The organism is Micromonospora sp. NPDC049139, assembly GCF_055586845.1.
This window is the reverse complement of the sequence record NZ_JBVJHK010000017.1, coordinates 108,165-165,380: the sequence shown is the minus strand read 5'-3', so window position 1 is coordinate 165,380 and position 57,216 is coordinate 108,165. Positions and strand designations below refer to the sequence as shown.

The 57,216-nt window shown below is 74.4% G+C and carries 46 protein-coding genes and 1 riboswitch (1 of these 47 cut by a window edge); of the genes, 24 read left to right on the top strand and 22 right to left on the bottom strand.

Annotated features, from left to right (window positions below; all coding sequences use genetic code 11):
- The 3 genes in view from ACZ6Q9_RS25655 to ACZ6Q9_RS25645 are tightly spaced (at most 45 nt apart) and all read right to left on the bottom strand, a layout consistent with a single transcriptional unit that may run on beyond the window.
- On the bottom strand, positions 1-11,164 hold the 5' portion of the coding sequence (locus tag ACZ6Q9_RS25655; RefSeq protein ID WP_396829835.1) for a toxin glutamine deamidase domain-containing protein. Its footprint begins 3,887 nt before the window's first position; 11,164 of the gene's 15,051 nt are visible here — the first part of the coding sequence; the start codon lies at positions 11,162-11,164; its stop codon lies beyond the left edge, outside the window.
- A 45-nt stretch (positions 11,165-11,209) separates the two neighbouring features.
- Positions 11,210-11,551: a hypothetical protein gene (locus ACZ6Q9_RS25650; protein WP_393257929.1), complete on the bottom strand. Its 342-nt coding sequence runs from the start codon at positions 11,549-11,551 to the stop codon at positions 11,210-11,212.
- Entirely contained in the window at positions 11,548-11,940 is a 393-nt protein-coding gene (locus tag ACZ6Q9_RS25645; protein WP_393257931.1) for a YbaB/EbfC family nucleoid-associated protein, read from the bottom strand. The genes ACZ6Q9_RS25650 and ACZ6Q9_RS25645 overlap by 4 nt, the downstream gene beginning before the upstream one ends.
- A 154-nt stretch (positions 11,941-12,094) precedes the next feature.
- Here ACZ6Q9_RS25645 and mycP (ACZ6Q9_RS25640) point away from each other — a divergent pair, with 154 nt between their 5' ends.
- Positions 12,095-13,390, top strand: coding sequence for a type VII secretion-associated serine protease mycosin (gene mycP / locus ACZ6Q9_RS25640; RefSeq protein WP_393453241.1), 1,296 nt, complete (start codon positions 12,095-12,097; stop codon positions 13,388-13,390).
- Between the two features lie 187 nt (positions 13,391-13,577).
- On the opposite strand, the gene ACZ6Q9_RS25635 is transcribed toward mycP (ACZ6Q9_RS25640), so the two are convergent.
- From ACZ6Q9_RS25635 to eccB, 3 genes are all read right to left on the bottom strand, one after another.
- The gene (locus tag ACZ6Q9_RS25635) at positions 13,578-13,865 is read right to left on the bottom strand and encodes a WXG100 family type VII secretion target (RefSeq protein ID WP_396829832.1); all 288 of its coding nucleotides are present in this window, start codon (positions 13,863-13,865) and stop codon (positions 13,578-13,580) included.
- A gap of 17 nt (positions 13,866-13,882) precedes the next feature.
- Positions 13,883-14,212: a WXG100 family type VII secretion target gene (locus ACZ6Q9_RS25630; RefSeq protein ID WP_393257938.1), complete on the bottom strand. Its 330-nt coding sequence runs from the start codon at positions 14,210-14,212 to the stop codon at positions 13,883-13,885.
- Positions 14,213-14,377: 165 nt separating this feature from the next.
- Complete coding sequence (gene eccB, locus ACZ6Q9_RS25625) at positions 14,378-15,805, bottom strand: type VII secretion protein EccB (protein ID WP_393453239.1); 1,428 nt, start codon at positions 15,803-15,805, stop codon at positions 14,378-14,380.
- Between the two features lie 140 nt (positions 15,806-15,945).
- On the opposite strand from eccB, the gene ACZ6Q9_RS25620 reads away from it, so the two are divergent.
- Positions 15,946-16,692 carry an SUKH-3 domain-containing protein gene (locus ACZ6Q9_RS25620; RefSeq protein ID WP_393453237.1) on the top strand — a complete coding sequence of 249 codons (747 nt, stop codon included), beginning with the start codon at positions 15,946-15,948 and terminating at the stop codon, positions 16,690-16,692.
- Positions 16,693-16,742: 50 nt separating this feature from the next.
- On the opposite strand, the gene eccD is transcribed toward ACZ6Q9_RS25620, so the two are convergent.
- Positions 16,743-18,131, bottom strand: coding sequence for a type VII secretion integral membrane protein EccD (eccD, locus tag ACZ6Q9_RS25615; RefSeq protein ID WP_393257944.1), 1,389 nt, complete (start codon positions 18,129-18,131; stop codon positions 16,743-16,745).
- Positions 18,132-18,272: 141 nt separating this feature from the next.
- Here eccD and eccCa point away from each other — a divergent pair, with 141 nt between their 5' ends.
- From eccCa to ACZ6Q9_RS25590, 5 genes are all read left to right on the top strand, one after another.
- Complete coding sequence (eccCa, locus tag ACZ6Q9_RS25610) at positions 18,273-22,229, top strand: type VII secretion protein EccCa (RefSeq protein WP_393453234.1); 3,957 nt, start codon at positions 18,273-18,275, stop codon at positions 22,227-22,229.
- 108 nt (positions 22,230-22,337) lie between these two features.
- Positions 22,338-22,955 carry a hypothetical protein gene (locus tag ACZ6Q9_RS25605; RefSeq protein ID WP_396829830.1) on the top strand — a complete coding sequence of 206 codons (618 nt, stop codon included), beginning with the start codon at positions 22,338-22,340 and terminating at the stop codon, positions 22,953-22,955.
- 34 nt (positions 22,956-22,989) lie between these two features.
- A complete protein-coding gene (locus ACZ6Q9_RS25600) occupies positions 22,990-24,735 on the top strand; it encodes a WXG100 family type VII secretion target (protein WP_393453228.1) in 1,746 nt (581 codons plus the stop codon).
- A 100-nt stretch (positions 24,736-24,835) separates the two neighbouring features.
- Positions 24,836-26,176, top strand: a complete 1,341-nt coding sequence (mycP, locus tag ACZ6Q9_RS25595; RefSeq protein WP_396829828.1) for a type VII secretion-associated serine protease mycosin — start codon at positions 24,836-24,838, stop codon at positions 26,174-26,176.
- Positions 26,177-26,272: 96 nt separating this feature from the next.
- A complete protein-coding gene (locus tag ACZ6Q9_RS25590) occupies positions 26,273-26,704 on the top strand; it encodes a hypothetical protein (RefSeq protein WP_396829826.1) in 432 nt (143 codons plus the stop codon).
- Between the two features lie 67 nt (positions 26,705-26,771).
- Here ACZ6Q9_RS25590 and ACZ6Q9_RS25585 read toward each other — a convergent pair whose 3' ends face one another.
- The 3 genes from ACZ6Q9_RS25585 to ACZ6Q9_RS25575 are packed head-to-tail and all read right to left on the bottom strand — an operon-like array spanning position 26,772 to position 28,878.
- Complete coding sequence (locus ACZ6Q9_RS25585) at positions 26,772-28,034, bottom strand: SseB family protein (RefSeq protein WP_393257956.1); 1,263 nt, start codon at positions 28,032-28,034, stop codon at positions 26,772-26,774.
- Complete coding sequence (locus ACZ6Q9_RS25580; RefSeq protein WP_393257958.1) at positions 28,028-28,513, bottom strand: SUKH-3 domain-containing protein; 486 nt, start codon at positions 28,511-28,513, stop codon at positions 28,028-28,030. The genes ACZ6Q9_RS25585 and ACZ6Q9_RS25580 overlap by 7 nt, the downstream gene beginning before the upstream one ends.
- Positions 28,510-28,878 (bottom strand): YwqJ-related putative deaminase, encoded by a 369-nt coding sequence (locus tag ACZ6Q9_RS25575; RefSeq protein ID WP_393259183.1) that lies wholly within the window; start codon positions 28,876-28,878, stop codon positions 28,510-28,512. Before ACZ6Q9_RS25575 ends, ACZ6Q9_RS25580 begins: the two co-directional genes overlap by 4 nt.
- A 310-nt stretch (positions 28,879-29,188) precedes the next feature.
- Between ACZ6Q9_RS25575 and ACZ6Q9_RS25570 the strand changes: the two genes are divergently transcribed.
- The 3 genes from ACZ6Q9_RS25570 to ACZ6Q9_RS25560 all read left to right on the top strand — a co-directional run bounded on the left by ACZ6Q9_RS25570 (position 29,189) and on the right by ACZ6Q9_RS25560 (position 33,121).
- Positions 29,189-30,868 (top strand): right-handed parallel beta-helix repeat-containing protein, encoded by a 1,680-nt coding sequence (locus ACZ6Q9_RS25570; RefSeq protein WP_393257960.1) that lies wholly within the window; start codon positions 29,189-29,191, stop codon positions 30,866-30,868.
- Positions 30,869-30,956: 88 nt separating this feature from the next.
- The gene (gene eccE, locus ACZ6Q9_RS25565; RefSeq protein WP_393257962.1) at positions 30,957-32,432 is read left to right on the top strand and encodes a type VII secretion protein EccE; all 1,476 of its coding nucleotides are present in this window, start codon (positions 30,957-30,959) and stop codon (positions 32,430-32,432) included.
- Positions 32,429-33,121, top strand: a complete 693-nt coding sequence (locus ACZ6Q9_RS25560; protein WP_357697805.1) for a hypothetical protein — start codon at positions 32,429-32,431, stop codon at positions 33,119-33,121. The genes eccE and ACZ6Q9_RS25560 overlap by 4 nt, the downstream gene beginning before the upstream one ends.
- Before the next feature lie 135 nt (positions 33,122-33,256).
- Here ACZ6Q9_RS25560 and ACZ6Q9_RS25555 read toward each other — a convergent pair whose 3' ends face one another.
- Positions 33,257-33,583, bottom strand: coding sequence for a helix-turn-helix transcriptional regulator (locus ACZ6Q9_RS25555; protein WP_357697807.1), 327 nt, complete (start codon positions 33,581-33,583; stop codon positions 33,257-33,259).
- 206 nt (positions 33,584-33,789) lie between these two features.
- On the opposite strand from ACZ6Q9_RS25555, the gene ACZ6Q9_RS25550 reads away from it, so the two are divergent.
- Positions 33,790-34,578 carry a carbonic anhydrase gene (locus ACZ6Q9_RS25550; RefSeq protein WP_396829823.1) on the top strand — a complete coding sequence of 263 codons (789 nt, stop codon included), beginning with the start codon at positions 33,790-33,792 and terminating at the stop codon, positions 34,576-34,578.
- 241 nt (positions 34,579-34,819) lie between these two features.
- Here ACZ6Q9_RS25550 and ACZ6Q9_RS25545 read toward each other — a convergent pair whose 3' ends face one another.
- Both ACZ6Q9_RS25545 and ACZ6Q9_RS25540 read right to left on the bottom strand, forming a co-directional pair.
- Complete coding sequence (locus ACZ6Q9_RS25545) at positions 34,820-35,839, bottom strand: coiled-coil domain-containing protein (protein WP_393257967.1); 1,020 nt, start codon at positions 35,837-35,839, stop codon at positions 34,820-34,822.
- A gap of 3 nt (positions 35,840-35,842) precedes the next feature.
- Positions 35,843-35,974: riboswitch (cyclic di-AMP (ydaO/yuaA leader) on the bottom strand.
- A 166-nt stretch (positions 35,975-36,140) separates the two neighbouring features.
- Positions 36,141-37,484: a YibE/F family protein gene (locus ACZ6Q9_RS25540; protein ID WP_396829821.1), complete on the bottom strand. Its 1,344-nt coding sequence runs from the start codon at positions 37,482-37,484 to the stop codon at positions 36,141-36,143.
- Between the two features lie 428 nt (positions 37,485-37,912).
- On the opposite strand from ACZ6Q9_RS25540, the gene ACZ6Q9_RS25535 reads away from it, so the two are divergent.
- Positions 37,913-38,485, top strand: a complete 573-nt coding sequence (locus ACZ6Q9_RS25535; protein WP_393453210.1) for a hypothetical protein — start codon at positions 37,913-37,915, stop codon at positions 38,483-38,485.
- Between the two features lie 77 nt (positions 38,486-38,562).
- Positions 38,563-39,192, top strand: coding sequence for a DUF305 domain-containing protein (locus ACZ6Q9_RS25530; protein WP_393453207.1), 630 nt, complete (start codon positions 38,563-38,565; stop codon positions 39,190-39,192).
- Positions 39,193-39,246: 54 nt separating this feature from the next.
- On the opposite strand, the gene ACZ6Q9_RS25525 is transcribed toward ACZ6Q9_RS25530, so the two are convergent.
- Positions 39,247-39,549, bottom strand: a complete 303-nt coding sequence (locus tag ACZ6Q9_RS25525) for a metal-sensitive transcriptional regulator (protein ID WP_350681148.1) — start codon at positions 39,547-39,549, stop codon at positions 39,247-39,249.
- Positions 39,550-39,698: 149 nt separating this feature from the next.
- Between ACZ6Q9_RS25525 and ACZ6Q9_RS25520 the strand changes: the two genes are divergently transcribed.
- The 8 genes from ACZ6Q9_RS25520 to ACZ6Q9_RS25485 all read left to right on the top strand — a co-directional run bounded on the left by ACZ6Q9_RS25520 (position 39,699) and on the right by ACZ6Q9_RS25485 (position 46,725).
- Positions 39,699-39,908: a heavy-metal-associated domain-containing protein gene (locus ACZ6Q9_RS25520; protein WP_357697820.1), complete on the top strand. Its 210-nt coding sequence runs from the start codon at positions 39,699-39,701 to the stop codon at positions 39,906-39,908.
- Between the two features lie 29 nt (positions 39,909-39,937).
- Positions 39,938-40,939 carry a hypothetical protein gene (locus ACZ6Q9_RS25515; protein ID WP_396829819.1) on the top strand — a complete coding sequence of 334 codons (1,002 nt, stop codon included), beginning with the start codon at positions 39,938-39,940 and terminating at the stop codon, positions 40,937-40,939.
- A gap of 10 nt (positions 40,940-40,949) precedes the next feature.
- Positions 40,950-43,202: a heavy metal translocating P-type ATPase gene (locus tag ACZ6Q9_RS25510; RefSeq protein WP_396829817.1), complete on the top strand. Its 2,253-nt coding sequence runs from the start codon at positions 40,950-40,952 to the stop codon at positions 43,200-43,202.
- 207 nt (positions 43,203-43,409) lie between these two features.
- Positions 43,410-43,583, top strand: a complete 174-nt coding sequence (locus ACZ6Q9_RS25505) for a CsbD family protein (protein WP_357453060.1) — start codon at positions 43,410-43,412, stop codon at positions 43,581-43,583.
- Positions 43,584-43,764: 181 nt separating this feature from the next.
- Complete coding sequence (locus ACZ6Q9_RS25500; RefSeq protein ID WP_396829815.1) at positions 43,765-44,265, top strand: hypothetical protein; 501 nt, start codon at positions 43,765-43,767, stop codon at positions 44,263-44,265.
- A 139-nt stretch (positions 44,266-44,404) separates the two neighbouring features.
- Positions 44,405-44,761: an ArsR/SmtB family transcription factor gene (locus ACZ6Q9_RS25495; RefSeq protein ID WP_393257986.1), complete on the top strand. Its 357-nt coding sequence runs from the start codon at positions 44,405-44,407 to the stop codon at positions 44,759-44,761.
- Complete coding sequence (locus ACZ6Q9_RS25490; protein WP_350701618.1) at positions 44,758-45,027, top strand: hypothetical protein; 270 nt, start codon at positions 44,758-44,760, stop codon at positions 45,025-45,027. The genes ACZ6Q9_RS25495 and ACZ6Q9_RS25490 overlap by 4 nt, the downstream gene beginning before the upstream one ends.
- Positions 45,028-45,204: 177 nt before the next feature.
- Positions 45,205-46,725 carry an alpha/beta hydrolase gene (locus ACZ6Q9_RS25485; RefSeq protein WP_396829848.1) on the top strand — a complete coding sequence of 507 codons (1,521 nt, stop codon included), beginning with the start codon at positions 45,205-45,207 and terminating at the stop codon, positions 46,723-46,725.
- A gap of 52 nt (positions 46,726-46,777) precedes the next feature.
- Here ACZ6Q9_RS25485 and ACZ6Q9_RS25480 read toward each other — a convergent pair whose 3' ends face one another.
- The 3 genes from ACZ6Q9_RS25480 to ACZ6Q9_RS25470 form a co-directional block, all read right to left on the bottom strand.
- Complete coding sequence (locus ACZ6Q9_RS25480) at positions 46,778-48,052, bottom strand: RNA polymerase sigma factor (protein ID WP_396829813.1); 1,275 nt, start codon at positions 48,050-48,052, stop codon at positions 46,778-46,780.
- Entirely contained in the window at positions 48,049-48,417 is a 369-nt protein-coding gene (locus ACZ6Q9_RS25475) for a YciI family protein (protein WP_393257992.1), read from the bottom strand. The genes ACZ6Q9_RS25480 and ACZ6Q9_RS25475 overlap by 4 nt, the downstream gene beginning before the upstream one ends.
- A gap of 98 nt (positions 48,418-48,515) precedes the next feature.
- Complete coding sequence (locus ACZ6Q9_RS25470; RefSeq protein ID WP_393453195.1) at positions 48,516-49,754, bottom strand: DUF2786 domain-containing protein; 1,239 nt, start codon at positions 49,752-49,754, stop codon at positions 48,516-48,518.
- Positions 49,755-49,991: 237 nt separating this feature from the next.
- Here ACZ6Q9_RS25470 and ACZ6Q9_RS25465 point away from each other — a divergent pair, with 237 nt between their 5' ends.
- Positions 49,992-50,573: an RNA polymerase sigma factor gene (locus ACZ6Q9_RS25465; protein ID WP_393453192.1), complete on the top strand. Its 582-nt coding sequence runs from the start codon at positions 49,992-49,994 to the stop codon at positions 50,571-50,573.
- Positions 50,570-51,379, top strand: coding sequence for a hypothetical protein (locus tag ACZ6Q9_RS25460; protein WP_393453189.1), 810 nt, complete (start codon positions 50,570-50,572; stop codon positions 51,377-51,379). The genes ACZ6Q9_RS25465 and ACZ6Q9_RS25460 overlap by 4 nt, the downstream gene beginning before the upstream one ends.
- Positions 51,380-51,406: 27 nt before the next feature.
- Here the strand turns inward: ACZ6Q9_RS25460 and ACZ6Q9_RS25455 are convergent, their stop codons facing one another.
- From ACZ6Q9_RS25455 to ACZ6Q9_RS25435, 5 genes are all read right to left on the bottom strand, one after another.
- Complete coding sequence (locus ACZ6Q9_RS25455) at positions 51,407-52,381, bottom strand: anti-sigma factor RsbA family regulatory protein (RefSeq protein ID WP_396829810.1); 975 nt, start codon at positions 52,379-52,381, stop codon at positions 51,407-51,409.
- Entirely contained in the window at positions 52,378-53,211 is an 834-nt protein-coding gene (locus ACZ6Q9_RS25450; RefSeq protein WP_396829808.1) for an MEDS domain-containing protein, read from the bottom strand. Before ACZ6Q9_RS25450 ends, ACZ6Q9_RS25455 begins: the two co-directional genes overlap by 4 nt.
- 89 nt (positions 53,212-53,300) lie before the next feature.
- Positions 53,301-53,756, bottom strand: coding sequence for an ATP-binding protein (locus ACZ6Q9_RS25445; RefSeq protein ID WP_396829806.1), 456 nt, complete (start codon positions 53,754-53,756; stop codon positions 53,301-53,303).
- Between the two features lie 220 nt (positions 53,757-53,976).
- Positions 53,977-55,164, bottom strand: coding sequence for a WD40/YVTN/BNR-like repeat-containing protein (locus ACZ6Q9_RS25440; RefSeq protein ID WP_396829804.1), 1,188 nt, complete (start codon positions 55,162-55,164; stop codon positions 53,977-53,979).
- Positions 55,157-55,672 (bottom strand): RNA polymerase sigma factor, encoded by a 516-nt coding sequence (locus tag ACZ6Q9_RS25435; protein WP_396829802.1) that lies wholly within the window; start codon positions 55,670-55,672, stop codon positions 55,157-55,159. Before ACZ6Q9_RS25435 ends, ACZ6Q9_RS25440 begins: the two co-directional genes overlap by 8 nt.
- Before the next feature lie 209 nt (positions 55,673-55,881).
- On the opposite strand from ACZ6Q9_RS25435, the gene ACZ6Q9_RS25430 reads away from it, so the two are divergent.
- Positions 55,882-57,120 carry a hypothetical protein gene (locus ACZ6Q9_RS25430; RefSeq protein ID WP_466021435.1) on the top strand — a complete coding sequence of 413 codons (1,239 nt, stop codon included), beginning with the start codon at positions 55,882-55,884 and terminating at the stop codon, positions 57,118-57,120.
- The last annotated feature ends 96 nt before the right edge of the window (positions 57,121-57,216 follow it).

Genomic DNA, 57,216 nt, shown 5'->3' with positions numbered 1-57,216 from the left:
CGCCCTGCATCGCCAGCTCGCGCAGCCGCGCGTCGAGTTCGGTGGTCGACGGCACCTGGAAGTCCGGGGCGAGTCGGGCCCGATAGTCGATCATCCGGAACCGCTCGACGTCGGTGAGCGCCGGGCCGCCCTGCAGCACCTGGGTGACCGACTCGGGCGTCACCGACGGCACGCTCAGGCGCACCAGGTGCGTGAACACGTCCCGCGGGATGGCGGCCCACCGCGCGGGTGCGGCGAAATCGCCCACCCGCAGGCCGAGGTGGTCGACGAGGGCGTCGATCTCGGCGCGTACGGCGAGCCTGGTGGCCTGGTCGCCGGCCTCGTACTCGGCGGCGAGCAGGCGGATCTCGGCCATCCGGCCCCGGTCGTGCGCGGTGAGGCCGGCCGGGTCGATCAGCCCGTCGACGTTGCCCGGGTCGAGCGGTCCGACCAGGGCCTGCCCGGACTCGTGCAGCGCCACCAGCTCCGCGACCTCGTGCGCGAGCGCCCGGGCGATGACGCCGTCCACGGCCCGGTCCGAGACGGTCACCGTGAACGACCCGTCCGGATTGCGCGTCGACTGGGCCACCACCCCGTCGGTCAGCGGGCCGACGGTCAGCTCCACCCGCAGCGGGAACAGGCCGGCTGCGCGCACCTCGAAGCGGTCCGGCGCGACCGCCGCGACCTCGTCCACCCCGGCGTACGGGGCCACCTGCGGCAACGCGGCCCGGGCGAGGTCCAGCACCGCGGCCGGGTCGGCCGCCGGCCGCCCCAGACCGTGGAAACCCGAGTTCGGTACCGCCGCCGCCGTGATCCGCCCAGGGTCGGCGCCGTTGTCCGGGTCGCCGCTGCCCTCCGGGTTCGGGCCGGCCGCCGGGCCGGTGCCGTTCTCCGGACCGGTCGCGGCCGGGTCCGTCCGGCCGCTGCCGACGGTGCCGAAGAGGCGGGAGAGCAGACCGGTGCGGCGGTGCGTCTCCGCCAGCCGCTCGGCCAGCCGGCCGGTGGTCGACTCGGCGGCGCTCAGGCGGCCCTCGAGCCGGTCGGCGGCCCGCTCCAGCTCGGCGATCGGCTCGTTCAGCCGGTCAACGACCTGGTCCACCCGGTCGGCGGCGGCCCGGGCGTCGCTGCGCGCGTCGAACCGGCTGCGCACGTCGTCGGCGGCGAGGCCCTGCCGCTTGGCGTGCCACTTCGCCACCCCGATCACCGGCGCGGCGGCCACCGCGGCGATGGGGATCACCGGCGCCAGCGGACTGGCCACCGCGACGGCGACCGCGGTCGCCGCGGCGGCGGTCGCCCCGGTGGTCAGCACACTCGACACGAGGTAGGTGCGCAGGCGGGGAATGCCCGGTGGACGGGCGTCCTCGGCGGCCCGCCGTTCGGCCCGGAGCGTGCGGAGCTGCCGCGTCCGGCCGGCGCGGTCGCCGCCGAACTCCGCGACCACCTGCTGGGCCTCGGGGGGCAGCTGCGCGATCCGGTCCGGCGCCCCGAGCATGCCATCCCGCAGACCCAGCCGGTCGATCACCGCGTGCAGTTCGCGCAGGGCCGGCTTCAGGGAGACGGGATCAGCGGTACGCACCTGGTGCGCGGCCGTCTGCAACTCCCAGGCGTCGGCCCTGCTCAACCGTTCCGGACCGGTCGCATCGGGCGTCCCGCCCTGGTCCGGTGCGGCTGCCGGGTCCGGTGTGGCTGCCGGATCCGGCGCGCCGGCGGCCGGGTCGGGCGTGGTCGTGCTACCGGGCGTGGTCGAGGTCTCGGTCGACCCGGCCGAGGCGGTGTGCCTCTGCGCCAGCCGGTCCATGGTCGCGTTGATGTCGTCGAGGCGCCGCGAAGCCGCGTCGAGCTGCCGGGCGGCGTCGGTCACGGCCGTCGCCGACGGGCCGGCGAGCCCCTCCACCCGTGACGTCGGGTCCGTCGCCGGGTTGGGGTTGGCCAGGTCCCAGGTCCGGCGGGCGTCCTTGATCCGGGCCTCGACGCGCTTGAGCAGCAGGTCGCGGAGCGGACCGACGAGCCCACCGGCCAGCATGCCGACCGGCCCGGCCCCGGCGGCGACCTGGAGGACCTTGGCCACCCCGACCGTCGTCCCGGCCTGAACCAACGGGCCGGGCGTCTGCTCGACCGCGTAGACCCCGATGCTCGGCACGTTGCTCGGCCGTTGGGCGCTGTCCGTCGCCTGTGCCGGCGGGCGGGTGAGCAGCCGTGCCGCCCGGTCGGCCAGGCCCGGACGCCCGTGCCGCTCGACCACCGGCCGCAGCTCCGCCGGCAGCAGCTCACGGCGCTGATCCGCGCCCGGCGTGCCCTCCCGCAGACCGAGCTGGTCGACCAGGACCCGCAGCTGCCGGGCCACCGACGGGCGGGCCAGCAGGCCCGCGGACTCGTGCCGCGCGGCAAGCTCGGCAAGCCGTCGCAGCGAGGCCGTGTCGCGCGGGTCGCGGGACCCGGCTGCGGCCGGGTCGGTCGACGTCGCCGGATCGGTTGACGTCGCCGGGTCGGTCGACGTCGCCGGATCGGTTGACGTCGCCGGATCGGTTGACGTCGCCGGGTCGGTTGACGTCGCCGGGTCGGTCGACGCGCGGGGCCCGGGGGTCGTCGTGACGTCCGGCGCGGCCAGCCCCGCCCAGGCCGGGTCGCCGAAGAGCAGGCGGCGGAACGAGTCGGCGAGGCCGTTGCGGCGCTGCGACTCGGCGAGTCGGCGCTCCAGGTCGGCCAGGCGCTGCTCCAGGTCGGCCGTCCGTCGGGCGGCGGTCGCGGCGCGGTCGGCCACTGCGCCGATCGGGTCGGCGAGCGCCTCGGCCGCCTGGGACAGCAGCGCCTCCGCCGGCAGCGCCGGGTGTTCCGCGTCCCAGGTGTCCCGGGCGTCCTTGGCGGCGGCCTCCTTGCGGGAGATCACCGGGTCGACCGCCGCGCCGGTCGCCGCTGCGGCCAGCGCGCCCGCGATGCCGAACCAGCCGAACTTCAGCTGGCCGAGGAGGTCACCGACCCCCGCGATCGTGGCGGCCGTCAGCAGGTTCGGCGCGGTCTCCGCCACCGAGATCCACCAGGGCGCGACCTTGCCCGGCCGCTGCCCGTCGGCCGGTTGGCGGCCGATGACGACCCGGGCCCGCTCCCGGACCGCGGTCGTCCGCGAGTCGCCGAACCGGTCGACGAGCGGCCGCACGTCGGCCGGCAGCAGGTCCCGGCGCTGGTTCGCACCCGGCGTTCCCTGCCGCAGCCCGAGGTTGTCGAGCAGCGCCCGGATCTCCCGGCCCGTGCTGAGCCGGGACCACGGCCGCGCCCCGTCGTGACGGGCGACGAGACTGCGCAACTCGGCGAGCCGCCCATGTTCGTGCGGGGTCAACCCGACGACGGGCGGACCACTCTGGCCGTCGGTCGACGTCGGCGTACCGCTGCCGGGGCCGCGGCCGGTCGCCGCCGAAGGGTCCCCGCCGACCGGCCCGAACCGGCGGGGCCGGCCCATCAGCCGGTGCCGGCGCTCGTTCTGGCGCAGCTGCTCCTGGACGGCCGCGGCCTGCTCGCCGAGCCCGGTCACCGCCTCGCCCAGCTCCTGAAGCGCCGAGGTCGCGTCGCCGGTGCGGGCGGCGAGCGCCTCCCCGGTGGTGGTGTCCGTCTCCGCGGCGCTGCGGGCGTCCTGACGGGCGTCGTACCGCGCCCGCCGGTCCTCGGCAACCAGGCCGGCCCGCTTGGCCAGCCACTTCGCCGGTCCGGTGGCGATCGCCCCGACGAGCGCGCCGGCGCCCAGCATCAGGGCGACCTCCGGCCGGCCGCCGGCGTCCAGGGTGAGCTTCGCCGCCAGCGCGGCCAGGAGAGAGTTCACGGTGAGATGCGTGACCAGGTACGTCCGCATCCGGGGCAGACCGAGGGGGCGGGCATTCGATTCCGCCTCGGCGGCGCGGCGGTCGGCGCGCAGCCGGGAGCGCTCGCTCGTCCGGGCCGAACGCTGGCTGGTCGCGTCGGCCAGCGCGGCCCGCGCCTCGGCGGGCAGGGCCGCGACTCGCTGCTCGGCGCCGAGCATGCCGTCACGCAGGCCCAGCCGGTCCACGATGGCGGCCAGCTCGCGTCGCGCAGCCGACCGGGACCACTTGTCCGCGGTCCGGACCTGGTGCGCGGCCGTCACCAGCTCGGCCACGTCGGCGCGGGTGAGCGGCGTGACGACCGACGCGCCCTCCGCCAACGGCTGCCCGAGGGCGGACAGCTCGGCAACCTCGTGCGCCAGCGCACGCCCGATCACCGCGTCGGCAGCCCGGTCGGAGACCGTCACCACGGCCGTACCGTCGGTGTCGAACACGCTGCTGGCGGCCGCATGGTCGGCGACCGGCCCGCTGGTCACCCGGAGGTTGAACTGACTGCCGTCGGCGCGGGTGACCTGGTACGTCCCGTCGGTCAGGGCGGTCACGGCCTGCACGCCGGCGTGGGCGGCCACACCGGGCAGCGCGGCCCGCGCCTGGTCGAGGACGGCGTCCGGATCGGCCTGCGCCCGTCCCTCGCCGTGGAAGGCCGTGCCGGGCAGTGCGCTCGCGGTGATCGGTTCGCTCGTCGGCACGCTGCCGTCGGTGGACGTGTCGCTGTTGCCCGGGGTCGCCGGCTGCGCGGTGTGGTCGGTGTCGGTGTCGACGCCCGGTGCGGTCGTGTCGGTGTCGACGCCCGGTGCGGTCGTGTCGGCGTCGAGGTCGACGTCGGTTGAGGTCAGTCCGGTTGGTCCACCTTCGGCCACACCTGCCGCCCGGTCACCCGGCCCTGCCGGCGTGCCGCCGCGTACCGCTTGATCACCAGGGGTGGCGGCAGGCTGGGATGGGCCGTCACCACTCCCGTCTCGTCGATGATGAAGACCCCCTGGCCCAGATGCCTGCCCTGCGCCCGCTCCTGCGGAGAGAGCGTCTCCTGGGCCGCCCAGCCGAACTCGAACGGGAACACCGCCACCGGGTTGCTGGTCCCCAGCAGGCGGGTCATCAGTTGCCGGGCTTCCTCCCTGGTCATCGGCATCGCTCGGCTGCACCTCCATCGACCACAGGTCGTACGTCCCATCAACATAGTCGCCGGGCAGCACGTCCGAGATGGTGTCGCCCTGCTGCGGGTCCCACCAGACCGGCCCGTCCGCGCCCTCGGGGTAGACGATCAGGAAGGCGTGTTGCGCGGCCCCGCGCACGTTGCCGTCCTCGTCGAGCTGGGGCTCGCCGGTGTTCTCGTCGAAGGCGAGCCACTCGACGACGACGACCGCGGCCGACCCCGGACCGGCGTCGTGGATTCGCTGGTAGAGCTGCTGGTACCGCTCGGTCACCGCCGCAGCGCGTTCGGTGGGAGTGGACGGCAGCGCGTCGCTGTCGCCGGTCCACTCGCCGCCGATCCAGCTCTGCACCCGGCCGAAGCCGTCCAGTTCGCCGGTCGCGGTGTCGACAGAGCCGTCCTCGAGCTGGTCCGGCCAGCGCGGCAGGGCCACCTGCGGATCGCCGAAGAAGCTGGCCAGCGCCGCCAGGGAGCAGTCGATGCAGTTGTTGCTCCGGCCGGGCTGGCCCGACCCACCGTCGTTGATCAGCTGGCCGTACGGGTGGGTGGACGGATCCGCGAAGACGGCGTACCCGTCGGGGGTCCAGAGGCTGTCGGCGACATCGTCCTGGAACTGGGGATCCTCCAGCGGCGCCAGCTCGTCCGGCCCGAAACGCCGGGTGTCCGGCATCGGCCAGCCCTGCATGTCCGGGTAGCCCTGGGCCTGGTCGTCGTCCCCGGGCGGCTCCTCGACGGTCTGCTCGCCGGCCGTCTCCTCGGTCGACGTGTCGGCCGTCTCCTCGGCCGCCGGGTCGTTGACGGTCAGGTCGCCTGGCGGCAGATCTCCGTCAACTCCGCTTCCGTCGGCAGCGGAACCGTCGTGAAGTGGGCCGTCTCCCGTTCCGCCGTGGCCCGGTCGACCGCTCGGGTCAGATGACGCTCCGGATTCGCGTACAGGATCGCCGTCGCCACGTCCGGTCGGAAGTTCCACGTTTTGGTCGGCCGATCCCAGATGACGGCCTGGGTCGGTCCGCTGCTCCGGAGCAGCGCGATCACGTTGACCGGCACTTCCGGATTGTCCGGGCGGAACAACAGGTGGTATCGGAAGTTGGGTTCGGCCATCTGTGCTCCCCAGAGAGGCGGGATCGAAGCCGGGCAGGTCGGAGGCGTCCAACCCTCGCTCGGCGAGGGCTTCCTGGAACGTACGGCCCTGCGCGGCCAACTCGGCGGCGTACTCCTGCAAGAGATCCGCCTGGGCCGGCTTGGCAGCCCAGGCCGCGAAGCTGGTGTCCTTCGGCGTACCGAATCGCTCCGGCCGACTGTCCATGCCCCCGGGCATGGCCGCCGCCGCACCGTTCGCCTTGTTGATCGCCAAGATGTCGAGGTACGCGTGGACCTGCGCGACGACGGGCGAGGCGGGATCCCGCATCACCTCGTACGGGACGTGGGTCTGCTTACCGATGGCGTAGCTGGTCGCTGTCGGGAACTGCAGTTCGAAGGTACGGCCGTTCGGGGACACCAGCGTGCAGTTCAGCCCGAAGAACCGGTTACCGGAATGCCAGAAGTTCTTCAGGTCGGTGACCTGGTAGCCGCTGGCTTCCAGCGTGCTGAGCAGTTGGTCGACGGCCGGCCCGTACGCCTCGGACTCCGGGCCGCGAACCGAGAAACGCACGACGTCGTTGACGGTTTGCAGCGCGCTGTCCAGGTCATAGCCCATCGGCGCCAGCTCGGTGCGGAACTTGCGGGCCAGCGATTCCGCGCCCTTGACCCGGTGTTCCTCGCCCAGCGTCCGCAGCGCGTCCTCGCCGGTCAGCCCGAGCTGCGCGTTGACGTCGGCGGCGACGCCCTGCAGTTCGGCGAGGATCTGGTCGGCGTCCTGCTGGGCCGCGGCGACGGCGTCGAGCAGCGTTGCCCGTTCGGTGCCCGACAGCTCGCCCAGGTAGTCGCTCTCTGCGGCGCCCGACTGCTCCTGGGCGGCCGTGGGGTCGCCGGCGCTCATCTCGGAGTTCTGATCCGCTGGTGCGGTGGAGTGTGGCGGCACCGGGTCCGGTCCGGCGGTCGGGGCGTCCGTGTCGGTCCGGGTGACGCCCGGCGTGATCGGGTCACCTTGGGCATCGAGCGTGATGGACCAGACGTTGTCGACACCGGCGCTGTAGATCGGGCCGGTGTCGGAGACCGTCCGCGCCTGGACGTCGACCCACACGATCGTCCCGTGGTGGTTCACCGCGTTCCAGGTGTGCGCCCGGCCGCTGGAGTCCGTGGAGGTGGTGATGATCAGGGCAGCCGAGCCGTGGCCGGCGTCCTGAAGAGCGGCGGCGATCTCGGCCAGTCCGGACGTGCCGGTGCCGCGGTGGCTGAAGGTGGTGCGCAACGCCTGTTCCTGCCGGGCAGTGCTGTTGCGCTCGACGGTCGTCGCGTCCGCCGTGGCCGCTGCCACCTCCGGCCGACCGAACCAGGTGGACAGGAAGGATAGACCGGCGTCGGCGCAGTTCCGGTCCCGGCCGGGGACCGTCGGGCCCCCGTCGTTGACCAGACCCGCCCAGTTGCCCACGCGGGGGTCAGGGTGCACCTCCGGCCGGCCGGTGTCCGGGTTGCGGGGCACGGCATCGTCCAGTGCCTGCTGGTCGGCCTGGTCCGGTGGCACCAGGCCCTGCGGATCCCCGTACGGACGGGAGTCGCTCAGCGGTCGCCCGTTGCCGACCACCCCGGGCACCGGCGGCTGGTAGACCGACGGCGACCTGTCCGGATCCGTGATCGGATCGACGTTGAACTGCGGCAGGAAGTGCGTGCAGGAACGGCACGGGGACCGGTAGTGGCCCAGGTCGTACCGAACCCCAGTGTCATCGAAGCCGGTGGCGACCTGGTGCGTGACGATCTTCGACCCTTGGAAGGCGTCCAGGGCGTACTGCTCGAAGGTCCCTGGCTCGCCAACCGTTCGCCACTGCTGTTCAAGCCGGTAGAGCTGATCCGATACCAGCGCGACCTCAGCGCACTGACCGTGGCCGGCGCCAGTCCTGTTGCCCAAGGCGACTGCGGTCCGGCCGAGGGCAGCCTGAGCGAGCGGGTGCACCGCCGGCTGGGTCGGCGGCGTGGTGCCCTTGTCGGGCCTCATGCTGGTGTGGGTGGTGATGTCGCCGTTCGGCATCATCAGCGCGCCCGCCATGCCCGGCATCTTGCCCTTGGAGATCGTCTTGGCCTTGACCGCAGTCCGGACGGTCTCGGCCAGCGTCCGGGACGCCTCGATGAGCATCCGCTCGGCGTCCGGGCCGCTCGGGTCGCCGGGGACGGTGATCGGGTCGAGGTGCCAGCTGTAGGTGCCGCGACCGGTCGGGCTGGTGGAGCGGGTCAGCGTGGTCGGGTCGACCGTCCCGTTGTTGGCGTTCGGCGCGGTCGGAGTGCCGCTGTTCGGACCGTTGCCGGTCGACACCGGGACGACCACCACGCCGTCGGCGGAGGTCCGCTGGGCCGGAACTGCATCCGCCGGGTCCGTCGTCGCGTCGGTGTTGGCGTCCGGGCCTGCCGACGGGTCCGGCGTGCTCGACGGGTTGGTCCCGGTCGCGTCGGGGACGGCCGGCGTGGCGTCCGGGCGGGTCGAGCCGTCCGGCGCCGCGGCGACGTCCGTGGGCCCGACACCGACCAGCGGGGTACGCCCCTCCGGCCGTCCGGACGGGCTGGCCTGGCCGGTGTCGGGCTGGCTGGTCGTGCCCTGCTGCGCCGGGGTGCCCGGCTGGTTCGGGGTGCCCTGGTTGGTGCCGCTGGCCGGCGCGGTGCTCGTCGTCGGGGCGCTGGTCGACGGCGTGGTGGCGGGCCCCAGCGAAATGGAACCCGCCGAGTTCGCCGTGGTCGGGTTGACGGTGGGTGTCGGGCGGCCGGTGGTCGGCTGTGTGTTCGTACCGGTGTTGGTCGCCGGCGCGGCCTGGGTGCCCGTCCCGGTCTGGCTGCTCGTGTTCGTGCCTGGCGCGTTCGTGGTGGGCGCGTTCGTGGCCGACGTGTTCGTGGTGGGGGCGTTTGCGGTCGACGCGTTCGTGGCGGGAGCGTTCGTGGTGGCAGTGGGCTGTGCGGTCGTCGCTGCCGTCGACCCGACCACGGCCGGGTTCGTGGTGGTGCCGCCGCTGCTCGGCGCCGTCGGCACGGTGCCGGGAGGTCCACCGGCTACGGAGGTGCCCACCGTCGTGCCAGGTACGACCGCGGGTGCCTGGTCGCCGGCGAGCGGATCAGCCGCGGAGTCCGACGTGGTGTCGCTCGTCCCGGAGTGGTCGGTGGTCTGCGACGGCGGAACATCCACGGTGGACTCGGAGGACGGCCCCACGGAACTGCCGACGTTGGTCGTGGACGACCCGTCCTGGATGCCGCCGGTGGTCGAGGAAATCGAGTCGGAGCCCGTGCCCGTACCGGCGTCGGCGGAGCCCTGGTCGGTGACCAGGCCAGTGCCCGGCGCATCGGCGGTGACCGGGGTACCGGCGGCCGGCGTACCGTCGCTCGTGCCCGGATCGGTGCCCTGGCTGGTGGCCGACGTGTCGGACGTGCCCGTGGCCGACGTGTCGGACGTGTCCGCGGCCGGCGGGGCGCCGGCGTCGGCCGTCGGTGGGGCGAGCGAGATCGATCCGGACCCGGAGGTCGGCGCGTTGCTCGGGCCGGCGTCGGCGCTCCCGTCGCCCTGGCTGCTGCCGCTCGAACCGCTGCCCGAACCCGAACCGGACCCACTGCCCGACCCTGAACCGGAGCCCGAGCCGGACCCACTGCCCGAGCCGGACCCACTGCCCGAGCCGGACCCACTGCCCGAGCCGGACCCACTGCCCGAGCCGGACCCACTGCCCGACCCCGAGCCTGAGCTGCTACCGGAACCCGAACCCGAGCCGGACCCACTGCCCGACCCTGAACCGGAGCCCGAACCCGAGCCACTACCCGACCCCGAACCCGACCCGCTGCCCGAACCGGAACCCGAGGTCGAGCCCGCGCCGCCGCTGCCGGCACCGCTGCCCGTTCCCGTGCCGGCGCCGGTCCCCGTGCCGTTGCCGAGGTTGCCGAGGTTCGCCCCGCCGACCGTCGGGTTCCCGGTGCCGGTGCCCGTCGTGGTGCCGGTACCGATGCCCGTCGTGGTGCCGGGGTCGAAGCCGGCGAGCCGGTTGTGCAGGTTCGCCATGCCGCTACCGAGGTTGCTGGCCGCCATCGTGGCCCCGCCGCGACCGGCACCGCTGGCGAAGCCGCCGAGGAACGCGTCAGCCCCGGGCATGTTCCACTGCCCGGTCATGGTGGCGTTGGCCAGAACGCTGGCGGCTGGCGAGATGACCGCGTTCTGCAGGCCGGCGGCGAGCGAGTTGCCACCCCAGCGGACGACCCCGGCGCCCCGGAAGTTCATCGCGGGGGGACTGAACGAGACCGGCATCCGGGGCGCCACGTTGTTGCGGGCGAAGCGGGTGCCGGCGTTCAGGCCGGTGCCGAGGATCGCGCCGTAGGCGCCGCCGATGCCCGCGGTGGCGGTACGCTTGACGTCCCACTCCGTCCGCGTGCCGGCGTTCATCTGGTACGCCTGGGCGCCGATGTCGATGATGAGTTCCTCGCCGACCTCCTCGGCGAGTTCGAGGGCGAACCGCCGCCCGGCGTTGCGTAGCGCCTCGCTGGTGACCCGCCGAGTGATCTGGGTGCCGACGGTGCGCAGGGCCGCCTGCATCCCGGCGCGGGTGAGGAGTTGCCGGCCCATCTGCGCGATCAGCCGCCGGAACGCGACCGTCACGGCCTGCCGGCCGGCGGCGAGGATGCCCGGGATCGCTCCGGCCGACACCCCACCCAGCCAGGCCATCAGCAGCGCCACGAAAACCGCGATTACGGTGATCATCACGGCGATGAGGACCGTCAGCTTCGCGTACTCGATTTCCATGGCCGCGTTGTCGCAGCCGCTGGCGAAGGCGGACGCTGCCTCCTGGATCAACGGCAGGCCGGTGCCCGGATCGACGCCGAGCTGGTTCCAGAGCTGGCCGAACGCCTCGCCGGCACCGCCGCCCCAGTTCTGGAGGATCTTCATGGCGGCCGGGTCGGCGTCGGCGAGAGCGTCGTTGATCGTCTCGGCGAGGCCGTTCCACGCGTCGGCGAGGTCGCGCATCCGGTCCTCGTCGCCGGTGGGCCACGCCTCACCGGCGCTGACCCAGCAGATGGCGTCCCAGACCCACGCGTACTCGCCGAGCGAGGCCTTGGGATTCGGTACCGCCACCTGTTGTGCCTCTCTGCCCTGATCTGACCGCCCGAGAGTGGGAGGTTACTTGTCCTCGCCGCCGAACCACTTGTCGACCATGTCGTCGACCTCGACGGTGCCGTCGACGGCGCTGGTCACGTCGGGACCCAGCACCTTGACCAGGTCGACGATCGTCTTGCCGCCGGTGAGGACGCTGGTGGCGGGGGCGTCCTTACCCTCCAGGTAGTGCTTGTTGAACTCCTTGCCCGGCTCGTCGGTGCCCCAGGGGGCCGAGGCGTTGAGCGAGGAGATGGTGGCCGCGTGCTGCGCCCAGCGGCTGGCCAGCGTCGAGCCGGCGACACCGAGCCGACGGCCGCCGTCCCGCGCGCCGTCGGGGTTGACGAAGGTCTCGTTCGGGTCACTCATCGGTCGTCCTCCCGTGGAAGTTCGCTGTCCAGCTGACGGAAGATGCCGTCCAGGTCGTGGTCCATGTACGCCTGGAACTGGCTGTCCGGCACGAAGGGCCGCAACAGCTCCTCGACGTCGGCCATCGCCTTCTCGGTTGCCCGCCGGATCGTGTCGGTGACCGTGGCGGAGAGTTCCTTCGAGTTCGGCCGCCGGTAGATGCGTGGGTCGAACTCCACCTTGACCACCTGGCCTCGGGGGCCCACGGTGACGGTGACGAACCCGTCGTCGGAGGTGACGGTGGCGTTCACGGCCTTGAGTCGTTGCTGGAGGTCACCCACGCCCGAACGCATCCGCTCGAACTGGGCCATCAGCTCGTCGGCCCGGGCGCGCATCGCCTGCGTGTCCATGGCGTCCTCCCCCTGCACGTCCACGTGCCGCCGCGATCCGACCGACGGCGTGACAGGTCGACCATACTGAACCGGCGCGACATCGGGGTATCCGGTCCAGTTCCGAGGATCGCTACGATGCACCGACGCCGTGCAGACTGGAGGTGAGCGCGGAATGGCCCTCGGCCGTCGTACGTCCGCTGCTGCCCTGGTGGTGGCGCTGACGGGCACGACCATCCTCGGCACGCCGGCGCGGGCCGTGGCGGCCCCGGCGGTCTGTGACAACCCGAGCGATCCGGGGCAGGTCATCAGCGCGACCCCGTGGCACCAGCAGTGGCTCGCGCCGCAACGGGTGTGGCCGTTCAGCACGGGCGCGAGGGTGCGGGTGGCGGTCATCGACTCCGGCTCCGACGGCAACCACGCCCAGTTGAGCGGCCGGGTGGCCAAGGGCTTCGACGCGCTGCGCGGCACCGCCGGCGGCGACGTCGACTGCGTCTCGCACGGCACGGCGGTCGCCAGCCTCATCGCCGCCCGTCCGCAGGACGGCGTCGGCTTCCACGGCCTAGCCCCGGACGCCACGATCGTCCCGATCCGGGTCAGCGAACGGGCCGGCAACGAGGGCGGGGAGGACCAGGGCGGAAGCGTCTCCACAGCGGTCTTCGCGCAGGCCATCCGCCGGGCGGTCGACGATGGCGCGGACGTGGTGAACATGTCCGTGACGCTCTACCGCCCCGACCCCGCCGTCGAGAGCGCGATCCGCTACGCGCGGGAGAAGGACGTGGTGCTGATCGCCGCCGCCGGCAACCTGCACCAGGACGGCGAGCGTCCCGACCCGGTGCCCTATCCCGCCGCCTACGAGGGTGTGATCGGGGTCGGCGCGATCGACCAGCAGGGCGCGCGGGTGAAGCAGTCGCAGGTCGGGCCGTACGTCGATCTCGTGGCGCCCGGCGGCGCGGTGGTGGCGGCGACCCGTCTCTCCGGCCACGCGGTCTGGAGCGGCACCAGCTTCGCGGCCCCGCTGGTGAGCGCGACGGCCGCCCTGATCCGCTCCGCCGAGCCGGGCCTGTCGGCGGCGGAGGTCACCCGTCGGCTGGTCGCGACGGTGGACCCGGCGCGCGGGAATCCGGAGCAGGGCTACGGACAGGGCGTGCTGAACCCGTACCGGGCGGTCACCGAGCGGCTGACCAAGGGGGCTCCGGTGGCCCAGCCCCCGCTGCCCGACCCGTCGTACGACCCGGCGGCGCAGGAGCGCGCGCAGCGGTGGAGCGTCTTCGGCCGGGTGGCGCTCTGGGGCGGGCTGGTGGTGGCGGCCATCGCGCTCGCCATCGGCGCGGCGGCCTCGTTGCTGCCGCGCGGACGTCGCCTGCGGTGGCGGCCGACCCGGCCGGCAGCGCCGCCACCCCCGGTCCGGGAGGTCGACGAGCCCGAGGAGGCGTTCTTCCGGGTGCCCACCTCGCTGCCCCGCGGCTGAAGACAACCCCGAAGCCGAGCCTGCGTCGTCAGGGCACGCCCGAAGCCGAGCCTGCGTCGTCAGGGCACGCCCGAGGCCGGGCCTGCGTCGTCAATGCGCGTCCGAAGCCGGGCCTGCGTCGTCAGACGATGGCGGGAACGACGATGGCCCGGCACGGGGCCGGGCCATCGACACTCAACGGTTGGGCTCAGTCGCCGAACTTCGCCCGGTTCGCGGCCTCGCGGGCCTGCATCTTGACCGCCGACTCGCGCAGCGCCTTCTCGATCCGGCCGAGCAGGTCACGCAGGTCGTTGGCGGCCGCCTCCCAGTCGTTCTGCCGACGGAAGTACGCCTCGCGGGCGTCACCGTCCCAGGTCGCGAGCAGCGGCGCGATGCCGGACTTGAGCCCGTCGAGCTCGCCGGTCAGGTTTCGCATGGCACCACCGCAGCTGTCCGCCGCGGCGTTCAACGCACCGAAGTTGTAACGGATTTCCATCTCGGAACCCCTCCCCGTCAGAGCTTGAGCGCCGCGGTGATCTGGCCGGCGGTGGCACCGGCAGAGTCCATTTCGGACCGGATCTCCTCGTCGCTGACGTCGTAGTCCTTACCGGCGGACCCGACGGCCTCGGCGATGGCACGCAGTGCCACGTTCAACCGGGCCATGTCCTGGTCGAACCGCTCGCGAACCTGCTGGAACGAGCCCGCACCAGCACCCTTCCACTGGTCGTACAGCGGCGTGAGCTGGTCCATCAGCCCGTTCAGGTTGCTGGTGAGCCGGTCGGCGACGGCATCTACGTCACCCTCGGTCTTCACCATCAAGCCGGTGTCGGTACGCATCGTCATGGTGGAGTCACCCCCGTCCTCGTCGATCGCCCCGCGTCGCTGGGGGCAGCCATTGTTACGGCGCTCGTGCACCATTTCTCGTACGAACCGTAACGGGTCGCGTCCAGCCGACGCTAGGCCGGTCTGCATTCGAACCCGCAACGTGCGCCACTGTGGCGGGTGCGGTCACTCCGGGTCCAGCGCCCGTTTCGCACTCGCCGGGTCGAGCGCGGGGCCGGCCGGTAGCCGGACGACCAGACTCGCCGGCAGTTCGACGGGCCGCACACCCTGGTAGCCGAGCATCCCCGGCACATCTTCGGAGGCCAACGGATACCGGTAACCCAGGTCGGTGACCAGATTCAGGGTGCCGGTCGGGGCGTCCGGCGACGGCATGGCGGCGACCAGCACGCCGTACCCGGGTTCGATGACCACCCGGTCGGCGAGCGGGATGCCGTCGCCGGTCTGCTCGCCGGTGCGTACCGGCTCCTTCACCGGCTGCACCTGGGCGTCCAACAGCAGGGTCGGCTCGTCGTGCCCCGGTTGGTAGCCGGCGCAGACGGCCGGCTGGTCGCCGGTCAGCCGGGCGACCTCGGGGCGTTGGTCGGGCGCGCGGTGAGGCCCCGCCGCAGGGACCGACGCCTTGGGAGCGGCTGCGGCGGTGCCGGCCGCGAGCGGTACCGCCCGGGGCGTCGACCCGTCCGGATACGACCCCCGCGTCTCCGGGTCGGCCAGCAACACGTCGGCCTGCAGCGGAGTCAGCGGAGCCAGCCGCTCCCGGTCGGCGAGGTAGTACTGGCGGCTGCCGTTCTGACTCTCCACGACGAAGATCTGGCCGACCCGGGCATCCCGCAGCGCGTCCGACGGCTCACCCCGGCCGGCCACCGTCCGGGTGCCGATCGGTTCGCCGGCGGGCAGCGCGTTGAGCCACGCCCCGCCCACCTCGACCACCGGCTCCGCGGTCATGATGAGCCCTTCGAGGACGATCTTCTGGTTGCGGATCTCGTACCGGTGGTCGTGCCAGATCAGGTGCAACCGGCTCGTCTTGGTGTCCCGGACCAACAGCGCGGTATCGCCCATCTCACGTCCGCCGCTGGGGGCCCGGCCGACGGTGAGCACGGTGGTGGCCACGGTCCCACCGGCCTGGTTCCGGGCCGGTTGGGTGCAGAGCGTCCACGGCCCGGAGAGGATCCGCTTCGGGTCGGGCAGGGCGTCCGGTGCGTCCGGAATGCCGATCCGGGGGCCGCGCGGCGTGCCGACCAGCGAGTTCCGGGAGACGGAGACGGTGGGCACCGCCGACCCCATCGCCAACAGCGCGGACGAGTAATTGACCACCGGGTGCAGCCGGCCCTCCCGGTAGACGTATCGGGTGCCGGTCTCCTTCTCGAGGACGACCGCCCCGCCCGCCTTCCACTTGGTGGCGCCACCGGGACGCAGCAGGCCGTAGACGCCCACCGCGGCGAGGCAGAGCACCGCGACCATGATGCCCGCGAAGCCGGCGCCACCGAGCCGCCGGAACGGCGCGGCCTCCGGATCAGGTTCGCGCGCCACGAGCGCGGACGTCATCCGCTGGACGAAGAACTGGTACGACTGGACCTGGTCCCGCCGCGACGGCATGGCATCCTCCCCTGGCGTACGGTCGGCACGGACGGAAGCGCCGGACCGCGGTGCCTACGATAGGCACCGCGCCGAACAGGGTGGTGCCGGCACCCGGTCGCAGCCGGCGACCAGGACGACCACGGCCCGAGGGAGTTCCGATGATCAGTCGTGAGGAGGCGCTGGCCCGCGCCCGGCAATGGGCTGCCGCCGGCCACCCCGGACCGGCACCGGAGGTCGACCTGTACGAGTTCGATCTGGGCTTCATCGCCTCTCGCCGTGAACCCGAGCCGGAGGCAGCGAACGGGCCACCCCGGCCACCGGCGGCAACCGGACAACCCACCGCGGTCATCGACCGGGAGACCGGGGAGCTGTCCCAGTGGCCGTCGATGCCCGCCCCGGCGATCGCGGAACGGTACGCGAAGCACCGCGCCGCCGAGGGTCGCTTCCCGCCGGACGTCCGCGAGGTGCTGGAGAAAGCCGGCTGGTTCCCCGGCCGCGACATGACCGCCGCCGTCGACCTGTGGCTGACCCGTTTCGCCGACGAACTGGCCGGGCTGGAGTTCTTCCCGGCGGCACGGGCCGCCCTGGTCGAATTCGGCGGCCTGCGCCTGCCCCAGTTCGGCGGGCACGGCGAGCCGGGAGGCGGCTTCGGGAGCGCCCTCCATCCCACCCGGGGCGGTGTGTTGGCGGAGGGCTCCGAGATCTTCGCCGAGGAGTACGGCAACCCGGTCTTCCCGCTCGGCAACAACGCCGACGGGCCCTCCGAACTCGTCATCGATGCTCAGGGGCGGGTCTTCCAGCTGCACTGGGCCGACGACTTCTTCCTCGGCCCGGACATCGACACCGCGATCGTCGCGCTCATCCGCGGCGGCAAGGCACCGGCGGTCAGCGACGTCACCCTGTGAGCCTTCGGCTCCCCGGACACCCTCGACGGACCGGTGGCTAGCGCCCGGCGTCAGCCGTTCAGCGCGCGCATGAACGCGTACAGGCCCAGGACGCTGCACGCCACCGGCACCACGGCCAGTTGCAGCAGGATGTCGAGAAGGTCCCCGAGGCGGGCCAGTCGGGGCGACGGGGCACGCCGGCTGTAGGCGAGCCCGGCGCTGACCGAGAACCCGGCCGCGACCACCGCCACCGGCAGCACGGCCAGCACCCGCAGCACCGTTCCGGCGTCTGCCGCGCCGACCAGGGGCAGCAGGGCCAGCCCGACCAGGCCCACGGCGAGCAGCGGCACGCGGTGCCGGACGGTCGGCACCAGCCGGGCCCGCAGCAGGTGACCGAGTGCGACCACTCCGGCCAGCAGCAGGGCGGCGACCGAGCCGTGTGCGGTGAGCACGGTCAGGCAGCCGACGGTGACCACGAACGAGCCGAAGATCATGCCGGTGAGCACCTCGTCGGCCCGGGCGGTGGCCTGATAGACCAACTCGCGCCGGGGTTGCGGCTCGTCGCGCAGCAGGTCCTCGGCGGTGCGGGGCAGCGCCGGCATCGGCATCTTGCCGAGCCGCACGGCGAGCAGCGGCATCGCCGGCAGCAGCAGGGTCACCGCGCTGACCACGATCGCCGCGCCCTGCGCCGCGTCCATCGAGCCGAGGGCGAAGAGGCCGCCGAGCATGCCCCAGAACCCGGCGAAGACCGCCGCCACGAAGACCCGGGTCGCGTCGCCCACACCGAGGAAGCCGAGCAGGCCGGTGAGGAGCAGGACGGCGGAACCGAGCAGCACGTGTGGCGCGCCGAGCGCCCAGACCGACTCTCCGGTGCCGATCACCAGGGTGCCGCCGACGAAGGCGTACGGCAGACCGGCGGCGGCGACCACGGCCCCGGCGAGGGAGTCGGCCATCGCCCGGGACAGCACGATCCCGACCAGCAGCAGCACCCCGGCGGTGCCGAGGGCGATCACGCCACCGAGCCAGCCGGGCTCGTCGGATGCGACGATGACGGCCAGGCCGAGCAGCAGCAGCGCACCGGCGACGATCAGACCGGTCAGCCGGGTCGCGAGCGGGTTCCAGGCCACACCACGCCGGCGGGCACCGTCCGCGACAGCCTCCATCAGATCGTCGTACGCCAGCTCGGGCCACTCGGTGCGGCGCGGCACCAGGTGCAGCGTCTCGCCGTCCCGGACGTTCTGCGCGGCGAGCGTACGGTTCAGGTCGACGGCGGTGCCGTCGGTGCGGCGCAGCATCCAGCCACCGTGTGCCGTCCCGTCCGACGGGTGCTCTTCCGCCTGCCGCAGCACCGCGGGGAGGAGCCCGACGAGCGGCAGATGCTCGGGCAGGGCGAGATCGAGCCGTCGGTTCGGGGCGACGACGGCGATGCGCACAAGTCCGGTTCCGGCCTGGGTGACCACTGATGACCCCTCGGGACGAGGAGCGGACCGGATAGGGCCCGCGGCTGTCATGACGAGAAGAGGCTACCTACCATGTGCCGGTGGCGTGGGCGCCGGTTCGGTCCGATCGGGTCCGGGCGCGCCAGCGGGGAGGTCTGATAGGTGAGCACGGTCGTCGTGAAACGTCCGGCCCGGCAGCCGGAGCCGGAGTACCCGTCCGGCGAGGTCCTGCTGGAGGCGCCACCTGAGGTGCCCGCGCCCAGTGGACGCGCCTGGGGCCAGATGCTGATGCTGCTGCCGATGCTCGCCGGCTCGTTCGCCATGGCGCTGATGTTCGCCGGCCGGGGCGGCAGCACCCTCGGTTACGTCACCGGCGGACTCTTCGGCCTTTCCGCGATCGGCATGCTCGCCTCCCAGCTCACCAACAACTCCGGCGGCCCGAGCAAGCAGGAGATGCTGCAGAAGCGGCGCGAGTACATGACGCACCTGTCGCGGCAGCGCCGCCGGGTGCTCAAGACGATCCGCAAGCAGCAGGAAGCGGCGTTCTACCGGCACCCGGATCCGGACGCGCTCTGGTCCGTCCCGCTCGGGCCGCGGCTGTGGGAGCGCCGGCGCGGCGACGTGGACTTCGCCACCGTACGCATCGGTCTCGGTCCGCAGGAGCTGGCCACGCCGTTGGTCCCGCCGCCCGCGACGTCGCTCGAGAAGCTGGAGCCGATGTGCGCGCTGGCGCTGCGCCGTTTCCTGACCACCTACGGCGAGGTGCCGGACCTGCCGGTGACGATGGCGCTCAACGGCTTCGCCCGGGTTCACCTGCGTGGCGACGACGATGCGGTGCGGGGGCTGGTCACGTCGGTGCTGGCCCAGGCCACCGCGTTCCACGCGCCGGACGACATGCTCGTCGCGGTCTGCGTGGCCGCCGACCGGCGGGCCGCGTGGGAGTGGACGAAGTGGCTGCCGCACGCGCTGCACCCGACCCGCACCGACGCGCTCGGTCAGCTCCGGCTGGTCGCACCCTCGGTCACCGGGCTCGAGGCGATGCTCGACGACGTGCTGGCGAGCCGACCGCGGTTCAACTCCTCCGGCGGTGCGCCTCAGGTGGGCGGGCCGCACGTCCTGGTCATCATCGACGGCGGCGACACCGCCGGATCGGACCACCTGATGACCGAGGGTGGCGTGGAGGGGGTCACCCTGCTCGACCTCTCCCACCCGGCGCCACGGGTGCTGGACCGGGCCCGGTTGGTGCTCGACGTGACCGCCGACCGGCGGCTGCACAGCACCACGGTGGACGGTTCGGCGGAGATCGGGCGGGCCGACGACTGCCGGATCGCGGAGATCGAGGCGCTCGCCATGCAGCTGGCCCCGCTGCGCCTCTCGGCCGCGTCCCGAGGGGGCGATGCCCCGCTCACCGCCGAGCTGGGTCTGGCCGAACTGCTCAACCTCGGCGACCCGTACGATTTCGAGGTCGATCGGGCCTGGCAGCCCCGGCCGAACCGGGACCGGCTGCGGGTGCCGATCGGTGTGGGCACCGACGGCGCTCCGGTCGAGCTGGACCTCAAGGAGTCCGCGCAGGACGGCATGGGCCCGCACGGCCTGCTGATCGGCGCCACCGGCTCCGGCAAGTCCGAGCTGCTGCGCACGCTGGTGCTGGCGCTCGCCGCCACGCACAGCTCGGAGAGCCTGAACTTCGTCCTGGTCGACTTCAAGGGTGGCGCGACCTTCACCCGGCTGGACGCCCTGCCGCACACCAGCGCGGTGATCACCAACCTGTCCGACGAGCTGCCGCTGGTCGACCGGATGACCGACGCGATCAACGGTGAGCTGGTGCGCCGGCAGGAGCTGCTGCGCGCGGCCGGCAACTACGCCTCGCAACGCGACTACGAGAAGGCCCGGGCGGCGGGCGCCCCGTTGGCGCCGCTGCCGAGCCTGCTCATCATCTGCGACGAGTTCTCCGAGCTGCTCACCGCCAAGCCGGACTTCATCGACATGTTCGTGCAGATCGGCCGGGTCGGCCGGTCGCTCGGCGTGCATCTGCTGCTCGCCTCGCAGCGGCTGGAGGAGGGCCGGCTGCGCGGCCTGGACACCCACCTGTCGTACCGGATCGGTCTGCGGACGTTCTCGGCGATGGAGAGCCGGGTGGTGCTCGGCGCCACCGACGCGTACGAGCTGCCCCGTTCGCCGGGCCACGGCTACCTGCGCTTCGGCACCGAGCCACTGGTCCGCTTCAAGGCCGCGTACGTCTCCGGCACCTACCGCAGCAAGACGGCCGAGGCGGTCGCCGCCGGTGACGGCGAGGAGCGCGTGCGCGAGTACAGCACCGTCTACGTCGCGCCGCCGGTGACCCGTACGGTCCAGGAGACGACACCGGAGCCGGCCGACACGGGCGGCGACAGCGTGCTGGACATCCTGGTCGGCCGGCTCGCCGGCCGGGGTGCGCCGGCCCACCAGGTATGGCTGCCCCCGCTGGCGGAGCCGCCGACGCTGGACCAGCTGCTGCCGCCGCTGACCGCGGACCCGGCCCGGGGCGTGACGGTCGCGCACGCCGGCCTGGTGGGCGAGCTGCAGGTGGCCGTCGGCGTCGTCGACAAGCCGTTCGACCAGCGCCGGGACGTGCTCTGGTTCGACCTGGCCGGCGCGGCCGGCCACACGGTGGTCGTCGGCGGCCCGCAGAGCGGCAAGAGCACGCTGCTGCGTACGATCGTCGCCTCGCTGGCGCTGACCCACACTCCCCGGGAGGCTCAGGTCTACTGCCTCGACCTGGGTAGCAGCGCGCTCTCCTCGCTGCGCGACCTGCCGCACGTCGGCGCGGTCGCCACCCGGCTCGACGGCGGTCTGGTCCGCCGGACCGTCGCCGAGATGCAACTGCTGATGGGCGAGCGGGAGCGGCGGTTCGCCGAGCGCGGGATCGACTCGATGACCGAGTACCGGCGGGCCCGTCGGCACGGCCAGCACACCGACGATCCGTTCGGCGACGTCTTCCTGGTCATCGACGGCTGGTCCACCATCCGCGCCGAGTTCGAGGACCTCGAGCCGACCATCAACGACATCGCCAACCGGGGTCTCTCCTTCGGCATCCACCTGGTCGTCACCGCCGGCCGCTGGATGGACCTGCGCCCTGCCGTGCGGGACGTCTTCGGTACCCGGCTGGAGCTCTGGCTGGCCGACGCGGGGGACTCCCTCCTGGACCGTCGGGCCGCGATGAACGTGCCGGAGAAGTCACCCGGCCGGGGCATCACCGCCGACGGGCAGCAGTTCCTCGCCGCCCTGCCCCGCACCGACGGCGCGCAGGAAACGGACACCCTGCCCGAGGGGGCCCGCAAGCTGGTCAACGACCTGGCCGGCGCCTGGCAGGGGCCGGGCGCTCCGCCGATCCGGCTGCTTCCGCCGGTGGTCCCGTACAACAGCCTGCCGGCCACCGGACGTCCCGGGGTGCCGATCGGCATCGCCGAGGTGGACCTCCAGCCGGTGCACCTGGACTTCTCCGCCGACCCGCACTTCCTGCTCTTCGGCGACGGTGAGTCCGGCAAGAGCACGTTCCTGCGGGCGCTGGCGCAGACCATCGTCGACCGCAACGAGCTGACCGAGGCCCGGCTGGTCATCGTCGACTACCGCCGCAGCATGCTCGGCGACATCAACACCCCGCACCTGATCGGGTACGGCTCGTCGGCCCAGCTCACCGAGGGCATCATCGCCGAGGTCGCAGGGGTGATGCGGGACCGGCTGCCACCCAACGACGTGACGCCGGACCAACTGCGCGCCCGTAGCTGGTGGAAGGGCCCGGACCTGTACGTCCTGGTCGACGACTACGACCTGGTGGCGGGCGCGGGCAGCAACCCGCTGACCCCGCTGCTGGAGTTCCTGCCGCAGGCCCGGGACATCGGTCTGCACCTGGTCATCGCCCGCCGCACCGGCGGCGCGAGCCGGGCGCTGTACGAGCCGGTGCTGATGCGGCTGCGGGAGATCAGCACGCCGGGCATCGTGATGTCCGGCAACCGGGACGAGGGTGTGCTGCTCGGCACCGTCCGCCCCGGGCCGCTGCCGCCGGGCCGGGGCTGGCTGGTCACGCGGCGGGAGGGCACCCGCCTCGTGCAGCTGGTGAATCTGCCGCCACGGACGTGAGCACCACGCGGGGTTGCCCGATGAGGCTATCGTCCACCAGAGTGGAAGTATGGCGTCGCGGCTGGGGGCACAGCCGCGCCGCTGGCGTGTGAGCGAACGGGGAGGCAGATGGGCGACGAGTGGCTCGTCGACGAGAACATCGACGTCGACATCCAGCAGCTGAAGGACTTCGCGAAGGCCATCCAGGAGGAGCTGGAAACCAATTTCCGGCCCAGCTTCGAGAACGGCGTACGCCCCATGCTCACCGTGCAGGCGCCGTTCGGCGGAGGTGGGCTCAAGGAGGGCAAGTTCTTCCGGGGCCGGCACGACGAGAGCCGCTCGGCGGTGGCGCACATGCTCGGCGACGCGATGAAGGGCCTGATCTCGCTCAGCACGGCCGCGGCGTCGATCTCCGCCGAGTACCTCACCGGGGACGCGCTGTCCCAGGCCACCAACGACGACGTCTACAACGCCTTCTCGGGTGTCGACGGGCAGAAGACGCTCAACGACTACTGGCAGCAGGGCGGGGACGAGAACAAGGACCCGGCCAGCACGGTCCCGCAGGAGGCCATGGACCCGGCGACCTACTACGGCCCGGACGTCTGCAGTGTGGACGACGACTCGGAGGAGACGCCGGACGTGGACAAGCCGGAGACCATCGGCGAGGGCTCCGGCTCCTACCGGGTCCAGGGTGACAACGAGCAGATGTACGGCGACGAGGTGGCACGCCCGGACGTGCGGTCCTGACGGTGGGCAGGGGACGGGAACCTGAGGAGCGGGGATGAGCGACAACTACTACGGATGGACGAAGCCGTACGACCCGGGTTACTCCGGCAACGTTGACGACTACGCCGCCGAGCGGTCTGCCCAGGCCGCACCCTACGAGCCCACCCAGTGGGACGGGGTCACCGTCGAGCAGATGTGGGAGTACGCCCGCAAGGAGAGCGACGAGCGTACCGTCGCCCTCGCCGAAACCTGGCGGCGGACCAGCAGCCTGCTGCAGACCACGCGGGAGAACCTCAAGCGGCACGCCGACGCGCTGGACGCCAAGTGGCGGTCGCCGGCGGGCCGGGTCTTCATGAGCAAGGTGGGCGCGGCCCTCTACTCGCTGGACGAGTGGAAGGATGTCGCCGACAAGACGGCCAGCGGCCTGGAGCAGCTCGCCGGCAAGATCCAGACGACGCAGACCGAGATGCGCGAGCTCTGGCTGGAGTACAAGGCCGAGCAGGAGCACCAGGCCCAGAAGGCCAAGGACGACGAGGGCGTGCAGTTCGGCGACCTGTTCGGGATGAACAACGCCAAGTCGTACGAGGACGTGCAGAAGGAATTCCACGAGCGGGCGAAGAACATCGTCAAGCCGCTCGCGGACCTCTACATCGACGTCTACATCTCGAACATCACGCGCGGCGGCATGTACAAGGGGCCGACGAACGCGGTCGTGCACACCCCCTCGCTGGCCCCGCGGCCCACTCGCCCCGGCGCACCGGCCGGGCCGAAGCCGGTCGCCCCGACCATGTCCGGCGACCGGCCGACCCGGCCGGACATGCCCAACCGCCCCGACACGCCCACCACGCCCACCCCCCCGCCGCCGCCGGGCCTGCCCGACGAGGTCACGCTCGCCGGCACCGTGACCGCACCTCCCGCGCCGCCCGGGCCCCCGCCCGCCGCGCCGCCGGTCACCGGCACGCCGGCAACCCCGCCCCCGCCCACCCCGGTGCTGCCGGTGGCCGGCGGCCAGGGCAACCCGCGTCCGAACGCGCCGAACACCACCAGCCGGCCGGGCACCCCGCGCACCACCCTGCCGGGTGCCGGGGCACCCAACCCGGGCACCCGCAGTTCGGCGCCGAACCGGCCCACCCTGCCGGGCGCCGGCAACCCCGGCCCCGGCGGGAACCCGGCGAATCGCGGCGCCGCGCCGAACCGACCCACCCTGCCCGGCAACACCGGCACCGGCCGGCCGGGTGGCCCCCGCTCCGGCGCGCCGGGCCTCGGCACTCGGCCGACCGGTCCGGCGGCCCCGCCGTCCAGCCCGCGTCTGCCGGGCAGCACCGCCGGCCCCAAGCGCGCGGGGGGCACTCCGGCCCGGCCGGCGTCGCCGCCGCCGAGCCTCGGCGGCCAGCGCGGCACCGGCCCGGCCACGCCCGCCACGTCCGGCCCGCGCGCCGGGTCCCCGACCACCGGCCGTCCCGGCACACCGCCGAGTGCCGCTCGCCCGAGCACCGGCGGCACCCGTGCCGGTGGTCCGCTCACCCCTGGCACGGGTGCCCGTCCGGATCTCACGGGCCGTGGCGCGGCGCGTCCGGCCCCCACCACCGGGCCGGCGCCGTCGCTGGGTGGACGCCGGGGAGGCCCAGCCGTCCCAGGCTCCCGCAGCGCCGCACACCGGGCTGAGGACGAGTCGGAGACCTGGGAGTACGGCGAGGGCGACGACGAGCTCTGGGCCACCGAGTCGGCCTCGGCCGGCACCATCGAGGCGCCGGTGGAGCACCGACCGCGGCAGCAGGGCAAGGCGCTCGGTCAGGGCTGACACACGGGCGGGCCGGTCACCACACCATGGGTGGCCGGCCCGTACCATGCGGTGACCGTGCATCGGCCGATCGACGGCCCACAGAGGAAGGTACGCACAGATGCTCCTCGCTCCCCGCCCGGCGGCCACGCTGGCCACGGCCGCGCTGAGCGTCCTGGCGGCCCTGGCCCTGGCGGGCACGCCGGCCCAGGCCGCCGACAGCCGCAAGGACGCCTGGCACCTCGACGCCCTCGAACTGACCGAGCTGCACAAGGTCAGCCAGGGTGAGGGCATCACGGTCGCGGTCGTCGACACCGGAGTGGATGCCCGGCACCCGGACCTGAAGAACAACGTGCTCCCCGGCGTGGATCTCTACGACGACAGGAGCAAGGGGCACCAGGACCGGCAGGGGCACGGCACCGCGATGGCGTCCCTGATCGCCGGGCACGGGCACGGCCCGGGCGGCCGCGAGGGCGTGCTCGGCGTCGCCCCGAAGGCCAAGATCCTGCCGGTGACCGTGCAGGGCGCCGAGGGCAAGGCGATCATCGCGCCGGACGCGCTCGCGGCCGGGATCGACTGGGCGGTGGACCACGGCGCCGACGTCGTCAACGTCTCCCTGGGCAGCTCGACCGACGCCGATCTGGACCGGGCGGTGAAACGGGCGTACCAGAAGAACGTGATCGTCGTCGCCGCTGTCGGCAACAAGCAGGACGCGATCATCGGTAGCCCGGCCCGGCACCCCGGCGCGCTCGCGGTGACCGGCACCGACCGCAACGGTCGCCCCAGCCGAATCGCCGCCATCCCCGCCGAGGAGACCGACCTCGCCGCACCCGGCGACGACCTGTTCGCCGCGCTGCCCGACGGGCAGTACACGATGAGCACCGGGAGCAGCGGCTCTGCCGCGCTCGTCTCCGGCGCGGTCGCCCTGGTGAAGTCGAAGTACCCGAACCTCAACTCGTACGACCTGTTCAAGCGGATGCTGGAGACCACACGCGACGCCGGCAAACCGGGTAAGGACCTCGACTACGGCTACGGCCAGCTCGACCTGCGCCGGGCGTTGACCGGCGAGCCGGACGGCCGAGGCGGCCAAAGCCAGGCGGCTCAGGAGCCCACGCTCGACCCGACGCTGGCCCGTGCGCGCGCGGAGAACTCAGGGACATCGAACAAGACCGTCGAATTCGTGGTCTCGTTGGCGGTCGTGCTCCTCTTCCTCGGCCTCGTGGTGACGGTGGTGCTGCTCGTGTGGCGGCGCCTCCGTCGGAAGACCGCGGCCTCCTCTGAGGAGGCCCGCCCCGCGGAGAGCGGAACCCCGTACCCGCCGGCACCGCGCGAGCCGTACCCGCCGGTGGCGGGAACGCATCCGGCCGGGCCGGGCGTGCCGCCGTCGGGCCCGGCGGGCGGGCAGCCGGCCCACCCCACCGACCCGACGGGCGACGCCGGCTGGCGCCGGCCGGGCGCCTGACGGGCAGGAGGCGAGATGTCGGCCCGGTTCCCCGGTGCCGTACCCCCGCCACCGCCCGGTGCCGTACCCCCGCATGCCGGACCGTCCGGTGCGCCGGTGCCGCCCACGGCCACCCGGCGGCCGATCACGGTGGTCGCGGCGATCCTCCTGATGGTGCCCACGGCCCTCACCTGGCTCGTCGCGGGCGTCGCCTTCTTCGTGGCGATGGCGAGGAGCGACGGAGACGGCAAGATCTTCCTGATCGTCATCGCCGTGCTGATCCTCGCGCTCTGCCTGCTGCTGGTGGCCATGACGGTGGGTGGGATGGTTTTCGCCTGGCGCCGGGCGGGCGCCGCGGGGCTGCGGACGCCGGCCACGTTCACCTTCGGGCTCTTCGTCGTCGCCCTGGTCGGCCTGCTCGTGCAGGGCAAGCTCAGCTTCCAACCGACGATGGTCACGCCGCTGGTCGTGGGCGGGCTCGCCGGGGTGGCACTCGCCCTGCTCAAGAGCCGGTCGGCCAGGGACTGGTTCGGCGGCGACCGACGCTGACGCGCTGCCGGCGCAGCCCCGGCCGTCCCGGGCTGCGGCTGCGCCAAGGCCACGAGCCGGCCGACGGTCAGGCCGGCAGCCAGCGCCCGCTGGCCGCGTCGAAGCGGGCCAGCAGCTCGTCGCGGCCGTCGTGGTGCAGGCAGTGCAGGCCCGTCCCGTCGGGTACCACCAACGACTCCATCCGCGGCTGGCCGCGCCCCCAGTCTTCGGGCGTGCCCTCGTCGGGTTCCCAACGCAGCACGGCCACCCATTCGTCGGACTCCGCGAACGGCGAGCCCTCGCCGAGCAGGCCGAGGCGCCGGTAGAGCCGGGTGGGCGTGTCCCGGCCCGGCCCGGCCCAGGCGTGCACCAGCCCGGCGGCCCGCTGATAGCCGTCCTCCAGATACGACGGCAGGTACCGGTGCGGGATGACCAGCTGCAGCCGCACCGGCAGGTCCGGGTCCGGCTCGTACTCGGCGTCGTCCTCGTCCGGCGCTGTCCGTTGTGCCGGTACGCCCACCGTGGCCGGCTCGGCGTACGCGGCCGTCTCCAGGCGCTGACGCTCCTCCTCGGTGGCATCGCTGACCGCCTGCCGTAGCTGACCGAGCCAGTCGCGCAGGGTCCGCACGGCCTCGCCGGGCAGCGCCGCCGCCAGCGGAGTGCCGGGGTTCAGCAGGAGCTGCCACGACGGGTCCGGCCACTGCTCGGCCAACTGGAGGCTGCTGACCGCGACCAGATCGTGGTCGCCGAGGGACTGTCGCAGGCGGGCCTCGGCGGTGAAGACCGGCAGGCAGGGCTGCCCCTGCTCATCCGGGAGGCACCACCACGGGAAGTCCGGATCGGACAGGTCCCGCGACTCGGACCCGCCCGGCCGCAGCGGCAGCAGCAGCTCCGCCCGGAGCAGGGCCGCCATCAGGGCGTCCGGCTCCTGCCGGCCGATCGCTTCGCGTAGCTCCCGCTCAGCATCGAGGGCGGGCGCGGCGATCGCACGCACCTCCCCGGCGGTGAGCCGGACGCCGATCGGCAGCCCGGCGTCGATCGCGAGCAGCCAGTCGTCGTCCGGCCAGTCGGTGGCCAGGTCCGCAAGGGCGAGCACGCGGTAGCTGACCGACTGCCCAGGCAGGCAGGCGGCTATCGCCCCGGGTGAGGTGAACGCGATGACGTGGGTCCGCCCGTCGTGCCCGGCCGTCGGCCACGCCACCGGCGCGCGGCCGGCTGCCGCCTCGGGGGACACCGGCAGCAGCAGCGGTCCGGTGGCCAGCGTCGCCAGGAGCGTGTCCCGGTCCCCGGCCTCGGCGGCGGCCAGCAGTGCCTCCTCCGTCGGGGTCGCGGGCCCCCAGTCGGTCACCAAGTGCCGTCCTGGCGTACCCGACGGGGCTGCCGGCCGAGCACCAACGCGGTGATCGCCTCGTCGAGGTGCTCGCCGAGACACCAGTCGCCGCCGTGGTCCAGCACGAACACGCGCCCCGACTCGTCGACCGCGAGGATGCCGGTGCCGTCGCCCTCCTCGCCCAGCGGCGTGAGCGGCGTGCCGATGGCCCCGGCCAACGCGGCGAGGGTGGCCGCCGAGTGGTTCACCAGGAACGGGTCCAGGTGGAACGTGCTCGGTGCGATCTCTTCTCCGTCGCCCTGCGGGCGCACCAGCAGGCCGCCGAATTCGGCGAATGCCTCGACGGCGGCGCGGACGACGGTGTGCTGCCGGCCGTCCGGCGCGGCGACGGCGGCCAGTCTCAGCGCCCACCGCCGGGCCCGCTCGTCGTCGCGGCGGCCGGGAACCCAGCCGGCGACCTGGAGCGTCTCGGCCACCAGGGGTGGGAAGCGTGCGGTCATGCCAGCGCCTCCACGCCGAACCAGTCGAGCAGGGCCGCGCACGAGCGGCAGGGCGGCTGCACCTCACCGTGGCGGGGGTCGCCCTCCTCCCGGACCCGGGTCACCCGCACCTTCGCGCCCCACAGCAGCGACCGGGCCCGGGCCGGGCTGAGCGGCCCCCCCTCGGCCTCGGCCGCGTACAGCCGGTCGGAGAGCAGGACCGACTCGGCGCACCAGCCGGCGAAGCGCTCCCGCTGGCCGCTCGGCAGCTCGTGCAGGAAGCGCCGGATGACCGGGTGCAGGTCGGGCGCGAGGTCGCCGCGGATCGAGGTGTGCGTGTGGACGGTCCCGTCGACCAGCAGCGCGCCCGCGGCGAGCGGCAACATCCGGAGTTCCGCCATCCGTCCTCCCGCTCTTGCGTACCGGCCATCGGTCCGGGTTCGAGCCTAGCGGCCCGTCACCGTGCCGCTCGGGCCGGCACCGGGCTGCCCGACCCGTCGTCGACCTGGCCCGGCCGCGCCAAACCTTCGCCGGCACCGCCGATCGGCGCCGCCAGCAGCCGACGCACCCGGTCCCGCTGCCCCGCACCGGACGGGTCCCGGGTGGCACGGTTCGGCTCGCGGCGACGGGGCTCCCGCCGTGTCGACCGCCTGGGATATCGTCGGCGTGCCCCTTCGCCGTACGAAGACCGGAGCCATGACGCGCACCCTTCTCGTCTCCCCGGACCAGCCCGGCGCCTATCCGTCCATCGGTGACGCGCTCGCGGTGGCGGACGACGACGCCGTCGTCTCGGTCAGCCCCGGCACCTACTACGAGGCGTTGTTCGTCAACGACCGTGGGGTCACCATCGTCGCCGCGCAGGGCGCCGGCACGGTCACCATCGACGCCTCGTCCGGGGCATATCCCACGGTGTCGTGCAACTCGGGCCGGCTGGAGCTGCGCGATCTGGTCCTCAAGGCCGGGGACGCGCCGGTCGTGGCGGCCGACCGGGCGGCGCTCACCATGACCGGATGTGAGCTGAGCGCCGGTTTCGGCCCGGCCGTCTCGGTGGCCAGCCGGTCGGAGTTCACGTTGACCCGCTGCCGCGTCACCGGCGCCCGCTACGGGCTGGTGGTCGAGGACTCCGACGGCACCGTGGAGGGCTGCGAGTTCAGCGACCTGAGCGAGGACGGCATCATCGTCCGGATCGGCGCCGCCCCGACGATCCGGACCAGCACGGTCACCCGCTGCGGCAACCGTGGCATCTACGTCTACCAGTACGGCCGCCCGACCATCGAGGCCTGCGACATCTCCCAGACCGGTCACGCCGGAGTCGCCGTGGTGCACCAGAGCGCGCCCGTACTGCGCCGCTGCCGGATCCGCGACACCCGCGGCCCGGCCGTCTCCTTCGCCCGCGGGTGTCAGGGCACGGTCGAGGAGTGCACCACCGAGAACACCGCACTGCCGGCGATCGAGGTCGCCGAGGGCGCCGCACCGACCGTCGTGGAGGGCACGGCCAGCCGGCGGGCCACTTTCGGGGCCGAGGCGGCGCAGGCCGCGAAGCAGCAGGACACCGCACGCACCGACAAGCTGCTCGCCGAGCTCGAGGCGATGGTCGGCCTGGAGTCGGTGAAGGAGGAGGTCCGCGCGCTCATCGACGAGATCCAGGTGAACGAGTGGCGGCGCAGTGCCGGCCTGCCGGTCGGCACGGTCAGCCACCACCTGATCTTCGCGGGCGCACCCGGCACCGGCAAGACCACCGTGGCCCGCATCTACGGCGAGCTGCTGGCGGCACTCGGCGCGCTGCCCGGCGGCGCGTTCCGGGAGGTGTCCCGGCGGGACCTCGTCGGCCAGTACCTCGGCCACACGGCCGAGAAGACGGCCGCGGCCTTCGACCTGGCCCGGGGCGGGGTGCTCTTCATCGACGAGGCGTACACCCTCTCCCGCTCCTTCGGCAGTGGTGGCGACTTCGGGCAGGAGGCCATCGACACGCTCGTCAAGCTGATGGAGGACCATCGCGACGAGGTGGCCGTCATCGCCGCCGGCTACACCGGGGAGATGCTCCAGTTCCTCGACGCCAACCCGGGTCTGGCGTCCCGCTTCGCAAAGACCATCGAGTTCGGCAACTACAGCCCCGAGCAACTGGTCGTCATCGTGGAGCGGATGGCCGTCGGCGACGAGTATCTGCTCGCCGACGGGGTCTCCGATCTGCTCCAGGCGCACTTCGCCACCATCGAGCGGGACCAGAACTTCGGCAACGCCCGCGAGGCCCGCAAGCTCTTCGAGGGCGTTCGCAAGGCCCAGGCGCAACGGCTGCGTCAGTCCGGTCAGCGGCCCAGCCTCGACGAGCTGCGTACCGTGACGGTGGCCGACATCCGCGCCGCGATCGGTCGCTGAGCGGGCCGGCCCAGGTGAGGAGGGACGCGAGGTGACGCATCCGGGTGCGGCACGGCCGGGTGAACCGGGTTGGCAGCACCATCCGGGTGTGGCCGCCCAACCGGCTCGGCAGGTGCCGCCCGCGCCACGGGTGGCACCACCGCAGCAGGCCGGCGTAGCGGCGCCCGCGCCGACGGTGAGCCGGGCCGGCAGCGGCCCGCGGCAGGACGGGGCGGCACAGCGCGGGCAGGGCCGGGCAGCCGTCGGCACCGCGTACATCAGCCAGGCGGCCAGTGCGGCACGGGCCGCGACGGCCGCACAGGCCGCCGCCACGGCGCAGGCCGCGCCGCCCCCGCAGGCCGCCGCCACTCCCGCCCCCCAGCCCGCCGCTGCCGCTGCCGCCGCCGATGTGGCGGTCGCGGCCACGGCCGCAGCCAATCAAGCGGTACGACCACACCAGGCCGCCCAGGGGATCGGCGGCATCAACGTCGCCCAACTGGTGGCATGGCAGGCTGGCGCAGCGGCGGTGCTCGCCGCCTCCCCGCACGGCGTGCCGCTCACCGCCACGGTGGCCACCGGGGCGGTGCTGCTGCTCACCCCGACGATGATCCGGTTCCGCAGCCGGTGGCTGTACCAGTGGATTTCGGTCTGGTGGGGTTTCCGGGGCCGCCGCCGGCAGCTCACCGCCGCCGGTGGGGACGCGGCCGCGCATCTGCTGGCCCACCTGGAGCGCGGCGTCGAGCTGGAGACCGTCGAGGTCGACGACCAGCCGGCCGCGCTGCTGACCCATCGGGGCGGGCTGAGCGCCGTCTTCGAGGTCGACCCGACCGAGGGCGCCCTGCTGATGAGTGCGCCCCAGGCCCTGCCGTCCCCGGCCTCGCTGTTGCCGGCGGCCGACGAGAAAGCGCCCCCGGTGGTGGTGCAGTTGCTGATCCAGGTGACGCCGGCACCGCGCGCCCGCTCCAGCGCGGCGGCGGTGGACCGGGCATACCGGGAGCTGACCAACGGGGACGTGCCGGCCAGCCGGCAGGCCTGGGTGGTGCTCCAGGTCGCGCGGACCCCCGACTTCCACGCCGACCGTGACCTGCGCCCGACGCTCACCGCGGCGATTCGGCGGATGCGGCGGCAGCTGCGGCAGGAGCGGGTGACCGCCCGGATGCTCAACCGGGACGAGGTGCTCGCTGCCGTCACCGCCCTCACCCACCTGACCGGCGGGTCGCCCGGCGCAGCGGGGGAGCGGTCGCTGGCCTGGGAGACCTGGCGGGGCTGGTCGACCCAGGGCGCCCCGCAGAGCTGTCACCGGATGCTGGCCTGGCCCCGCCGGCCGTGGGAGGTCGACCCGTTGCTGCGGGGGCTGCCCGCCGCCGCCAGCGTGGTGTCGATCGCGGCCAGCCGCACCGTCGGCGACGACGTCGCCGTGGAGGTGGCGTTCCGCCTGATGGGCACCGACCCGACCGCCCTCGCCGCCGCCGACCAGGCCCTGCACGAGGCTATCCGGGGCCACGGCGGTCGGCTGCAACGACTCGACGGCGAGCACGCGCACGGCGTGGCCGCCACGCTTCCGCTCGGAGGTTTCCTGCGGTGAAGAGCGTCGCCTTCCCCGGCAGCCGGATGGGGTTGCACGTCGCCGACACCGCCACGGTCGGCAGTCTGCACCTGGTTGCCGGGGGCGGCGGCCTGGTCGTCGGGCGCAGCCGGCAGCAGGAGCCGGTGGGACTGCGCCTGTTCCGGGCCGAACCGACGCGGCTGCTCCTGACCGGCGGCGTACGCTGCGCCGAGCTGCTCGCGTTCCGCGCCCTCGCGCTCGGTGCCCGGCTGTTCATCCAGACCGCCCGCGAGCAGGAGTGGGACAGCTTCCTGCGGCGCTGCGTCATCGGCCGGGAGGTCGCCTCGTTTCTACCGCCGGGCGTTGCGCCGCCGACCGCGGCCACCCCGACCGAGCCGCAGCTCGTCGTGATCGACACCGGCCCGGTCACCGGCCCTGACTCGGGCCTCAGCGCGCCCTGGCGGGCCACCCTGGTGGTCCGCGACGACCTGGCCGGCTGGGACGTCGACGCGCTGGTACGCAGCGACATCGTGCTGCTCCAGCGGTTGGCAGAGACGGAGGCCGCGACGGCGGCGAGCGCGCTGGGCCTGATGAGCGTGCAGAGCTGGTTCACCCAGCTGCACCCCGAGATGGTCGGCCTGATCACCAAGGGCAAGGTGCAGTGGGTGATGCTCAGCATGACCCCCATCGAACGTCAGCTGATCGGCCCCGTCGCCCGCGGCGGCTGATCGTCCTCCGTCGGCCGTCTCGGCCGTGTCGCCGGCGAGAGCCCTGACAGCCTGGCGACGGACGCGGCGCCGCCGATGTCGCGCAGGCGATGGGATTACCGTCGCGCGCCGACGGCGGGGCCTGCCCCCCGGGCCTCAGGTGCGGCCGGCGCTCTCGGGATCGTCGTCGGTGAAGAGGGCGAGCAGGTCGCCGACCTGCCGGTCGGCCTCGGCGGGGTGCCGGAACCGCCCGGCCGGGTTGAGCGTGTACTCGTTGCGCCGGCCCACCCGGGTGCGGTGCAGGTAGCCGCCCGCCTCCAGGTCGGCGACGATCGCCTGGGCGGCCCGCTCGGTGACGCCCACCTCGTCCGCGACGTCGCGTAGCCGGGCGGTGGGGTTGCGGGCGATGGCGAGCAGCACGTGCCCGTGGTTCGTCAGGAACGTCCAGTTGCGGGTGCTCCCGTTCTCCCCTGTCGTCGCCATGTCGTCATCGTATGGCGCGCCTTTCGGGTTTTCCGCCGCGCCCTCGCGCGGGAGGCCCCGCCCGACGTCTGCGGGCGGGCGCGAACATATGAAACGCATATCACGCATCCCTTGACGTATCTTCGGGTGCGTGTGACCGTGGGGGTAGCCCGCGCCCAGCGTCGGCCGGGGTGACCAGGTCGTTCGTGAGGGACGAGGTGAGGGAGATGAGTCGTCCCGGATCCCCCGGCGCTCAGCCGGGCCCGGAGCGGAAGTCGTCGGAGCCGGCACCGGAAGACCCGACCGCCGTGCGGGACGCGTTCCCCACCCCGGGCGGTCCGGAGCAGGCGCTCGCCGAGTTGCAGGCCGGCAACCGCCGGTTCGTCACCGGCACCCCCCGCCACCCCAACCAGGACGCCGGGCACCGTGCCGCGGTCGCGGACGGGCAGCACCCGTTCGCGGTGATCGTCGGTTGCTCCGACTCCCGGCTCGCCGCGGAGATCATCTTTGACCGCGGCCTCGGCGACCTCTTCGTGGTACGCACCGCCGGGCACACGGTCGGCCCCGAGGTGCTGGGCAGCGTCGAGTACGCCGTGACGGTCCTGCGCACACCGCTGGTGGTGGTGCTCGGGCACGACTCCTGCGGGGCGGTCCAGGCGGCCCGTACGGCGGACGCCACCGGCACGTCCCCGGCCGGGCACCTGGGCGCCGTGGTGGACGCCGTGGTGCCCAGCCTGCGCCGCGCCGCCGCCGAGGGCGTGGACGACATCGACCGCATCGTCGACATCCACATCGCGCAGACCGTCGAGGCGATGCTGGACAGGTCGGCCGTGCTCGCCGCCGAGGTGGCCGCCGGGCGCTGCGCCGTCGTGGGCATGTCGTACCGGCTGGCGGCCGGCGAGGCTCGGGCGGTGACCGCCGTGTCCGCCGGCGAGGCGCGGGGGAGCGCCGAGGTGGCCAACGGGTCGGGCGCGGTCGACGGGGCGCAGCCTGCCGTCAGTGCCGCCCTCGCCTGACCCGTTCCTTCGCTCGGCCCGGGACGCCGACGCCCGTCGACGGGGGCCAACGGACGCCGAGTGGGCCTCAACCGCCCACGGGTCCCAGAAGCGCCGAGAGCGCCGACCGGGCCCACAGCTGTCCGGACCGGGCCGCGCGACGCCGGAGCGGGTCGTAGAGACGCCTTACAGATGCCGGCAGGGCCCAGAGACGCCGACAGGGCCGCCCCGCAGGCGCGGGGCGGCCCTGTCGTTGGCTGCGTCAGAGCAGGGATACGTGCACGTGGTCCGTATGGTTCGACGGGCCGCTGTAGGACTTCCAGCCGGTCGCCGGGAACCAGATCTGCCGGTTCCAGATCACGTAGTAGATGCCGAGCCGGTCGGCGTTGCGGACCAGGAACGCGGTCAGGTTGTTGCCGTACATGTAGGTGTCGTCGTTGTGCCAGGGGGAGAAGCCGCTTCTCTGCAGCGACCAGTCGCAGGCCCGGCCCTTCGGATGCTCGTACGGCCCGCCGGAGCGGTAACAGCCGACGAAGCGGTTGAAGCCGGCCCGCTTGACCTCCTTGTACATGTGCAGGGTGCGCGCGGTGATGCAGCCGGAGGTGGTGGGGTCGTTCTCGGTGCAGGACAGGGGCTTCCAGTCGCCGTCGGCGGTACGACCCGGTGCCATCCGGGCCACCGGCGAGGTGGCGACCACCTTGCCGCCGGTCAGCCCTCTGCCGCCGACCAGTGCGAGCGCCTTCTCCGCGTCGCGCTTGCCGCGGGCCATCTCGTTGGTCAGCTTCTGCTGCTCGCGGACCTCGGCATCGAGCGCCAGCTTGGCCTGCTCGGCGCGGGTCTTGACCGCGTTCACCTCGGCGAGCTTCTTGGCATTGACCAGGTTCAGCTCGTCGAGGGCGGCGGCGCGCTTGACGAACGAGTCGGGGCTGGCGGTGTCCAGCAGCATCGACACCGCGCCGATCCGCCCGGTCCGGTAGGACTGGGCGGCGATCTGGCTCACCTGCGGGGCCAGTGCTGCCAGGTCGGCCTGCGCCCGGTCGACCTCCAGGGCCAGTTCCAGTTGGCGCTTCTTCGACTTCGCGAGCTTCGCCTTGGCCTGGACGTAGCTGCGGTTCCGCGTCTCGATCAGGTCGTTGAGCAGCTTGGGCTCGTCGTCCCCGTGGCCGGAGGGTTGGGCCGGTGGGGTGGGTGCGGCCGCCGCCGGGAGAGGCCCGGCGAAGACGGCCAGGGCGGCGATCACGGCCACCACAGGTGTCAACCAGCGGCGTAGGGGTGCCGTCACAGTTTTCCCTTCCGTCGACCGCCGACCGGGTTAGCTGACGGGTTCGGGGCGGAAGTGGCCCCTACCGCTGTCGCGGATTCACCCCACGTGCCTGGGTCCCCGGCTCGCCTGGCGGCGATTGGGCGGCGGCACCGCAGGCGCCGCTGCGCGCCTTCGGCGGTGACCGGCAGCGAGGTTACCCGAGAGCCCTCCCGGGGATCTACGTCCCTAAGCCGACTAAATGCGTTATTTCGTAACGGCGGAGGGTGACCAGTGACGCGTTTATCAGGCGGGACGTCCTGATCGGTCACGCTGAGGAGTTTCACCATGCGGTGTCCGTGCTCCCGTGTCGGTCGGGCCACCCGGCGGGGGCGGCGGAGGGGGTGCTTCCGGCGCGCGGCCCGCTGAGGGCCTCCAGCGCCTCGGACCGGTCGGCCGCCGGCCGGGGGGCCGGCGGGGTCGGGAGTGCGCCGCGGTCGGCGGACTCCCCGCCGCGCCGGCCGGCCGTGGTCACCACGGCCGCGAGCCCGGTGGTCAGCGGCACGGCGGCGATCAGGCCCAGGGTGGCGACCGCGCTGCGGACGATCTCCTGGGCCAGGAACTCGCTGGTCAGGATCTGGCTCACCGCCCGGGAGTCGGCGGTCAGCAGGAGCAGCACCGGCAGCGAGGCCCCGGCGTACGCCAGCACGATGGTGTTCACCGTCGAGGCGATGTGCGCGCGGCCGACCCGGGTGGCCGCGCGGTACAGCTGCATCCGGGACAGCCCCGGGTTGGCGTGCGCCAGCTCGGTGACCGTCGCGGCCTGTGTCACGGTGACGTCGTCGAGCACGCCGAGCGAGCCGATGATGATCCCGGCGAGCAGCAGGCCGTGCAGGTCGACGTCGGCCTGGAACATCGACAGCGTGGTGGCGTCCTCGGTGCCGAACCCGGTCAGGTGGGTCGCCGCGGTGGCGATCGTGCCGAGCACGCCCGTCAGCACCAGGCTGCCCAGCGTGCCGAGCACGGCGACCGAGGTCTGCGCGGTCACCCCGTGCGTCAGGTAGAGCACCACGAACATGATCAGTGCCGCGCCGACGACCGCGACCAGCAGCGGTGGGCTGCCGGCGCTGATGCCGGGCAGCACGAAGGTCAGCAGGATGGCGAAGCTGGCCGCTAGGCCGGCCAGCGCCGCGAGCCCCCGCCACCGCCCGAACGCGACGATCGCGGCGGCGAACAGCACCACCAGCCAGAGCAGCGGCTTGCCGCGCTGGTGCTCGGCGATGTTGTAGGCGCTCGCCGAGGGGTCGGCGGGATCGGTGAGCTGGACCAGGATGATCTCGTCGCCGACCGCGACCGTCGGCGCCCCCGGCCCTGCCGGTACGGGCGTCTCCACCTGCTGGCCGGCGTCGGGGCCGTCGTCGACGCGTACGGTCACGGTGCCGCAGGGGCCCTCCGGGGCACCCTCCGGCGCCTCCGGGGTGGGCGGGCACGGCTCCGTCACCACCCGGGTCACCGTGCCGTGGTGGCGGGGCGGATCGGTGCCGGGCGCGGCGTCCGGGGCGTCCCACGGCCAGAGCAGCAGGGCCGCGATCAGGGTGGCGACGAACAGGGGCACCACCGTCGCGACGAGGATCCGTCGCACCCTCGGTGGGGCGGACGGTGCGGGACGGGTGTGGTCGGCGCCCATCGAGTGTCTCCCAACGAGTCCAGGGCGGGGTGCGTGCCGGCGGGCCGGTCGGTTCGGCGTGGCCGGGTGACCGCCGCGGCGGATCGCCCTGGGGTGTCGGTTCGGTCACGCACCGCGACGGCCCGGCCCGGCCGGTCGCGGTCGCTCGAAACCGCCGCCCGGTCTGGGCGACGGTGCGGGCGGCGCGGAGTGCGGAGGGCCACCGGCCGAATGGTAGCCATCCCGATATCCGGCCGCAGGTCGTGAGGGCTGGTGTCGGCCGCGGTCCGTCCCGTCCGGCAGCCGCCGGTCACCACCATGTCACTGTCGGGTGGCGGCCGGGCGGCCCTCCCGTGGTGGCCTGATGGCGGTCTCGTTCGGGGCGGATTCGCCGTCGGGTGCGCCGGTCGCCCCCGGACGCACCGGCCCCGGGGACTACCGTGGTCGGTGTGCGGGCGGCGGCGACAGTGACGGCGGGGCGATGGGCCCGGCTGCTGCTGCTCGTCGGCACACTGTTCGGCCTGGCCGCGATGCACACCCTCGGCCACGGCTCGCACTCCGTGGGCCATCCCGCCGAGGTTTCCGCGCAGGCCGTCGCCGCGGCCGGTGGGCACGGCGGCGCGGCGCAGGCGCTGCCCCGCCACGACACCGCCGCGCCGCTCCGTCAGGTCACCGCCGCGCTGCCCCGCCACGACACCGCCGCGCCGCTCGGTCAGGACCCCGCCATCGCGTACGTCGTCCCGGCGGCGCCGTCCGGCGTGGTGGGCTGCCCGGGCGACTGCCCGCACGAGCGGTTCCTCCCGTCCGGCGGGGCGGGCGGCGAGCTGCCCTGGTGGGGCGTGTGCCTGGCGGTGCTGGGCGCGCTCGCCGCTCCGCTGCTGCTCGCCGTGCTGCTGCTGGCCGGCGCACAGGCCGTCGGCCCAGCGGGCCGGGGGTCGGGCGGGCCGGCCCGGTCGCCCCGTGCCCCGCCGTCCCGGCCGGTCGGCCTGCGACTCGCCACGGTCTCGGTGCTGCGCAGATAGGACGCCCCGGCGCGGCCCGGTCAGCCGGCCCGCGTCCCCGTCCTGCTGCGTACGTTCCGATACCGAAAGGCCCAGATGTGACCACTCGTACCATCGCGCGCCGTGCCGCCCTGGCCGGCGCCACCGTCACCGCCGCCCTCGTCCTGACCGCCTGCGGCGGCGACGGGCATTCGTCCCCGGGTGCGGGGCACGGCACGCCCGCCACCAGCGGGCCGACGGCCTCCGCGTCCGGCGCGGCCACCTTCGGCGACGCCGACGCGATGTTCGCCCAGATGATGATTCCGCACCACCGGCAGGCGGTGGAGATGGCGGAGTTGGCCGCCACGCGGGCGGCGGACCCGGAGGTCAAGCGGCTCGCCGGGGAGATCAAGGCCGCCCAGGCGCCCGAGATCGCCACCATGAGCGGCTGGTTGTCGGCCTGGGGACGGCCGGTGCCGTCGCCCGGCGCCGAGACGCCGCACATGGACCACGGCATGCCCGGCATGATGTCCGACGCCGACATGGAGAAGCTGGCGGCGGCCTCCGGGCGGGAGTTCGACCGGCAGTTCCTGACCATGATGATCGCTCACCACGAGGGCGCCGTCACCATGGCCCGGGACGAGCTGGCCCGGGGCGTGAACGCGGAGGCGAAGGCCCTGGCCCAGCAGATCGTCACCACCCAGCAGGCCGAGATCGACACGATGGAGAAGATCCTCGGCCGGCTCTGACCCGGGCTGCCCCGGCGCTCGCACCCTGGGGGCGCCGGGGCACCGCCGGCCGGGTCAGCCGCGCTTCATGAGGCGGCCGACGGCGGCCATCATCTCGGTGGCCATCTCGTCGGCCCGGCCCTCGGCCGCTCCTTCGTGCATGCAGTGCCGGGCGTGCCCGTCGAGCAGGCCGAGGGCGACCTTGTCGAGGGCGGCCTGGATCGCGGAGATCTGCGTGAGCACGTCGATGCAGTAGCGGTCGTCGTCGACCATCTTCTCGATGCCGCGGACCTGCCCCTCGACGCGGCGCAGCCGCGCGAGCAACTGGTCCTTGCTGGCGGTGTAGCCCCTGGTCGGGGCGGGCGTCGGTGTGGTCATGCGATCCAGGATAGCGTACCCCTCGGGGGTATGGTACCGTCGTCCGCGTACCGATACCCCCACCGGGTATCGGTACGCGGAGCAGTCATCCGTCCGCCTCCTCGTTACCCCTGGGGGGTATATGCTGGAGGCGTCGAGAGGAGAGTTCGATGGTCACCACGACGTACCAGGTGCAGGGCATGACCTGCGGGCACTGCGTCAGCTCGGTCAGCGCCGAGGTCGGCGCCATCCCGGGCGTCAGCGACGTCCAGGTCGACCTCGCCGCCGGGCGGGTCACCGTCACCAGCGAGAGCCCACTGAACATCGACACCGTGCGCGCCGCCGTCGACGAGGCCGGCTACGACCTCGTCGGCGCCTGACGGCGGGCACGGGGAAACCGAGGCACACCATGAACACGGCGACGAAACTGAGCGGTTTCGTCCTCGGTCTCGCGGCGGTCTTCGGCGCGGCGTACGGGGTCGGCCAGGCGGCCGGCCCCGTGGCCCCGGCCGCCGAGACCGGCCACGACGCCGCGGACGGCCACGGGGACACCGACGGGGCCGGACACGGGGGCGACGAGGGCGGCGCGGCGGCCCACCTGCCCGGCGGACTGCTCGTCTCCGACCGCGGCTACACCCTCCGACCGGTCGACGCCCCGGCCGGGCAGTTCGCCTTCCAGGTCACCGGCCCGGACGGCCGGCCGGTCACCGCGTACGACGTGGCGCACGACAAGCGCATGCACCTGATCGTGGCCCGCCGCGACCTGTCCGGCTTCCGGCACGTGCACCCCGAGATGGCGGCGGACGGCACCTGGCAGGTCGACTCGCCGCTGGGCGGGCCCGGCGTCTGGCGGGCGTTCGCGGACTTCACCCCCACCGGGGGCGAGGCGCTGACCCTCGGCGTCGACGTGACCGTTCCCGGTGCCCTGACCGAGCGGCCGCTGCCCGCCCCGGCGGCCAGCACGACGGTCGACGGCTACACCGTCACCCTCACCGGTGCCCCGCAGCCCGGCCGCACCGCCGAGCTGACCCTGACCGTCAACCGCGACGGCGCGCCGGTCACCGACCTGGAGCCCTACCTGGGCGCGTACGGCCACCTGGTGGCGCTGCGCCAGGGCGACCTGGCGTACCTGCACGTGCACCCCGACGGCGAGCCGGGCGACGGGCGGACGAAGCCCGGCCCCGAGGTGAGGTTCTTCGCCGAGGTGCCGTCGGCCGGCGCCTACCGGCTCTACCTGGACTTCAAGCACGGCGGCGTGGTGCGTACCGCCGAGTTCACCGTCGTCGCCGGCACCCCCACGGGGTCGGCCACGCCGACCGCGACGGGCACCCCGGCGACGCCTTCGCCCGCCGCCACGAGCTCCCCGACCGCCGACGCCGGCCACGGCGCCCCCGGTCACGGGCACAACTGACGGGACCGTGATGACCACCACCAAGCCACTGCAGATGGCACCCAACCAGATCGAGTTGGCGATCGGCGGGATGACCTGCGCCTCCTGCGCCTCCCGGATCGAGAAGAAGCTGAACCGGATGGACGGCGTGACCGCCACGGTCAACTACGCCACCGAGAAGGCCAGCGTTCAGTACGCCGACGACGTCACTCCGGACGACCTGATCGCCACGGTGGAGAAGACCGGCTACACCGCCGCCCTGCCGCCCCCGCCCGCACCCGCCGGCGCGGAGCCGGTCGCCGAGCCCGTGGACGAGCTGCGCGGCCTGCGTGCCCGGCTGTGGGTCTCGCTCGTGCTCACCGTGCCGGTGATCGTGCTGGCGATGGTGCCGGCCTGGCAGTTCGACTACTGGCAGTGGCTGTCGCTGACCCTGGCCGCCCCGGTCGTCGTCTACGGCGGCCTGCCGTTCCACCGGGCGGCCTGGGTCAACCTGCGGCACGGCGCGGCGACCATGGACACCCTGGTCTCGCTCGGCACCCTGGCCGCGTTCGGCTGGTCGGTCTGGGCGCTCTTCCTCGGCACCGCCGGGGAGCCGGGGATGACCCACCCGTTCACCCTCGACATCAGCCGCACCGACGGCGCCGGCAACATCTACCTGGAGGCGGCGGCCGGGGTGACGGCGTTTATCCTCGCCGGCCGCTACTTCGAGGCCCGCGCGAAGCGGACCGCCGGGGCGGCCCTGCGCGCCCTGCTCGAGCTGGGCGCCAAGGACGTCGCGGTGCTGCGCGACGGCGTGGAGACCCGGATCCCGGTGGACCAGCTCGCGGTGGGGGACCGGTTCGTGGTCCGGCCCGGCGAGAAGGTCGCCACGGACGGGGTGGTCGACGAGGGCACCTCCGCGGTCGACGCGAGCATGCTCACCGGCGAGTCCGTCCCGGTCGAGGTCGGCCCCGGCGACACCGTCGTCGGCGCCACCGTCAACGCCGGCGGCCGCCTCGTCGTCACCGCCACCCGGATCGGTGGCGACACCCAGCTGGCGCAGATGGCCCGGCTGGTCGAGCAGGCGCAGACCGGCAAGGCCGCCGTGCAGCGCCTCGCCGACCGGATCTCGGGCGTCTTCGTGCCGATCGTGATCGCTCTCGCGGCGGGCACCCTCGGCTGGTGGCTCGGCACCGGGGCGGGCGCGACGGCCGCGTTCACGGCAGCCGTGGCGGTGCTGATCATCGCCTGCCCGTGCGCCCTCGGGCTGGCCACGCCGACCGCCCTGCTCGTCGGCACCGGCCGGGGCGCCCAGCTCGGCATCCTGATCAAGGGCCCGGAGGTGCTGGAGTCCACGAAGCAGGTGGACACCGTCGTGCTGGACAAGACCGGCACCGTCACCACCGGGAAGATGACCCTGGTGGACGTGCTCCCGGCGGCCGGCGAGGACCGGGCGGAGCTGCTCCGGCTGGCCGGGGCGCTGGAGGCCGCGTCCGAGCACCCGATCGCCCAGGCGGTCGCCGCCGGAGCGGCCGAGGCGGGCGTGCTGCCGCCGGTGACCGGCTTCGCCAACGTCGAGGGGCTCGGCGTGACCGGCACGGTGGACGGCCGCGAGGTGCTGGTCGGCCGGCTCCGGCTGCTGCGCGAGCGCGGCCTCGACGTACCGGAGGAGGTGGCGCGGGCGGCGACCACGGCGGAGGCCGAGGGACGGACGGCCGTGCTGGCCGGCTGGGACGGGCGGGCCCGGGGCGTGCTCGCGGTGGCCGACGTCGTCAAGCCGACGAGCCGGGCGGCGGTCGCGCGGCTCCGGGAGCTGGGTCTGACCCCGGTGCTGCTGACCGGCGACAACACCACGGTCGCCCGCGCGGTGGCCGCCGAGGTGGGCATCGACGAAGTGATCGCCGAGGTGTTGCCCGCCGACAAGGTCGACGTGGTGCGGCGGCTCCAGGGTGAGGGGCGGACCGTGGCGATGGTCGGCGACGGCGTCAACGACGCCGCCGCGCTGGCCCAGGCCGACCTGGGCCTCGCCATGGGCACCGGCACCGACGTGGCGATCGAGGCGTCCGACCTGACCCTGGTGCGGGGCGACCTGATGGCCGCCGTGGACGCGATCCGGCTCTCCCGGCGCACCCTCGGCATCATCAAGGGCAACCTGTTCTGGGCCTTCGCCTACAACGTGGCGGCCCTGCCGCTGGCGGCCACGGGCCTGCTCAACCCGATGATCGCCGGCGCCGCGATGGCCTTCTCCTCGGTCTTCGTCGTCGCCAACAGCCTGCGGCTGCGCGGCTTCCGCCCGGTCGCCTGACCCTGCCCACCGCGCCGCCGGTCCTCCCGGAAGGGGGCCGGCGGCGCGGTCGTCGGGGCGGTTCTCGCCGGACCCTGTTTCCTGACCGCCGTGGCCGACACGGGCCCGAGGCGGGTCGCCACGTCGACGGTGGGTGGCTGGGGCGGTTGGGCGGTGGCCGGGCGGGGTACCCCGACCACGTACCGGCACTGCCGATCGGAGGTTGACATGGGCTTCGACGACAAGATCAACAACGCGACCGAGGACGCCGCCGGCAAGCTGAAGGAGGGCGCCGGCCGGGCCACCGACAACGAGCGGCTCGAGGCCGAGGGGCGCAACGACCAGACCAGCGCCAAGCTGAAGCAGGCCGGCGAGAAGGTCAAGGACGCCTTCAAGAGCTGACCCGCGTACGCGGAAACCGCCGGGCCGGCCCTCGCCGGCCCGGCGCACCGCGTGTCGGGCCGCGACGGCCGACGTGTCCAGGGGGCGACCCCGCTCGTTGGCAGGACGACGTCTCGCCGCCCGGCGTCGGTCGACCCCGTGCCGTCCGCCGGACGGCCGAGACCCGCGAACGGGAGGTCCCATGTCCCGATCCGTCGTGTACGCGCGGCGCGCCGCCGCCACGGTGGCGCTCGCGGTGCTGGCCGTGGGCTGCCAGGACGCGCCCCGGGAGGAGGTCGGCGCACCGACCGGCGCCTCGTCGGCGAGCCCGACCGCTGCGGCGAGTGCCACCGCGAGCCCGTCCCCGGTCGCCACGACGGCCGCCAACACCGCCGACGTCTGCCGACAGGTGGACCGGGTCATCCTCACCGGCAGCCAGAAGATCGCCACCGATTCGACGGCCTCGGTCCGCCGTGACCTCACCGGCGAGCAGGTCACCGACCAGCTCCGGCGCAACCTGGCCGACCTGGCCGACGACGTACGCGCCCAGGCCCGCCGGGCCGCCGACCCGCGGATCCGCGCCCTGGTCGAGGACACCGCCGACCGGATCGACGCCGGCTCCCGGGCGTCCCGCCCGGCCGCCTGGATGAACTCCACCTTCACCGGCATCCCGACGCGGTTGACCCGCGAGTGCCACGCCTGAGCCGACCCCTGCGCCGATCTCCGGTGGCTCCGGGGGAGGACCAGGGGGCATCCCCCACCCGTCCCTGAGATCGACCGTCCACTGGTGACGTGCCGGCGATTGACCCGCTAGCGTCCGTTTGCATGTGCAAGGGCTGGTCATGAGCGCTGGTCCGACGGCCACCGGCGACGAACTGGTGCGCGTACTGGCCACGTTGGCCAACCCGCACCGGATGCGGGTGGTCGCCGTGCTGGCGCGACGCCGCGCGTACGTCAGCGAACTCGCCCGCGAGCTCGGCATCAGCCGGGCGCTGGTGCAGGTGCACCTGCGCCGGCTCACGGCGGCCGGCCTCGTGTCCGCGCACCTGGAGTTGTCGGAGGACGGGAAGGCCATGAAGTACTACGAGGTGAGTCCGTTCGCGTACACGCTCACGCCTGCCGCCATCGCGGTGGCGGCCGACACGCTCACCGCCGGATCCGGCGCGGGGCCGGACGAGGACGAGGGACGGCGGGCATGAGCGAGCACGACTGGACCGAGGTGGTCGGGGCGATCGGGATCTTCGCCCTGCTCGTCAGCGTGATCACGGTGACGATCGTGCAGGTCGCCAAGACCCGGCGGGCCCGGGCGGCGGGGGCCCGCGAGGAGGAGTACCGGCGGCTCGCCCAGACCGCCGTCGAGGCCCAGGCGGCCTCCGCCCGGGTGCTGGCGGCCCTCGACGGCCGGCTCGGCGGGATGGAGTCCCGGCTGGTGTCGCTGGAACGCGTCCTGAAGGACGTCGACTAGCGCAGCGGAAAGGCCCCGGGCCGTCGAGCGCCAACTCGACAGCCCGGGTGGAAGCAGCACCACCTCGCCCGTGGGCGAGTTCTCATCGCAACGCTCCTTCGACGGAGAGGACAACATCTCGTGCTGCGCGTACGCAAATCCGCCCCTCGTGGCGGCGACCGACCCCGGGTGCCCGACATCGTGGGCGACCCGGGCCGACAGGACGCGGAGGGCGGACCCCGGCGTCCGCTCCGGCTCCGGGCGCTGGCGCTCGGCGCGACCACCGCGCTGCTGGCGGCGGGCCTGTCGGCGCCCGCGCCCGCCCTGGCAGCCCCACCGGCGCCGGCCGCCGCGCCGGGCATCGCCTGGCAGCCCTGCGCGGAGGACCGCACCGCCGAGTGCGGCACCCTGTCGCTCCCCGTCGACTGGGACCGGCCGGACGGCGACCGGTTCACGCTCCACCTGGCCCGCCGCGCCGCCACCGACCCGGCCGCCAGGATCGGTTCGCTGGTGTTCGGCCCGGGTGGGCCGGGGGACTCCGGCGTCCGGCGGATCCTGCGCAACGACCGGTTCAGCGACGACCTGCGCCGCCGGTTCGACATCGTCAGCTTCGACCCGCGCGGCATCGGCCGGAGCAACCCCGTGCTCTGCTCGGCGGCGCTGCTCGACCGGCAGCCCCAGGTCATCACCGACCAGGCCCGGTTCGACGCCACCCTGGCCGACAACGCGCTGCTCCGGGCGGACTGCCGGCAGCGGACCGGGCCGCTGTTCGACCACGTCGACACCCGCAGCGCCGCCCGGGACCTGGACGCCGTCCGGGCGGCCCTCGGCGAGCCCCGGCTCACCTTCCACGGCAGCTCGTACGGCACCCTGCTCGGCGAGCAGTACGCCGAGGAGTTCCCGCACCGGGTCCGGGCCATGGTGCTGGAGAGCGTGGTCGACCACAGCCTCGGTACCCGGGCGTTCCTCGACACCCAGGGCGCCGCCGCCCAGGACTCCTTCGACGAGTTCGTCGCCTGGTGCGCCCGTACGCCGAGCTGCCCGTTGCACGGCGAGGACGTCCGGGCCGCCTGGGCGGGCCTGTTCCCCCGCGCGGAGCGGGGCGAACTGGCGGACCCGGACCGGCCCGGGGCGACGCTGACCCCGTACGACCTCAGCCGGCTCGCCCAGCGCGCGCTGTACGGCCCGGACTGGGCCGGACTGGCCCGGGACATCGTGGCCCTGCGGGCGACCCCGCCCGCTCCCACCGGGCTCCCGGCCACCGCCGTTGCCGCAAGCGAGGACGCGGTGCGACCGCACCCCTTCGCGGTCTTCTGCGCCGACTGGCACCTGCCGGTCCGCGACCACCGGGAGTACGCCGCCCACCTGCGCCGGATGGCCCGGATCGCGCCCGACGTGCGCTACCCGCAGGCGCTGCCGGCGATCGCGACGTGCCTCGGCACGCCGGCCCCGGTCGCCAACCCGCAGCACCGGCTGCGGGTCCGCACCGACGTGCCGCTGCTGCTCGCGAACACCCGGCACGACCCGGCGAGCGGCCACAACTGGGCGACGAACGTGGCGCGGCAGCTCGGCCGCTCGGGGGTGCTGCTGACCTACGAGGGTTGGGGGCACGGCAACTACACCCGCAGCGCCTGCGTGCAGGACACGGTCGACCGCTATCTGATCTCGGTCGACGTGCCCGCCCGCGACACCCGCTGCCCGGCCGTCCCGGTCGCCTGACGGAGCGCCGGCCGGCGTGCGCCCCGTGCCGCACGTCTGCCGGCGTGCCCGGTCAGCGCGGCTCTCGGCGGGGCACGCCGGGACTCGTCGGTGTCGCCAGCCGGGTGGCGCGCAGCTCCAGGTAGCGCTGCTCCGGCAGGCTCGTCGTGCCCCGGGCCGCCGCCAGGTACGCCGCCCGCGCCGCCCGCGGCTCGCCGGCCAGCTCGAGCAGGTGGGCGCGGACGGCGGCCAGTCGGTGGTGTCCGGCGGTGCGGTCGTCGGCGTCGAGCGGGGCGAGCAGGGCCAGACCGGCGCGGGGGCCGTCCACCATGGCCACCGCGACCGCCTGGTTGAGGGTGATCATCGGGTTCGGGGCGATCCGGGCGAGCAGCCGGTAGAGCGCCAGGATCTGCGGCCAGTCCGTCAGCTCCGCCGACGACGCCTCGGCGTGCACCGCGGCGATCGCCGCCTGGAGCTGGTACGGGCCGGGCGGCGACCACGTCAGCGCCTCGGTGACCAGGGCGATCCCCTCCGCGATGGCGGCGGCGTCCCAGCGGTCGCGGTCCTGCTCGGCGAGCGGGACCAGCTCGCCGGCCGGCCCGGTCCGGGCCGCCCGGTGCGAGTCGGTGAGCAGCATCAGCGCCAGCAGCCCGCTCACCTCGCCGTCGTCGGGGAGCAGCCGGTGCAGCGTGCGGGCCAACCGGATCGCCTCGGCGGTCAGGTCGGCCCGGTGCAGGTCCGGCCCGCTGGAGGCGGTGTAGCCCTCGTTGAAGATCAGATAGAGCACCTGGAGCACGGTCCGCAGCCGCTCCTCCCGCTCCCCGGGCGAGGGCATGCGGAACCGGGCCCCGGCGGCCTCGATCCGCTGCTTGGCCCGGCGGATGCGCTGGCTCATGGTCGCCTCGGGCACCAGGTGTGCCCTGGCGATCTGCGCGGTGGTCAGGCCGCCGACCGCGCGCAGCGTCAGCGCGACCTGCGCGGACCGGGCCAGCGCCGGGTGGCAGCAGAGGAACAGCAGGGTCAGGGTGTCGTCCCCGGCCGGCGGCTCCTCGTCGGCCGGGGACGCGACCGTCGCGTACGCCGGCTCGCGGACGGCCACCGCGACCTCCCGGTCCCGGCGGGCCCGCTCGCTGCGCCACTCGTCGGTCAACCGGCGGCCGGCGACGGTGAGCAGCCAGGCCCGGGGGTTGTCCGGCAAGCCCTGTTCCGGCCACTGCATGGCGGCGGCGAGCAGCGCCTCCTGCACGGCGTCCTCGGCCGCGTCGAACTGGCCGTGTCGGCGGACGAGCAGGCCGAGAACCTGCGGCGCCAGGTCGCGCAGCAGGTCCTCGACGCGCCGTCCGCTCACATGTCCGTCCCGGCCTCGTTCATGACCGCCCGCACCTCCAGCGCGCCGAAGCCCAGCCGTACGTCCGGCCAGCGGCTGGCGATCTCGGCGGCCCGCTCGGGTCCGTCGCAGTCGACCATCAGGTAGCCGGCGAACTGCTCCTTGCTCTCCATGAACGGCCCGTCGGTCACCTCCGGCCGGTCACCGGCCAGCCGGACCGTACGCGCCTGCGACGGGTCGGCCAGCGCCTGGCCGCCGACCAGCTCGCCGGACTCCGTCAGCTCGCGCATGATCTCGTCGACCTCGCCGAAGAGCGCGGTGCGTTCCTGCTCCGACAGCTCCTCGGCGAACCCGGGACGGTTCCAGATCAGCAGCATGTACTTCATCGGGTGCTCCTCGTCGGCTCGGCCGCGCCCATGGTGACGCGTCTTCGGTGAAGGGTCGGAGCCGACCCGCCGGATCCGACAGCGGCGCGGGAAGATTCTCAGCGCCGGCCGCGCACCTGGCGCTTCGGGCTGGGGCCGCCGCCGAGCGAGGCGCGGTCGGCGGCGGAGGTGCCGGACGACCAGCCGTCGGCGTCGCGGACGGTGAGCCGGGCCCGGGTGATGCCGGGGAAGAGCGTGTCGAGGCGTTCGCGCACCGCCTCGGCGCGGGTGGCGAGCACCGGCAGCAGCCGCTCCGGCCCGGCCTCGGTGGCCGCCTGCCGGTCCGCGTCCTCGGTGGCCGCCCGCAGCCGCTCGCCGATCCGCAGCGCGAACGCGTTGAGGAAGGACTCGTCGTAGTCCCGGGTGCGGCGGCCGGCGCCCCTGGCCCGTCGCTCGCCCCGGCCGCGCAGCATCGCGGCGGTGGCCTGCACCAGCAGCGAGGTGTAGAGCAGCTCGACCGCCTCCAGGTCGGCCGGCCAGCCCAGCACGGTGGTGAAGCCCAGGTCGTCGGACCACACCGCCTCGCAGCGGTTCGCCGCCGCCACCTCCTGCACCAGCAGCGCCTTGGCGCCCGCGTACGGGGGGTCGGTGCCGAGACGCACCCCGCCGGGCTGGTCGGCGCGCTCGGCGACGCCGGCCAGCAGCGCCTGGTCGATGCTGTGCCGGGCGATCAGCTCCTGGGCCTTGCCGGTCAGCGCCTCCGCCTCGGCCGGGTAGGTCGTCGACTCCGCCTTGGCCAGCAGCGCCCGCACCCGGTCGAGCATCCGCGACCCGCCGCCGGACCCGCCGCGCGCGGCGACCGCCCCGGTGGCGCCGGGCGGCGGGCGCAGCACGGCGACCGGCGGGAGCCCGTCGACCAGGGCCAACGCGTCGACCGCCGCGCGCAGCGCGGTGAACCGGTCCCACCCGGCGCGGGCCGACCACGCGGCCAGGTGGCCCTCGTCGGCGTCCCACCACACCCGCGCGCCCAGGTCGCGGAGCTGGTCGTCCCACCAGGGAGGCACCGGCCCGGTCAGCTCGCGGCGGTGCGCCGCGAGCGCGTCGGTCACCAGCCCGGCCGACCGGGCACCGAGCCGGCGGATGGCGAGCCGGGCCAGGTCCACCGGCTGCCAGCCGCGCGGCACCAGCCGGCCGACCCCGCGGACCAGGCGGCGCAGGAGCGCGGCGTCGACGGCCGTCGCGCCGTCCGTCGCGCCCGTGCCGATCATCAGCCGGTCCAACTGCCGCTCCGCGAGGCGTACGTCGGTGCCGCGTACCGCCGCGAGGGCGTCGCTGATCAATTCCTCGGCGTCCGGCACGGCCGCGTCCTCCTGGGGTCTGCTCCGGCGCGTCCGGGAACGATCGTCGCCTGCCCGCCGAACGTACCCCCGGGCCTGCCCGCCGTCCGCCGGTCGTGACGGGTGCCACCGGAGCCGGCTGCGGCGCGTGGACGCGGCGGTCCCGCCCGGCCGGCGCCGGCCGCCGGTTCGGGTGCCGGCGGGCGGCTCGGGTGGCGGCTGCCGCAACAACACCGGGCGACCCGGCCATAGTGGGGTGTGAAGACCGAGACACGGCCCTGCGACGAGGAACTCTGGCCGGCCGTCGCCGCAGGCGACGAGGGCGCGTTCGGGCAGCTCTTCGACCGCCACTCGCGTGCGGTCTACAACCACGCCTTCCGGCTGACCGGCTCCTGGTGCACGGCGGAGGACATCACCCAGGCCACCTTCCTGGTCGCCTGGCGGAGGAGGGACGCGGCACGCCTGGTGGACGGGTCGGTGCTGCCCTGGCTGCTGGTGGTGGCGAGCAACGCCGTACGCACCGAGTGGCGGTCGGCGCGACGGTGGGCGGCGCTGCTGCGCCGCCTGCCGGTCGACCGGCAGGCGGCGGACGACCCGGCGGAGGAGGTCGCGCAGCGGCTGGACGACGAGCGACGGATGAGGGCGATCCTGGCCGCCGCCCGGCGGCTGCCCCGGGCGGAGCGGGAGGCCGTCGCGCTCTGCCTCTGGTCGGGGGTGCCGTACGCGAACGCGGCGGCGGCCCTCGGCGTCAGCGAGGTCGCCGTCCGGTCCCGGGTCAGCCGCGCCCGGAAACGGCTGGCGCGGCTGGTCACCGACGAGAACGAGGAGGAACAGCGATGACGAAGACCCTCGAGCCGCCCGGCGAGCGGGACCTGCCGCCCCGGGTGGCGGACCGGATGCGGGCCGACGTCCTCCGTGCGGTCCGCCGCCCGGCGACCGGACGGGTCCGCCTGCGGCTCGCGGTGGGTGCGACCGCGCTGGCGGTGGTCGCGGCCGGGTTCGCCGTACGGGCGCCCTCCGACGCCGAGACGGTGGAGGTGCTGGCGATGGGGTACGGCGAGTTGTCCCCCTCCCTCCGGGCGGCTGCCCGGCAGTGCCTGGCGTGGAGCCCGCGGGACCCGGACGTGGCACCGACAATGACCGATCTGGCCGTGGCGGCCGAGCGGGGCGACCGCGCTGTGGTGTTCTTTCTGGCCGAGACGGGCTACGTGACCTGCGACGTGCACCGGTCGGCGGGCGCGGAGGTGTCGGGCGGGCTCTCGATCGACCGCTGGCCCGCGCACGACCTGCTCCCCGGACCGGTGCAACGACTCCTGCTCACCTCCACGAAGCGGTCCGGTGGCGACGTGACGGTCAGCGGCCGGGTCAGCTCCCGGGTCGCCCGCCTGGTGCTGGAACACGGCGACGGGAAGACCACCGCCGCCCGGATCTCCGATGGTGTCTTCGCGGTCATGACGGTCGGCGCCGACCTCGACGAGGACGGGGCGCAACTGGTCAGCTACGACGCCGCCGGCACCGAGATCGACCGCCGACGGTTGTTCCAGCCCTCGGACGAGTTCGACCACTGCTACGTCGACCCCGCCGGCACGGTGGTGTACGGCCGGCCCGGCGGTGACTGCCGACCGGCCGAGCCCTGGGGGCGGTGACGCCGCGGCCGGCAGGGCGCCGGTGGGTCAGTGGGCGGCGTGCGGGTTCCCGGCCGTCAGCCGGAGCGTGAAGCCGTCGCCGTCGCCGTCGCCGTCGCGGTGCCAGGTCACGTGGCTGCACGACTGGTAGGTGATCCACAGGCCCAGCCCGCCCGGGGCGCCGCCGGACGCGGGGAGCAGCCCGCAGTACGGGTCCCCCGGCCCGTCGCCGCCGTCGCGGACCGTCGCCACGATGCGGTCGTCGCCGGACCAGACGCGCAGCAGGACCGGCGGCCGGCCGTGGCGCAGCGCGTTGGTGACGATCTCGCTGACCGCGACGACGAGATCGTCCACGTCGTCGGCCGACATTTGGCCCCGGTCGGCCTTGTGCACGGCGGCGCGCGCCTCGGCCGCCGTCGGGTCGGTCAGCTCGACGACCGGTGGCTCCACCTGGAGGGGGTCGGGCACGACCGGCCGGGTCTCCCGCAGGTAATCCGTCGGCGACGTCCAGGTCGTGCTCGGCACGTGCCGGCCGTCGGCGGTCGCGAACCGGGGATGCGTGCGGGCCACGTCCGCCAGCACCTCCGGCGGCGTGCACCGGGTGTCGTACGCGCACATGCTCCACAGCGGGAAGTCGTCGTAGGCGTGGTTGATCGCCGACTCGTACCGGGCCCACCAGTCCCACGTCGCGTCGAACGCGGCCGGGGGCACCTCGCCGAGGATCCGGATCTGCCGGGCGCCGGCGGCCACCTGTGCCGCGAGGAGTTCACGGTATAACCGGATGGCGGAGGCGGGCCGGGCGTAGACGTCGCCGCCGGGCAGGAACTCGACCCCGCAGCCGGCGGGCAGCGCCGAGCGGACCAGCGCGCCGGTGCGCTCGCCCAGGGCCACGTAGGTGGGCTCGCCCGCCTCGACGCCGCCGAGCAGGAACGGGACCACCACGGCGAGCAGCTCGTCGTCGGAGTCGTACCGGACGGCCTCGTGGTAGTAGCCGTGGTGCTGGGCGGCGGCGCCGGTCCTCATCGCGCGACCGCCACCCGGATGCCGGGCAGGTCCAGCAGGTCGACCAACCGGGCCGCCGCCGAGCGGGAGGTGCGCAGCACGGCGGTCGCGCCGCGGCAGCGCGCGTACTCGGCGAGGTGGGTCAGGGCACGGTGGTCGAGGAAGCGCAGCCCGGCCGCAGACAGCACCAGCTCACCGTCGGTGGGGCGCAGGTCGGCGCGGTCCAGGGCGGTGCGGAACAGCTCGTGGTTGGACAGGTCCAGCTCGCCGGCCAGCGCGGCGTGCCCGTCGGCGGGCGGGACGGCGTACAACCGGAACAGCACGTCGTCGACGTTGCTGGCCGGGTGCATGCAGGCCAGCTCGGCGACCGCCCGGTCGCCCAGACCGGGTCGGTGGTAGGCGCACATGGCCGAGAACGGCCGGGTGCGCATGTAGCGGTCGACGAGGTGCTCGTAGCGGGTGAAGCTCTCCAACTGGGTCGGAGTGCGGACCAGCTCGGTGGCCTCCGCGGCCACGCGCAGCCCGGTGTGCCCGGCGGCGAGCGCCTCGTCGGTGGCGGCCGCGTAGGCGGCGACCTGCGCCGGTGGGTCGACGACGTGGCCGTGCGAGTAGGTCGAGAACAGGGGGACCACGGCGGCGGCGCCCCGGCGCACGGCGGCGGCGAAGCCGGGCAGGCGGTGCAGCCGGTCGGCCACCGCGTCCGCGGGGTGCGGCGTGACGTACCAGACGCGTTCGCCGGCGGCGAGGCCCGCGAGCAGGTAGCGCTCCGCCCGGGCGGCGAGCGACCCCAGGTCCTCGTACGCCCAGCAGAGGTGCCCCCGCGGCGCGGCCCGCCGCTCTTCGCCGATCACGCTGATTGCCCCACGGCAACCAGTGTAGGTCGTCGGGAGACGGGGCCCCGGGGGCCCGAACTGCCCGGCCGGTGCGGGCGGCCCGCCGGTCAGGCGTGCCGCGCGCCGCCCAACCGGGCGGTGCGGGGGAAGGACGCCCAGATGTTCTTGGTGGTGCCGGTGGCGTACCAGCCGACGTCGAGGGACAGGGCGCGGGCGAGTTGCAGACCGCGCCCGCCGGCACCCTCGGGCTGCGTGTCGGCGAGCTCCGGCAGGGAACCGAGGTCGTGGTCGGCGACGTCGAGGACGAGGTGGTCGTCGGTGGCGAGCAGCCGGACGATGGTCGGCGGCCTCCCGTGGCGCAGGGCGTTCGTGGCGAGTTCCGTGGCGATCAGCACGACCAGCTCGGGGACCTCCTCCAGGGTCTCGCCCTCGCCGAGCACGTCGCCCGTCAACTCCTCGTGCAGGGACGCCCGCAGGCCGCGCAGGTCCGCCCCCTCGGACAACGTCCACCGCCGCAGCTCGACGGCCTGCGGCGGGGGTGGCGAACTGCTGAGCTGACCCATGGCGGAGTGGTACCCCGTCCCCGCCCGGCTCAAGCCGGGAGGCCGCCTACGGCGCCCGGGACGAGGAACTGCTGGCCGTCGTCGAGCGCTGCGAGGCGGAGACCGCCATCCAGCTCAAGTGGCTGCGTACCCGCATGAAGGCCGCCGCCCCGCAGGCGCTGGTCGTCGCCGACTAGCCGTGCCCAGGCCGGGACGGGCCGCCTGCTGCCCGGCCCGGGTGTCAGCCGACGTCCAGCGGTCGCCAGTGAAGGCCGTCGTCGGACAGGTACACCGTCCGCTCGTCGTGGCGAATCCAGCGGTCCGGGGCCACGGCCCGCGGCGCGTCGTGGTGCACCGGCCCGTCGACCGCCAGTGGCGCGTAGGTCCGTCCGTCCCGGCTGGTCAGTAGCCCGAACCGGGAATCGAGTTCAGCGAGCAGGACGTGGGTTCCGTCCACGGTGACCGTCGAACCGGCCTGCACGACCCAGCCATCCGGCAGCCGCGGCTCCTCCGCCTGCCAGGTGGCACCGCCGTCGACGCTGCGGTAGACCCGCCGCGGGACGCCCTGCTCGTCGGAGAGCGTCGCGAACACCGTCCTGCCGTCGGTGGTGGCGAGGTCGAACGCGCAGCCGACCGGAGGGTCGGCTTCCGGTTCCCGATCGAAGACGAACTTCTGCCAGCTCCGGCCGCCAGTGCGGCTCACCGCGACGGCGCTCCGCCCGGTCGCCGGATCACAGCCGCGTACCCAGTGTCCGGCCGCCGGTGGCGCGTCGACGGGCACGGCCGCGTCCAGCGGTGGCTGCGTCGCCAGCGGCACCACGGCGGCGCTCCCCGGATCGGGCACCAGAACGTCGCAGCCCTGCGGAACGTGGATCAGGCAGCCCCAGAGCCGGGTGCCCGGCACGGCCGCGGCGCGCGGCGTGCCGCCCTGGCCGGCGTCCCGCCAGGTCGCGCCGCCGTCGGTGCTGATCCGCCGGACGCTCCCGCCCGCGCCCTTTCCGGCCGATCCCACCGGGACCTGCGCCACCAGGAACTCCGGGCCGAGCACGGTCACGGTGACCGGATCGTCACCGCCGGACGGGAAATCCGCGCGGCGGTCCCAACTGCGTCCCCCGTCCGTCGAGGCGACCAGTCGCTGCGGGCAGGTCGCACAGTCGGCCAGCACCGCGTACAGGTGGGTTCGGTCGCCGCCACCGGCCCACAGCACGCGGGACTCGCCCGCCGCTGGGGCGACAGGCGTCCGCAGGAACGGCAGCACGGAGGCCGCACCGAGTGCGAGGGCGACCAGCGCCCCGAGCACGCCGGTGGCCGCCGCGACCCGGGCCCGCGTCCGCAGCCGGCCGGCCCGCTGCCGCACGGTGTCGAAGTCGGGCTGCCGCACGAACCGGTCGACCTCGTCGCGGAGTCCGTGGAAGTCCGGCTCAGGCATACCGCACCGTCCTCTCGTCGCTGATGGGTTCGTCGGTCAGGTGCCGGGCGAGTGCGGCCCGGCCCCGGGAGAGGCGGGCCTTGACAGTGCCCACGGGCACGTCCAGCGCCGCCGCCACCTCCGCCACCGGCAGGTCGGCCAGGTGGTGCAGGACCACCGCCTCGCGGGTCGGGCGAGGGAGCTTGCGCAGCGCGGCCATCAGCGCGACCCGGTCGGGCGAAAGCCCGGGATGGTCGTCGGGCGGCCCGGCCCGGCCACTGCGGATCAGCCGGTCGAGGAACCGCTGCCGCCAGTGCCGGGTCCGCGCCATGTTCATCGCTACCGTCCGCAGCCAGGTCTCCGGGTCGTTCACGGCGAGGAAGCGCGCGGGCCGAGCCAACGCCCGCGCGAACGCCTCGTGCACCACGTCCTGCGCCTCGGGCAGGCTGCCCGTCAACGCGTACACCTGACCCACCAGCCGGCGGTAGTGCGCCCGGTATGCCTCGTGCACCGCCGTCACGCCGTCCATCCGCTCTCCTTCTGCCGCTTCTACTACACGGACCAGCGGCAGAGCGGAGGGGTTGCATCCGCTGCAATGCGGAAGATCGGCCAATGGTAGGTGGGCCGACCTCGGCAGGCGGCAGATCCCTGCGGTTCGCACACCGCCACCTAACGGAACAATGGGAAGTATCGATCGCCGCGCGTGTCCTGGACGGAAGGCGGGCGGTTGTACCGGGCGTGACGGTGGAACCACGCACCAACATCGTGATCCCGGCGACGGCAGCCTGGCCGGCCTGGCGGGTCAGGTGGGCGGAGCGTGAGAGCGGGCGGCGGTCGCGCGCGTACGACGCCGAGGTCGAGGGCTGGCGCCGGCGCAACGACCACCTGATCCGGTTGCGGATCGAGGCCGCCGGTTTCCTCGGGTACGCGCAGCCGCGTACCGGCCTGCCGGTGGACCTCGGCGACGACGAGGTCGTGTTCCGGGTGCTGCCGGCCGCGGAGCTGGTCGAGGCGGAGGCCCGGCACGTGCCGGGGCTGCCCGCGCCGGGGCTGACGGTCGCCACGGCCGAGGTCGCGGCGACGGGCCGCGCGCTGCCGAAGGGGCTCCGGGTCGTCGACGCGGGCCCGGCCGTCGTGACCAACCGCCGGGTGGCCTTCGCCGGCCGCGCGGGGCGGCGCGAGTGGGCGTACGCGGACATGCTCGGGGCCGCGCACCACCCCGACGTCCCGCTCACCCTGCTGCACACCACCGACGGCAGTCGGCTCGCCGGGCTGCGGGTGCCGGCCACCGCCACGGTGAACTTCCGCTTCTACCTCACGCTCGCCCTCGCTGCCGCCACCGGGAAACGCGCCGCCGTCGCCGCGCAGCTCGACGCCCTGGTGGCCGCCCACCAGCACGCGCGGCCGGTCCCGCCGGCGCCGGCCGCGCCGGGCCGGGCCCCGCTGACCGCGCTGCGCCCCGATCGCCGGACGGCGCTCGCCGCCGCCGTCGCCACGCTGGCGTACGCGATGCTGACCGCCGGCGCGTTCGGGCCGGAGCGGCCCGGCCCGCCGTACCGGGCGGACGGCGGCGCCGGGAGCGTTCCCGCCGTGCCGGTGGTGCCGACCGTCACCACGACCGCTGCCGAGGAGCCGGTGGTGCCGGAGGAGGTCGGGCCGGGCACCGGCGGGACGGCGGTTCCCCGGGCCCGCGTCGCCGTGGGAGCGCGGGTGCCGGTCGTGCGGCAGGACGTGGTGAGCACGGGCGGCTCCGTTCCGCCGGCCGCCCCGGCACGGGGGCCGGCGCCCGCCCCGCCGCCGGTCCCCGTCCCGGCCCCGCCGGCCGCCCCGCCCCCGGCTGCCCCGGCGCCGACGGCCACGGCGCCGGCCCCGACCACCGCGCCGCCGGCGTCGGAGCCCGCCGCGGTCGACCTCTGTCTGGACGTCCTCCGGCTGCCCCTGCTGGACCGGCTCCTCTGCCCGCCGAGCGGTCCCTGACGCCCGGCCGCCCGCCCTGGCCGGCTGGCTGCGGCTTCCCGGCGCCGAGCGCGGCGACGCCCCGGTCTTCGGCCACCACGTCCTCGCGGGCCGGCC

Bases quoted from the DNA above. Each gene is read 5' to 3' on its own strand.
- mycP (WP_396829828.1), top strand. From the start codon at position 24,836: ATGCTCCTCGCTCCCCGCCCGGCGGCCACGCTGGCCACGGCCGCGCTG.
- ACZ6Q9_RS25645 (WP_393257931.1), bottom strand. From the start codon at position 11,940: ATGGACACGCAGGCGATGCGCGCCCGGGCCGACGAGCTGATGGCCCAG.
- ACZ6Q9_RS25555 (WP_357697807.1), bottom strand. From the start codon at position 33,583: ATGGCGACGACAGGGGAGAACGGGAGCACCCGCAACTGGACGTTCCTG.
- ACZ6Q9_RS25515 (WP_396829819.1), top strand. From the start codon at position 39,938: ATGAACACGGCGACGAAACTGAGCGGTTTCGTCCTCGGTCTCGCGGCG.
- ACZ6Q9_RS25635 (WP_396829832.1), bottom strand. From the start codon at position 13,865: ATGGAAATCCGTTACAACTTCGGTGCGTTGAACGCCGCGGCGGACAGC.
- ACZ6Q9_RS25550 (WP_396829823.1), top strand. From the start codon at position 33,790: ATGAGTCGTCCCGGATCCCCCGGCGCTCAGCCGGGCCCGGAGCGGAAG.
- ACZ6Q9_RS25445 (WP_396829806.1), bottom strand. From the start codon at position 53,756: ATGGGTCAGCTCAGCAGTTCGCCACCCCCGCCGCAGGCCGTCGAGCTG.
- eccB (WP_393453239.1), bottom strand. From the start codon at position 15,805: ATGCCGTCGCGGCGGGACCAGGTCCAGTCGTACCAGTTCTTCGTCCAG.
- ACZ6Q9_RS25455 (WP_396829810.1), bottom strand. From the start codon at position 52,381: ATGAGGACCGGCGCCGCCGCCCAGCACCACGGCTACTACCACGAGGCC.
- ACZ6Q9_RS25575 (WP_393259183.1), bottom strand. From the start codon at position 28,878: ATGTTGCCGCTCGCCGCGGGCGCGCTGCTGGTCGACGGGACCGTCCAC.
- ACZ6Q9_RS25605 (WP_396829830.1), top strand. From the start codon at position 22,338: ATGGGCGACGAGTGGCTCGTCGACGAGAACATCGACGTCGACATCCAG.
- ACZ6Q9_RS25630 (WP_393257938.1), bottom strand. From the start codon at position 14,212: ATGACGATGCGTACCGACACCGGCTTGATGGTGAAGACCGAGGGTGAC.
- ACZ6Q9_RS25620 (WP_393453237.1), top strand. From the start codon at position 15,946: ATGATCAGTCGTGAGGAGGCGCTGGCCCGCGCCCGGCAATGGGCTGCC.
- ACZ6Q9_RS25490 (WP_350701618.1), top strand. From the start codon at position 44,758: ATGAGCGAGCACGACTGGACCGAGGTGGTCGGGGCGATCGGGATCTTC.
- ACZ6Q9_RS25460 (WP_393453189.1), top strand. From the start codon at position 50,570: ATGACGAAGACCCTCGAGCCGCCCGGCGAGCGGGACCTGCCGCCCCGG.
- ACZ6Q9_RS25475 (WP_393257992.1), bottom strand. From the start codon at position 48,417: ATGAAGTACATGCTGCTGATCTGGAACCGTCCCGGGTTCGCCGAGGAG.
- ACZ6Q9_RS25520 (WP_357697820.1), top strand. From the start codon at position 39,699: ATGGTCACCACGACGTACCAGGTGCAGGGCATGACCTGCGGGCACTGC.
- ACZ6Q9_RS25525 (WP_350681148.1), bottom strand. From the start codon at position 39,549: ATGACCACACCGACGCCCGCCCCGACCAGGGGCTACACCGCCAGCAAG.
- ACZ6Q9_RS25510 (WP_396829817.1), top strand. From the start codon at position 40,950: ATGACCACCACCAAGCCACTGCAGATGGCACCCAACCAGATCGAGTTG.
- ACZ6Q9_RS25650 (WP_393257929.1), bottom strand. From the start codon at position 11,551: ATGAGTGACCCGAACGAGACCTTCGTCAACCCCGACGGCGCGCGGGAC.
- ACZ6Q9_RS25600 (WP_393453228.1), top strand. From the start codon at position 22,990: ATGAGCGACAACTACTACGGATGGACGAAGCCGTACGACCCGGGTTAC.
- ACZ6Q9_RS25505 (WP_357453060.1), top strand. From the start codon at position 43,410: ATGGGCTTCGACGACAAGATCAACAACGCGACCGAGGACGCCGCCGGC.
- ACZ6Q9_RS25435 (WP_396829802.1), bottom strand. From the start codon at position 55,672: ATGGACGGCGTGACGGCGGTGCACGAGGCATACCGGGCGCACTACCGC.
- ACZ6Q9_RS25580 (WP_393257958.1), bottom strand. From the start codon at position 28,513: ATGACCGCACGCTTCCCACCCCTGGTGGCCGAGACGCTCCAGGTCGCC.
- ACZ6Q9_RS25495 (WP_393257986.1), top strand. From the start codon at position 44,405: ATGAGCGCTGGTCCGACGGCCACCGGCGACGAACTGGTGCGCGTACTG.
- ACZ6Q9_RS25570 (WP_393257960.1), top strand. From the start codon at position 29,189: ATGACGCGCACCCTTCTCGTCTCCCCGGACCAGCCCGGCGCCTATCCG.
- ACZ6Q9_RS25500 (WP_396829815.1), top strand. From the start codon at position 43,765: ATGTCCCGATCCGTCGTGTACGCGCGGCGCGCCGCCGCCACGGTGGCG.
- ACZ6Q9_RS25540 (WP_396829821.1), bottom strand. From the start codon at position 37,484: ATGGGCGCCGACCACACCCGTCCCGCACCGTCCGCCCCACCGAGGGTG.
- ACZ6Q9_RS25440 (WP_396829804.1), bottom strand. From the start codon at position 55,164: ATGCCTGAGCCGGACTTCCACGGACTCCGCGACGAGGTCGACCGGTTC.
- mycP (WP_393453241.1), top strand. From the start codon at position 12,095: ATGGCCCTCGGCCGTCGTACGTCCGCTGCTGCCCTGGTGGTGGCGCTG.